The sequence below is a fragment of the Propionibacterium australiense genome, assembly GCF_003666605.1.
Lineage (GTDB): Bacteria > Actinomycetota > Actinomycetes > Propionibacteriales > Propionibacteriaceae > Propionibacterium > Propionibacterium australiense.
In genome coordinates this window covers 113,765-160,473 of sequence record NZ_RCIV01000004.1, presented here as the reverse complement: position 1 = coordinate 160,473, position 46,709 = coordinate 113,765, and the positions used below count along the sequence as shown (strand labels likewise).

45 protein-coding genes (1 of these 45 cut by a window edge) are annotated in these 46,709 nt (G+C 68.1%); 22 read left to right on the top strand and 23 right to left on the bottom strand.

Going from position 1 to position 46,709, the window contains the following annotated elements; all coding sequences use genetic code 11:
- Positions 1 to 324: 324 nt before the first annotated feature.
- A complete protein-coding gene (locus D9T14_RS05465; RefSeq protein ID WP_119161271.1) occupies positions 325 to 1,353 on the bottom strand; it encodes a hydroxyacid dehydrogenase in 1,029 nt (342 codons plus the stop codon).
- Between the two features lie 49 nt (positions 1,354 to 1,402).
- Positions 1,403 to 2,119, bottom strand: a complete 717-nt coding sequence (locus D9T14_RS05460; RefSeq protein ID WP_220667449.1) for an RraA family protein — start codon at positions 2,117 to 2,119, stop codon at positions 1,403 to 1,405.
- 22 nt (positions 2,120 to 2,141) lie between these two features.
- Here D9T14_RS05460 and D9T14_RS05455 point away from each other — a divergent pair, with 22 nt between their 5' ends.
- The 4 genes from D9T14_RS05455 (at position 2,142) to D9T14_RS05435 (ending at position 5,424) form a co-directional block, all read left to right on the top strand.
- Positions 2,142 to 2,411 carry a hypothetical protein gene (locus D9T14_RS05455; protein ID WP_119161268.1) on the top strand — a complete coding sequence of 90 codons (270 nt, stop codon included), beginning with the start codon at positions 2,142 to 2,144 and terminating at the stop codon, positions 2,409 to 2,411.
- A gap of 90 nt (positions 2,412 to 2,501) precedes the next feature.
- Positions 2,502 to 3,527, top strand: coding sequence for a LysR family transcriptional regulator (locus D9T14_RS05450; protein WP_119161267.1), 1,026 nt, complete (start codon positions 2,502 to 2,504; stop codon positions 3,525 to 3,527).
- Positions 3,528 to 4,213: 686 nt separating this feature from the next.
- Positions 4,214 to 4,813 (top strand): TetR/AcrR family transcriptional regulator, encoded by a 600-nt coding sequence (locus tag D9T14_RS05440; protein ID WP_119161265.1) that lies wholly within the window; start codon positions 4,214 to 4,216, stop codon positions 4,811 to 4,813.
- The gene (locus D9T14_RS05435) at positions 4,810 to 5,424 is read left to right on the top strand and encodes an NAD(P)H-dependent oxidoreductase (protein ID WP_119161264.1); all 615 of its coding nucleotides are present in this window, start codon (positions 4,810 to 4,812) and stop codon (positions 5,422 to 5,424) included. The genes D9T14_RS05440 and D9T14_RS05435 overlap by 4 nt, the downstream gene beginning before the upstream one ends.
- A 23-nt stretch (positions 5,425 to 5,447) precedes the next feature.
- Here the strand turns inward: D9T14_RS05435 and D9T14_RS05430 are convergent, their stop codons facing one another.
- From D9T14_RS05430 to D9T14_RS05415, 4 genes are all read right to left on the bottom strand, one after another.
- Positions 5,448 to 6,071 carry an SDR family oxidoreductase gene (locus D9T14_RS05430; protein ID WP_119161263.1) on the bottom strand — a complete coding sequence of 208 codons (624 nt, stop codon included), beginning with the start codon at positions 6,069 to 6,071 and terminating at the stop codon, positions 5,448 to 5,450.
- The gene (locus D9T14_RS05425; RefSeq protein WP_126464235.1) at positions 6,068 to 6,364 is read right to left on the bottom strand and encodes a DUF6767 domain-containing protein; all 297 of its coding nucleotides are present in this window, start codon (positions 6,362 to 6,364) and stop codon (positions 6,068 to 6,070) included. The genes D9T14_RS05430 and D9T14_RS05425 overlap by 4 nt, the downstream gene beginning before the upstream one ends.
- A gap of 151 nt (positions 6,365 to 6,515) precedes the next feature.
- A complete protein-coding gene (locus D9T14_RS05420) occupies positions 6,516 to 7,229 on the bottom strand; it encodes a methyltransferase family protein (protein ID WP_197720562.1) in 714 nt (237 codons plus the stop codon).
- Positions 7,230 to 7,377: 148 nt separating this feature from the next.
- Positions 7,378 to 8,322 carry a DMT family transporter gene (locus tag D9T14_RS05415; protein ID WP_170175722.1) on the bottom strand — a complete coding sequence of 315 codons (945 nt, stop codon included), beginning with the start codon at positions 8,320 to 8,322 and terminating at the stop codon, positions 7,378 to 7,380.
- A gap of 696 nt (positions 8,323 to 9,018) precedes the next feature.
- Between D9T14_RS05415 and D9T14_RS13290 the strand changes: the two genes are divergently transcribed.
- The 3 genes from D9T14_RS13290 to D9T14_RS05400 are packed head-to-tail and all read left to right on the top strand — an operon-like array spanning position 9,019 to position 10,928.
- Complete coding sequence (locus D9T14_RS13290; RefSeq protein WP_126464236.1) at positions 9,019 to 9,762, top strand: diacylglycerol/polyprenol kinase family protein; 744 nt, start codon at positions 9,019 to 9,021, stop codon at positions 9,760 to 9,762.
- Between the two features lie 26 nt (positions 9,763 to 9,788).
- Entirely contained in the window at positions 9,789 to 10,400 is a 612-nt protein-coding gene (locus D9T14_RS05405) for a cation efflux transmembrane domain-containing protein (RefSeq protein ID WP_119161259.1), read from the top strand.
- Positions 10,401 to 10,460: 60 nt separating this feature from the next.
- A complete protein-coding gene (locus D9T14_RS05400) occupies positions 10,461 to 10,928 on the top strand; it encodes a DUF3995 domain-containing protein (RefSeq protein WP_119161258.1) in 468 nt (155 codons plus the stop codon).
- 171 nt (positions 10,929 to 11,099) lie between these two features.
- Here D9T14_RS05400 and D9T14_RS05395 read toward each other — a convergent pair whose 3' ends face one another.
- On the bottom strand, positions 11,100 to 12,314 hold the full coding sequence (locus D9T14_RS05395) for a class I SAM-dependent RNA methyltransferase (protein ID WP_119161257.1): 1,215 nt from the start codon (positions 12,312 to 12,314) through the stop codon (positions 11,100 to 11,102).
- A 356-nt stretch (positions 12,315 to 12,670) separates the two neighbouring features.
- Between D9T14_RS05395 and D9T14_RS05390 the strand changes: the two genes are divergently transcribed.
- Entirely contained in the window at positions 12,671 to 13,324 is a 654-nt protein-coding gene (locus D9T14_RS05390) for a potassium channel family protein (RefSeq protein WP_119161285.1), read from the top strand.
- Positions 13,325 to 13,336: 12 nt separating this feature from the next.
- On the top strand, positions 13,337 to 14,026 hold the full coding sequence (locus D9T14_RS05385; protein WP_119161256.1) for a potassium channel family protein: 690 nt from the start codon (positions 13,337 to 13,339) through the stop codon (positions 14,024 to 14,026).
- Between the two features lie 14 nt (positions 14,027 to 14,040).
- Here D9T14_RS05385 and D9T14_RS05380 read toward each other — a convergent pair whose 3' ends face one another.
- Together D9T14_RS05380 and D9T14_RS05375 are read right to left on the bottom strand one after the other, a co-directional pair.
- Positions 14,041 to 14,394, bottom strand: coding sequence for an OB-fold nucleic acid binding domain-containing protein (locus D9T14_RS05380; RefSeq protein ID WP_119161255.1), 354 nt, complete (start codon positions 14,392 to 14,394; stop codon positions 14,041 to 14,043).
- A 2-nt stretch (positions 14,395 to 14,396) separates the two neighbouring features.
- Positions 14,397 to 15,182 carry a DUF3710 domain-containing protein gene (locus tag D9T14_RS05375; RefSeq protein WP_119161254.1) on the bottom strand — a complete coding sequence of 262 codons (786 nt, stop codon included), beginning with the start codon at positions 15,180 to 15,182 and terminating at the stop codon, positions 14,397 to 14,399.
- A 221-nt stretch (positions 15,183 to 15,403) separates the two neighbouring features.
- Between D9T14_RS05375 and D9T14_RS05370 the strand changes: the two genes are divergently transcribed.
- Positions 15,404 to 15,709, top strand: coding sequence for a DUF4235 domain-containing protein (locus tag D9T14_RS05370; protein ID WP_119161253.1), 306 nt, complete (start codon positions 15,404 to 15,406; stop codon positions 15,707 to 15,709).
- Positions 15,710 to 15,865: 156 nt separating this feature from the next.
- Here D9T14_RS05370 and D9T14_RS05365 read toward each other — a convergent pair whose 3' ends face one another.
- Positions 15,866 to 16,162 (bottom strand): DUF4193 domain-containing protein, encoded by a 297-nt coding sequence (locus D9T14_RS05365; RefSeq protein WP_119161252.1) that lies wholly within the window; start codon positions 16,160 to 16,162, stop codon positions 15,866 to 15,868.
- A gap of 328 nt (positions 16,163 to 16,490) precedes the next feature.
- Here D9T14_RS05365 and sepH point away from each other — a divergent pair, with 328 nt between their 5' ends.
- Complete coding sequence (sepH, locus tag D9T14_RS05360) at positions 16,491 to 17,627, top strand: septation protein SepH (protein ID WP_119161251.1); 1,137 nt, start codon at positions 16,491 to 16,493, stop codon at positions 17,625 to 17,627.
- Between the two features lie 36 nt (positions 17,628 to 17,663).
- Here sepH and D9T14_RS05355 read toward each other — a convergent pair whose 3' ends face one another.
- Complete coding sequence (locus tag D9T14_RS05355) at positions 17,664 to 18,794, bottom strand: alkaline phosphatase family protein (RefSeq protein ID WP_119161250.1); 1,131 nt, start codon at positions 18,792 to 18,794, stop codon at positions 17,664 to 17,666.
- Entirely contained in the window at positions 18,791 to 19,384 is a 594-nt protein-coding gene (locus D9T14_RS05350; protein ID WP_374955782.1) for a DUF5998 family protein, read from the bottom strand. Before D9T14_RS05350 ends, D9T14_RS05355 begins: the two co-directional genes overlap by 4 nt.
- 82 nt (positions 19,385 to 19,466) lie before the next feature.
- Between D9T14_RS05350 and D9T14_RS05345 the strand changes: the two genes are divergently transcribed.
- The 4 genes from D9T14_RS05345 to D9T14_RS05330 all read left to right on the top strand — a co-directional run bounded on the left by D9T14_RS05345 (position 19,467) and on the right by D9T14_RS05330 (position 25,659).
- Complete coding sequence (locus D9T14_RS05345; RefSeq protein WP_119161248.1) at positions 19,467 to 20,573, top strand: App1 family protein phosphatidate phosphatase; 1,107 nt, start codon at positions 19,467 to 19,469, stop codon at positions 20,571 to 20,573.
- A gap of 54 nt (positions 20,574 to 20,627) precedes the next feature.
- On the top strand, positions 20,628 to 21,638 hold the full coding sequence (locus D9T14_RS05340) for an MDR family oxidoreductase (protein ID WP_119161284.1): 1,011 nt from the start codon (positions 20,628 to 20,630) through the stop codon (positions 21,636 to 21,638).
- Between the two features lie 161 nt (positions 21,639 to 21,799).
- Positions 21,800 to 24,262 (top strand): DNA gyrase/topoisomerase IV subunit A, encoded by a 2,463-nt coding sequence (locus D9T14_RS05335; protein ID WP_119161247.1) that lies wholly within the window; start codon positions 21,800 to 21,802, stop codon positions 24,260 to 24,262.
- 482 nt (positions 24,263 to 24,744) lie between these two features.
- Positions 24,745 to 25,659, top strand: a complete 915-nt coding sequence (locus D9T14_RS05330) for a 2-dehydropantoate 2-reductase (protein ID WP_119161246.1) — start codon at positions 24,745 to 24,747, stop codon at positions 25,657 to 25,659.
- Here the strand turns inward: D9T14_RS05330 and D9T14_RS05325 are convergent.
- Both D9T14_RS05325 and D9T14_RS05320 read right to left on the bottom strand, forming a co-directional pair.
- Positions 25,616 to 26,935 (bottom strand): MFS transporter, encoded by a 1,320-nt coding sequence (locus tag D9T14_RS05325; protein ID WP_232012542.1) that lies wholly within the window; start codon positions 26,933 to 26,935, stop codon positions 25,616 to 25,618. The two genes, D9T14_RS05330 and D9T14_RS05325, sit on opposite strands and share 44 nt — an antisense overlap.
- A gap of 147 nt (positions 26,936 to 27,082) precedes the next feature.
- Positions 27,083 to 29,164, bottom strand: a complete 2,082-nt coding sequence (locus D9T14_RS05320) for a DNA gyrase/topoisomerase IV subunit B (RefSeq protein WP_119161283.1) — start codon at positions 29,162 to 29,164, stop codon at positions 27,083 to 27,085.
- 112 nt (positions 29,165 to 29,276) lie between these two features.
- Between D9T14_RS05320 and D9T14_RS05315 the strand changes: the two genes are divergently transcribed.
- A complete protein-coding gene (locus D9T14_RS05315; RefSeq protein ID WP_374955783.1) occupies positions 29,277 to 29,483 on the top strand; it encodes a DUF7455 domain-containing protein in 207 nt (68 codons plus the stop codon).
- 306 nt (positions 29,484 to 29,789) lie between these two features.
- Here D9T14_RS05315 and D9T14_RS05310 read toward each other — a convergent pair whose 3' ends face one another.
- Positions 29,790 to 31,232, bottom strand: a complete 1,443-nt coding sequence (locus tag D9T14_RS05310; RefSeq protein ID WP_408634719.1) for an RNA polymerase sigma factor — start codon at positions 31,230 to 31,232, stop codon at positions 29,790 to 29,792.
- A gap of 378 nt (positions 31,233 to 31,610) precedes the next feature.
- Between D9T14_RS05310 and D9T14_RS05305 the strand changes: the two genes are divergently transcribed.
- The gene (locus tag D9T14_RS05305; protein ID WP_119161243.1) at positions 31,611 to 32,534 is read left to right on the top strand and encodes a sigma-70 family RNA polymerase sigma factor; all 924 of its coding nucleotides are present in this window, start codon (positions 31,611 to 31,613) and stop codon (positions 32,532 to 32,534) included.
- A gap of 107 nt (positions 32,535 to 32,641) precedes the next feature.
- On the opposite strand, the gene D9T14_RS05300 is transcribed toward D9T14_RS05305, so the two are convergent.
- Positions 32,642 to 33,520, bottom strand: a complete 879-nt coding sequence (locus D9T14_RS05300) for an acyl-CoA thioesterase (protein WP_119161242.1) — start codon at positions 33,518 to 33,520, stop codon at positions 32,642 to 32,644.
- Positions 33,521 to 33,570: 50 nt separating this feature from the next.
- Positions 33,571 to 33,993, bottom strand: a complete 423-nt coding sequence (locus tag D9T14_RS05295) for a hypothetical protein (protein ID WP_119161241.1) — start codon at positions 33,991 to 33,993, stop codon at positions 33,571 to 33,573.
- A gap of 170 nt (positions 33,994 to 34,163) precedes the next feature.
- Here D9T14_RS05295 and D9T14_RS05290 point away from each other — a divergent pair, with 170 nt between their 5' ends.
- A complete protein-coding gene (locus tag D9T14_RS05290; RefSeq protein WP_119161240.1) occupies positions 34,164 to 35,873 on the top strand; it encodes an alpha/beta hydrolase family protein in 1,710 nt (569 codons plus the stop codon).
- Here D9T14_RS05290 and D9T14_RS05285 read toward each other — a convergent pair.
- The 6 genes from D9T14_RS05285 to D9T14_RS05260 are packed head-to-tail and all read right to left on the bottom strand — an operon-like array spanning position 35,830 to position 41,846.
- On the bottom strand, positions 35,830 to 36,633 hold the full coding sequence (locus D9T14_RS05285; protein WP_126464238.1) for an acyltransferase: 804 nt from the start codon (positions 36,631 to 36,633) through the stop codon (positions 35,830 to 35,832). The genes D9T14_RS05290 and D9T14_RS05285 overlap by 44 nt on opposite strands.
- Positions 36,634 to 36,659: 26 nt before the next feature.
- Entirely contained in the window at positions 36,660 to 37,928 is a 1,269-nt protein-coding gene (locus D9T14_RS05280) for a DMT family transporter (protein WP_119161238.1), read from the bottom strand.
- Positions 37,929 to 37,932: 4 nt separating this feature from the next.
- Positions 37,933 to 39,285 carry a hypothetical protein gene (locus D9T14_RS13610; protein WP_170175723.1) on the bottom strand — a complete coding sequence of 451 codons (1,353 nt, stop codon included), beginning with the start codon at positions 39,283 to 39,285 and terminating at the stop codon, positions 37,933 to 37,935.
- Complete coding sequence (locus D9T14_RS05270) at positions 39,282 to 39,977, bottom strand: YveK family protein (RefSeq protein WP_119161237.1); 696 nt, start codon at positions 39,975 to 39,977, stop codon at positions 39,282 to 39,284. Before D9T14_RS05270 ends, D9T14_RS13610 begins: the two co-directional genes overlap by 4 nt.
- Positions 39,978 to 40,014: 37 nt before the next feature.
- Positions 40,015 to 40,608: an ElyC/SanA/YdcF family protein gene (locus D9T14_RS05265; protein ID WP_119161236.1), complete on the bottom strand. Its 594-nt coding sequence runs from the start codon at positions 40,606 to 40,608 to the stop codon at positions 40,015 to 40,017.
- Positions 40,605 to 41,846 (bottom strand): lipopolysaccharide biosynthesis protein, encoded by a 1,242-nt coding sequence (locus D9T14_RS05260; RefSeq protein WP_119161235.1) that lies wholly within the window; start codon positions 41,844 to 41,846, stop codon positions 40,605 to 40,607. The genes D9T14_RS05265 and D9T14_RS05260 overlap by 4 nt, the downstream gene beginning before the upstream one ends.
- Before the next feature lie 245 nt (positions 41,847 to 42,091).
- On the opposite strand from D9T14_RS05260, the gene D9T14_RS05255 reads away from it, so the two are divergent.
- The 4 genes from D9T14_RS05255 to D9T14_RS05240 form a co-directional block, all read left to right on the top strand.
- Entirely contained in the window at positions 42,092 to 42,649 is a 558-nt protein-coding gene (locus D9T14_RS05255; protein WP_119161234.1) for an LbetaH domain-containing protein, read from the top strand.
- Positions 42,646 to 45,033, top strand: a complete 2,388-nt coding sequence (locus tag D9T14_RS05250) for a glycosyltransferase (RefSeq protein ID WP_119161233.1) — start codon at positions 42,646 to 42,648, stop codon at positions 45,031 to 45,033. Before D9T14_RS05255 ends, D9T14_RS05250 begins: the two co-directional genes overlap by 4 nt.
- A 76-nt stretch (positions 45,034 to 45,109) precedes the next feature.
- A complete protein-coding gene (gene gmd / locus D9T14_RS05245) occupies positions 45,110 to 46,183 on the top strand; it encodes a GDP-mannose 4,6-dehydratase (protein WP_119161232.1) in 1,074 nt (357 codons plus the stop codon).
- Positions 46,180 to 46,709, top strand: the 5' portion of a protein-coding gene (locus tag D9T14_RS05240) for a GDP-L-fucose synthase family protein (protein ID WP_119161231.1). The gene runs 484 nt beyond the window's last position; only the first 530 of its 1,014 coding nucleotides appear in the window; its start codon is at positions 46,180 to 46,182; the stop codon falls past the right edge of the window. The genes gmd and D9T14_RS05240 overlap by 4 nt, the downstream gene beginning before the upstream one ends.

Below are 46,709 nucleotides of genomic sequence, written 5' to 3'. Positions count from 1 at the left end.
AGCCCTCAACGGACGACTCGAACACCTCCGCGGCACCGCCCTCGGCTTCCGCAACCTCACCAACTACATCACACGCAGCCTCCTCGAAACCGGCGGATTCAGACCCCAACTCCTACACCCTCGATTGGGATGAGCCATCAGTCCGCCGATCAGGGACGCCGGAAGGTACAGCTTCTGAAGGATTTTTATTTTTTCCCGGGCAAAGAATCCGATCAGCATGAATGCTGCCATGATCAGGAAATCATCCCGCAAAGACGTCACTGTCATTCTCGAATTCCTCCCCCCTCACCACATCCTCCCGGCAGACGCCGGCGGCGACCTCGGTCAGAAGTCGAACATGCCTGCCTTCTTGGTGTCCGGGACGACGACGTCGTCATACGTGGGCGCGGTCTCGTAATCGATGTCGTTGATCGGCCACGTCGGCTCCTTGCCCTCATAGACCTCCTGCACCCCCATGGCGGAGAAGAAGGAGGCCCGGTGCGCCGCCTCGATGGTGTTGCCACCGATGTGCGGATAAATGATGACGTTGTCCAACGTCAGCAACGGATTGTCGGGATCCACCGGTTCCTTCCGGATCGCATCCAGACCGGCTCCCATGATGGTGCCGTCCTTGCAGGCCGCATAGAGATCCTGCTCATTCACCACAGCACCCCGGGCCGTGTTGATCAGGAACGCCGTGGGCTTCATCAGGGCGAGCTTCTCCTTGTTCACCATGTCCCGGGTGATGGAGGTTGCCGGCGTGTGCAGGGACACATAATCGGATTCGGTGAAGATCCGATCGAGATCACGCACCACTTCGACGCCCGCGGGGAAGTCCTTGGCCGGCTTGTAGGGGTCGTAGCAGAGGACATTCATCTCCAGGGCAAGTGCCCGCCTGGCAAGACGGCTGCCGATGTTCCCGCAGCCGATGATACCGATCGTCTTCCCGTTGATGGTGCTCTTGCGAATCTTGAGCTTGGCTTTGTAGTAGTCCTCGACCCAGGTCTTCCTCAGCCTGAGGACATTCCTCGAGCACTCCAGGATCAGCAGCAACGCCGTCTCTGCGACAGAGGTGCTGTTCGCAACCGGCGCATACAACGCCTGCACGCCGTTGTCATGACAGGCCTGCACGTCCAGCACATCGAATCCGGCGCCATGCCGAACGACCACCTTGAGATTGGGATTGGACTCGATCACCTCTCTGGTGATCGGCGTAATCCGGACGATCATGGCATCGGGCTGATGCTCCTTCATGTCCGCGAGGACGTCCGCGGTCTCGAAACCGCGTCCCCTGATGAGGGTATGGCCCGCATCCTCCAAGTATTTCGTGCCTTCCGCCATGATCTCCTGCGGCAACAAGATCTTCCAACTCATGTTTTCTCCTCACATAATTTTTCGGCCGCCACAGACCCCGCTGTTCGACTCAGGGCCGATAGACGTCATCGACGATCTCGAAGTCCTTGCTCTCCAGGGTCTTGTGCACCCAGCTGCGGTCCATGCGGTGTTCCATGATGGCCGGAACCTTTGCCTTGTCCTTGGCCTTGAACTCCTTGGCGTCTTCGAGTATTTGCGCGGCGTCCTTCCGCGGGATGCAGATCACACCATCGGGATCCCCGAGAATGATGTCGCCCGGGTTCACGCTGATGCCACCGCAGGAGACCGGAACATTCAGTTCACCAGGGCCCTCCTTGTAGGGGCCGCCAGGTGTCGTACCCGTGCAATACACCGGGAAATCCCACTCGCCGATGGAACCGATGTCGCGGATCGGGCCGTCCAGGACGATTCCGGCGATCTTCTTCTCGTACCGCAGCCACGTCATCATGACCTCGCCCATCAGTGCACGAGTGGTGTCCTCCTCGTTGGAGACGATCAGCACATCGCCTTCCTGGCAGAAGTTCAGTGCCGCATGAAGAATGAGATTGTCACCCGCCCGGCACTTCACCGTGAAAGCAGGCCCGACCATGCACTCGTCCTTCGGCTTGCTCACCAGGTGGATCCTGGGATTCATCGCGCTGTTCCTGCTCATGCAGTCAGCCGTGTTCGATGCCGGGATGGTCTTGAACTGCATCATGACATCATGATCCGGAAACTCTCTCTTGAGATAAATCCGCTTGCCTACTGACATAGGTTTACCTTTCATCTACAATGATGAAATTCACAGGATGCTGCAAAGACGCTGCGAGAACCTGTATAATGCCACCATTGGCGAGAACCTGTATAATGCCACCATTGGCGAGAACCTGTATAATGCCACCATTGGCGAGAACCTGTATAATGCCACCATTGGCGAGAACCTGTATAATGCCACCATTGGCGAGAACCTGTATAATGCCACCATTGGCGAGAACCTGTATAATGCCACCATTGGCGAGAACCTGTATAATGCCACCATTGGCGAGAACCTGTATAATGCCACCATTGGCATGGCATAAAATTAAACCACACACCCCTCCGGCGTCAAACAGCAATTATTTGTCAGCTCCACAAAAAATTTTTGTTGCACCATCAACTCAAGGACCGGCATGGACATTCAAAGTCTTTTCTATTTTCAGGAAGTCGCCAAAGATCTCAACATCACAAAGACCGCCAAGCGCCTCTATCTCTCGCAGCAGACGCTCAGTAACCACATCAAACGCATGGAGGAGTACTTCGGAACTGAACTTCTCGAACGAAAACCAAGGTTAGCCCTCACCTACCAAGGGGGGCTGGTCCTGAATTTTGCCAACATCGTCGCCGATCATCAGGGGAACCTCATGGACATGATCGCAGAGATCAAGAAGGGCGAACGCGGCACCGTTCATTTCGGCTGCAGCATCATGCGCATGAACGCCATTCTTCCCTATCTGATGCAACCTTTCTCAAGTAAATACCCGAGCGTGGAGCTCCAGATCACGAATGGCTTGAGCGACAACCTGATCAAGCAGACGCTGAGCGGACAGCTCGACACCGCGATCCTGCTCGCATCGAGCGAGGACGCGACACTGAACGATGACTCGTTGAATTTCTTTCCACTCATCGATGAAACCATCTACCTGTGTGTTTCGGACCAGCTCCTGGCGCGCTGCTACTCAGCCCCTGAAGAGCTCATCCGAACATCAGAAATCGAGGGCGCCCATCTCTCGGCCTACTCAAAGCTCCCCTTCACCATCCTCGCCAATCGAATGGGCCGCACCATCAATACATGTTTCGAGGAAGCCGGCTTCAAGCCAAAGATCTACACCACGACCAGCAGTCTGCAGTTCGCCACCTCACTTGCGATCACCGGTATGGCGGCCTCGTTCGTCACGAAGACCAGCCTCCTGGCATCCGCACCGTTCCCCAGCGCCGGGCTGCATTTTTTCCCACTGCTGCGAGGCAGCACCGCACTGACGCAAACCGCCTACCTCGTGCACCGCAGGGACCGTCATCTCCCCCGCTACCTCAAGGACTTCATGAGTCTGATCATCAGGGTGTTCGCCTTTCTGCAAGACGTCCCCAACGACGTCATTCTTTCCCTCGGCACCTACCATCAGATCATGGAACTACTTGCCAAGGAGATCGCTGAATAATAAAACTGGACAGTCATGCGAAGGGGTGGCCCGGGCGCCACGATGGGTCAAGAATTTCAGCACACTGAGGTCTGTTCGCAAGGGTCTTGCCGAGAAACATCATCCCCCTGTTTCACCCGCATCCATCAGTTCCCTGAACAAGCCTCATCAAAGGTGTCACCCGTCTCGGCGGTGAACATCTCCCGCCATTGTGACGGGGATCCGGCACGACGAACGAGCCCCACCTCCGAGGCCCCGACAGCGCCGACCCGATCCTGAGCCGATCAGCCCCGGAAAGAAACTGAGCAACGAGGCACGACAGCCTGCAGCCCACGCGACTGACCCGAGCCGCAACCCAGCACTCTCACCAGCAGATTCACTGGAACCCATGAAGATCAACGGTGACCTGGCTTCCACAGACTCCGGGTGCCAATGCCTTGGACCGAGCAGCTCCACCGCCTCATCCATGACCGCAGGGCGAGAGGAGCACCCGTTTTCTTCTCCGGCGCGACCGGTGCTGCTGATCCCCTGCGTCCGCGCAGCCGCTCGCATGACGGACACACGCCACGTCGGCTCGGGCACTGCTCAGACCGCGCTCCCGGCCATGACATTGGATAACAGTGTTATCATGCGATGCGTGGTGCCGCCGCTCCTTGCGGTCGAGGGGCACCGAACGCGCAGCGAGCGCCGCGCCAGTGAGGAGGAGCATGACCACCAGACCGGGTTCTGAGCACATCAGGGCGGCGATCATCGAGGCGGCCCTGTCGCGTATCATCGCCGGGGGCGCCGAGCGAGTCTCGTTGCGGCCGCTCATGTCGGAGCTCTCCCTCACCACCGGCGCCTTCTACCGCTGCTTCCCCGGCGGCCGTGAGGACCTGCTCGACGCTGTCGCGCGCACCGCGTCGCAACTGGTCCTCGATCGGCTGCCCGACCTGACCACGCTCGACGCGCTCACCCCGCGGGACGCCCTGCTGGGGCTCGGCCGCGGGCTCATCGAGCTGATGGGAGAGCAGGGCCGGCTCGTCGAGTTCGTCCTGTCCCATCCCCTGGCCGACGAGGAGGGGCCCTATCCCCTGGCCCGGTTCGCTCAGACCATCGCGGAACGCGCGGCGGTGGCCCACGGTCTCGACGCCGGGTTGCTGTTCGCCCAGGTCTGGGCCTTCATCTGCGGCCTGGGACAGCTGACGCGCCTGGGCCTGGTGACCGAACCGGAGCCCCTTATGAACGCCACCCTGGGAGCCCTGCTGAACGGCGACGAGCCGCCCCCGCCGCCCGAACCCGCCTCGCCACCGGAGGAGTACTCGTGAGAATCGCCATCGTCTACTGCCACCCGTGGGAGGGCAGCCTCAATCACGCCATCCTCGAGCAGGTGATGGCCAATCTCGACGAGCACGGCGTCGAGTACGACCTGATGGACCTGCACGCCGACGGCTTCCTGCCCTTCTACGACGCCGAGGAACTGCGCCTGTTCAGTTCCGGCGGCACACACGACCCGCTGGTCACCCGCTATCTCGGTTTCCTGCGCGCCGCTGATGGTCTCATCGTCATCACCCCGCTGTGGTGGAACAGCATCCCGGGCATGCTCAAGGGCTTCATCGACAAGGTGATGAAGGAGGGCGAGGGACTCTCGCACACCGTCTCGGCTCGGGGCGTCCACGGTGAGCTGGGCAATCTGCGCCGCGCCTACGTGCTGACGACGAGTACCTCGCCGACGTCCTACATCCGTTTCCTCAACGGCAACGCGATCAAGCGCATCTTCATGGGCCAGACGCTCAGGCAGCTGGGCGTACGCCGCTCCACCTGGATCCACCACGGCCTGGTCAGGGGACGGGCCGGTGACGACGCCTGGGCGCGCCGGATGCGCGCCCGCCACGCCCGCCACCTGGAGCGGGTCCGCACGATGGACTTCCGGTTCTGACGCCCCAGAACCACCCGCCTGGTTCAGTACGCGGCGATGGCCTCGCCGATCGGGTCCTGTCCGCCGATCAGCGGCACCGTGCGGCGGCAGGTGGTGGGGCTCTCCAGCACCGCGACGAGCGCGTCAGCGACGTCGGGGATCGGGACCGGCCCCACCTCGGGCGGATCGAGCCGGATGCGGCCGGTGCCGGGCTCCTCGGTGAGGACACCGGGCTGGACGATCGTCCAGTCCAGGTCGGTCTGCTCGCTGACGTAGTTGTCGGCGAAGAACTTGGCGATGCTGTAGTTCATGAGCCGCTCGGGCCACCTGTCCGGCTGCAGCGAGAACAGGAAGCTGAGCAGGATGAAGCGCCTGATGCCCCGGCTCTGCGCGGCCTGGGCGAGCTTGACGGCACCGTAGGCGTCGGTCGCGAGCAGGTCGGCGCCGCGGGAGCCGGCGAGGAAGTAGACGGCGTCGTGCCCGTCGATGGCCTCGGCCAGGGTCGCCACGTCGTCGTGCAGGTCGAAGGCGACCGGGTGCACGTGGTCACGGGCGGTGACCCTGCCCGGGTCGCGGGCCCCTGCGGTCACCTCGTGGCCGCGGGCCACGAGCCCGGCGACGGTCCTGTCGGCGACCCGGCCGTTGGCTCCGGCGACGAAGATCCTCATGCGTCCTGCCCTTCCGTGACGTCGAGGGCCGCCGCCTTCCCGGCGGCCCGGCGTGACTGGTTCCACTGCCTGCCGGCCTCGCGGTAACGGGCCAGCTGGTCCTTGTACATCTCCCGCAGGTCCGGGTCGTGCAACACCATGTAGACAAGGCCGCAGTCCTGCGGACCGGTGGCATAGGCCTGGCACTGGCTGCAGTAGTCCTCCGGTCTCAGCGGGCACATCGGGATGACGGTGCCGGGCGCCTTCTTCCGGGAACCGGCCGCGGCTTCGGCTGCCTGTGCGTCTGCGCCCATCGCGATCACCTCATCATGCGGGGCGTGAAAGTGCCTTCGACACGACCATACGTCGCGATCAGCCGGCACACGAGGCCCGATGTCTCGTGGTCCCGAAGCCGCTGCTCGGACGGCCCGGCTGGGGCAACGCCGGGTCATGGACCGCCGGCGCTCACCACACCAGCGGGATCACCTTGCGCCTCACCCGGTTCTTGTATTCCACGTACCCGTCGAGCCCGGCCTCGAGCACCTTCTCCTCGTTCCTGATCCTCTTCGCGATGATCGGGATGTAGAGCAGGAGGACGAGAAATGAGATCGGTGACCCCAGGATCCACGGCAGGGCGAGGAACAAGAGCACGGTGGCCGAGTACATCGGGTGCCTGACGATCCCGTACAGGCCGGTGTCGATCACCTTCTGGTCGTCCTGCACCTCCACGGTCCGCGACAGATAGGCGTTCTCCCGGAGCACCTCCGCGTAGAGCGAGATGGCGAGCAGGTAGATCGCCGTCGCCGCCCAGACGCCCCACGCCGGGACGGCGAGCCAGCCGAATCTGTGGTTGAGGCCTGCGAGGACGAATGCGCTCACGAACATCAGGCCGCTCAGCGCAATGACCTGCTGCTGTTCCGGCTCGGTCTCCCTGCTGCTCAGTCTCTTCCTCAGCAGTTCCGGATCGCGCAGCATCAGGACGATCCCCACGACGAGCATGGGGACGAAGAGCAGGCCCGTGAGCAGCCAGGCGTTCCAGTAATGCGTGGTGCCCGCCGGGACGAGGAGAAGGACGAGGATGAGAACCAGTCCGGCGATGCACCTGCCGACGGCCCGGCCGAGCAGTCTCGCATCCATGTCACGACCGCGACGGCCCTCGATACGCTGAGGCTTGTTCATGAGAATCTCCACCACAAATATTGTTCCTTGTCATACCAGCATCTGTCGGCACCGTGAATGAGCCGGGAGCCGCCCTGGACGGCATCAGCGAGGATCCCTGGGCACGGCATCGATACGTCCACAGGACACTTGTCGCCCCGGGAGCACATCATGCGTGCGCCGATTCTGTCCGGACACTGGTGGCCGCCTCGGCCTGCTGCGCGCCCGGCAGCCGAATCTGAGCGAGAATGATCGCGACGAACATCACGACGCATCCAGTCATCTCGCGGGGGCTCATGCGCTCACCGAGCAGGACAGCCCCCGCGAGGACGGCGAACACCGCCTCCAGGCTCAGCAGCAGCGAGGCGACCGTGGGATCGGTGAATCGCTGGGCGATGATCTGCAGGGTGTAGCCGATCCCTCCCGACACGATGCCGCAGTACAGTATCGGGACCGCGGCCGAGACGATCCCCGCCCAGCTCGGCTCCTCTACGGCGAGGGCCGTCATGGCCGAGATTCCTGCCGCGGTCACGAACTGGATCGCCGAGATCCGGATGGGGTCCCCCAGTCCGGCGAAGTGATCGCAGCACAGGATGTGACCGCTGAACAGCAGGGCGCAGACGCAGACGAGGGCGTCGCCGCGAGCCAGGCCGAATCCCTCGGTGACGCATATCAGGTACATGCCGGCGACACCGATCAGGACGGCGAGCCACACCGGCCAGGGAGCCCTCTTGCGGAACAGCGCGACGTTGATGACGGGGACGAGCAGGATGTACATGGCGGTGATGAAGCCCGCCTTGCCCGCCGTGGTGTGGACGATGCCCATCTGCTGGAAGATGCTCGCGGCAGCAAGGAATGCACCGCAGCAGACACCGCCGACGACCGTCCCCCTCCGGCGCGCCCGGGTCTCGCGCGGGGCCGAGACATTCCTCGTCCTGGGTCCCATCGCGAACGCGACCAGCCCGACCGCCACGGCGGCCAGCGTCATGCGGGCGGCGGTGAAGGTGATCGGTTCGATGTCCGACATCCCCGCGCGCTGGCCGACGAAGGCCGTGCCCCAGGCCATTGCCGTCACCAGCAGCAGTGCATTACCGAGAATCTTCCTGTTCACCATCGCGCAACTCCACTGGATCCATCGGACCATGCTGGCAGCCCTGCACGAGTGCCGTCAACCGGCGCGGACGGATCCAGCCGATCCCACCTGATCAGGGTCCAGCAGTTCAGCAACTTTCTCTGATCCGCCCGCCGGGCAGACCATCACGCCAAAGACAGAACCATCGAGAAAACCAAAGGATCACTCAAGGCATCGTTTCTCCGCGATTCAACCAAGAACGCCAATCCATGGAAAGCATGGTTTACACCATGGTAGCGTGTGACATGTTCCACAGCGCCCTTGACCCCGAGGGCCTCCTTGCCGCACTCACGTCCAGCAGAGTCATGAATTGACCTCTGAGTGTGCCATCGACGAAGTTTCACGAGCCAAGGACAGCAATTCATGACTGATCCGATGAGATTGTCGACAGCCGCAGCAGAAAATTCACTTCCACGCCCCAAGGAATGCGATATCTTACGACACCGCAAAGGTAGCCGAACTAGTTTTATGGGTTATTCTTTCAATCTATTCACTAGCGATAACAATAACGATCTGCTTGCAATCTTGGCTTACTTCAGCTACAATTTTGCATGTAATTCACCCCGATCTCAACTACCGAATTTGAACCAGAACAAGCGATCCAGTGGAACAGGTTCAACCCCATAGTCCACACCGAACTCCCAACTACCCGACAATTCATTTCGACGCATATAAACCGTGAACATGCCAGTGAGAGATTCAACCGCAACAATACTTCAGGGACTATTCTATATTGCAGGCGCGTACACCCTGTGCGTCCTCCTTTTCCTCACCATCCGCAAGACTCTTCCACTGCCCTCCGAACTGTCCAGAAAACTTCTTCACTTTTCCGCGATAATCGTTCTGACTACCTGGCTTTTCGCTTTCAGTGACTGGAGAACAGCAGAGCTCACGATGGCCATTTTCACTGTCGCGACACAACCGATCCTCACACTGCTGGAAAAGCTACCCGCCACCTCCTCCCTTTCAAAGGTGTCTTCTGAAAGACGTACTGGAGAATTACACAAGAGCCTGGGCGCGGCATGCCTCATGTTCATGTTGGTAACAGCTGCTTGCTGGGGCTGGCTTGGCAGCAGGAATCTCGCGCTTGCCAGCATCTTCGCCTGGGGACCGGGAGACGCGGCAGCCGCGCTTGCTGGAAAACGATTCGGGAGGATCAAGATCGGTAGGACACGGAACAAGTCACTGGAAGGCACGCTCGCCATGCTCGCACTATCCGGAATAAGCGTCTTCGTCATCCTTTCCTGGGGTGGCGCTTTCTCTCCATGGCAGCTCCTCCTGGTATCCGGGTTGACTGCGATGGTCACCACTGTGGTCGAATTGGTGACCAACAACGGCTTGGACACCCTTTTCTGCCCGGCAGCGGCCATGACAGTCCTGTGTTCCGCCCAACTTCTGTTCCAGCGTCTTGCCATTAATTGATCCTGCTCGCAGATTCAGATGAACTCATGACTGAAGACAAGAAGAGTGGGTATCGAACCCTCCTGACCTCGATGCTGCTGAGCTCTCCCGGGCCTCTGGTTCTGGGACTGGGCCTCACAGTCGGGCACAGCTCAACGCAGCTCTCCGACTTCACCAGGAGAACAGCAGAATTCTTGGCGCTCATCGTCGCCTTTGCCGTGTACACGGTGACGAACAAGCAGCCGATGGACAGGAACCGGAAGCTCTCTTTGGAACGAAAAGGGAATTGCTTCGTCGGCATGATCATGTGCGCGAGCGGCCTGAGTATGACGCTCCTGACGATCCTGTCCGGCAGGGCGGACAAGGGGAATGTGATACCTGCGCTCGTGATTGCTTTCCTCGGGGCAGTCACCAATATTATCTTCTGGCGCCGATACACATTCCTGCACAAGAAGCAAGAAAATTCTATTCTTGGTGTACAGGCCAGGTTGTATGAGGCGAAATCAGGCGTTGACCTGTGTGTGACACTCACACTTGTCGTGATCTTGATGTTCCCCGGTTCACGAGCTTCTTCATATCTCGATGTCGTGGGCTCTCTGCTGGTGTCGCTGTACATGCTCCGAGGCGGGATCAAGACGATTCTTGAACAACGATCCTGAAGCAATGAGGTTTACCCACAACCCCGATGGATACCGATTTGACGAGGGCTAGCACTTCTCGTGAAGGTTCCTGTCAACAAGCTTCAAGCTGCCCGCCCATCACCCGATTCGAGGAAGCGTGCGGCGGTGTCGAATTACCCGGCTGTGTGTGTCGCCGTGTGGTGGTCGGTCTTCGGGGCGATCAGCCTGTACTGGGCGTTGGGTGGGAACTGGCTTGTGGACACCGCGGTCCAGGAGCAGGGGCTGGAACTGGCCCGGGAGCGTCCGCCGTGGGTTGTCGTGCTGGTGTTGTCCACTGCTGTTGCCAAGTTTGCGCTCGCTCTGTTCGGGGTACTTGTCGCCAGGCCGAACAGTCTTCCGATCCGGCGGTGGATGTACGGGGCATTCGGGTTGCTGATCGGAGTATCCCTTGCCGCCTACGGGCTGGCTTCCAGTCGTTTCGGGTTGCTTCAGGTCTGGGGCATGCCGAAATTGACAGGATGTGGCGGTTCTGGGTCTGTTTGGGGTAAAAACGGCCACATCCTGTGAGAAAAAGCATGCCTGTGAGACTATGAACAAGCCACCGGATACTGAGGCTCATTCACGGGAAGTTCGGCGGGAGATGAAATCCCTAGCCATAGCCTAATTCATTGAGGCCGTGAATAAGCCTCCTCAATCCAGCCCCGGAACGTATTCCAGACACTCATTCCCCGCCGCCATTCACGAGACCGCTCCTCGCCCTCCGGTTCTCGCCGGCCGAACCGATCCCGGCCGGTCCAGCGACTTCTCCCTGCTCAGCAGGGCCACCGTCTCCACGTGGTGGGTCATGGGGAAGATGTCGAAGGCCCGCACACTCGCCAGCTCGTAGCCCAGGGCGCGCAGCCGGGCCACGTCACGACCGAGGGCCGCCGGGTCGCAGGCGACGTAGCCGATGCAGCGGGCACTGAGCCCGGCGATCGCCTCGATGACCCGTCTCCCGGCGCCCGAACGCGGAGGATCGAGGACGACGACGTCGCTCCGTTCCCCCAGCCGCGTCAGGCCCTGCTCGAGGCGGGAGGCGATGAACCGGGCCTGCGGCACGTTGCTGCGAGCCAGCCGGACCGCCGGACCGTCCATCTCCATGCCCGTGACCCGGGCCCCGGCGCGAGCGAGCGCACCGGCGAACAGGCCCACCCCGCAGTACAGGTCCAGCGCGCGCTCACCCTCGCGCACCCCGAGCGCGTCCAGGACCGCGCCGGTCAGGGCATCGGCGGCGCCGGGGTGCACCTGCCAGAACCCGTCGGCGCGGACCCGGAAGTCCATGCCACGCACCTGCTGGGTGACGACCGGCTCGCCGGACAGCACCCGGCCGTCACTCATGACCGACACGCCGGAGTCGGCGACAGTGACGGTGATCTCGCGCCCGGCCCGCGCGGCGTACCGCGCCAGGTCCGCCGGCGCGGGCCCCCTCGGATCGGCGAGCAGGAAACCGGTGCCCGGCGGCGCCTCGACGAGTTCGCTGGAGTGGAAGCCGCGCAGTCCGACCCGGCCGCCGGCGTGCAGATAGCGCATCCGGGTGCGCCAGCCCCAGCCGTCACGGTCGCCGGGCACGGCCTCGACCTCGACCTCGGCGTCGACCCCGCCGAGGCGGGCGAGCTGTTCGGCGATCACCTGCGCCTTGAGGCGGCGCTGGGCCTCCAGCGAGGCGAACGCGAAGTCGCTGCCGGCATAGGCCGCCGGCGGCAGCTCCTGCTCGACGCGGCCCGGGGACGCCTCGAGCACCTGGTGGACGCGCCCCTTCCAGAAGCGGTCGTGACGGGTGTCGGTGAGCTCGACCAGCACCTGCTCGCCGGGCAGCCCGCCGCGGACGAAGACGACGCGGCCCTCGTGGCGGGCCACGACGTGGCCGCCGTGGGCGATGGGGCCGAGCTCGAGCGGCCCGAGGAGCGCGTTCACGAGGCACCGCCTCGTGGGCTGCCGGCCCTGCGACCGGGCACCTGCCGACCCCGGAGGGCCCCGAGGACGCAGAACCGGACCGTCCGTGCGTCGTGGCGGCACCCGGCCCGGTCCTCGATCCTCACAGTCAGTCAGCCTAGCTCCCGCGGGAAGACCCCCTGCCGATCCGGTCGGCGCGGACAGCCGGGACGTGCCGCACGGGAACCATGGCACGTTCCTCGATCAGCGGCGGACCCCGCTCGGACACGTGCCCGCGTGCCGCAGCAGCGGGCTTCAGGGCTTGGCTAGTCTTGTCAGCGTTGCCGCCACTGTCCGGTCCGGTGGCCGAAGCGGAGGTCGAGGTGCACATCATCATCATGGGTTGCGGGCGTGTCGGCTCGACGCTGGCCCGCGGGCTGGAGCGACGCGGCCACACGGTCTGCGTGATCGACCAGAACGCCGAGGCCTTCCGCCGCCTGGGTTCGGAGTTCAACGGCCACACCGTCAAGGGCTCCGGTTTCGACCGCGACGTGCTCGTCAAGGCCGGCATCCGGGAGGCCGACGGTTTCGCGGCGGTGGCGAGCGGCGACAACTCCAACATCCTGGCGGCCCGCGTCGCGCGCGAGGAGTTCGGCGTGCAGAACGTCGTCGCCCGCATCTACGACCAGGGCCGGGCCGAGGTCTACGAGAAGCTCGGCATCCCCACCGTCGCCACCATCCGCTGGGCGGCCGGCCAGGTGATGAACCGGCTCCTGGGGGACGCCGCCACGCCCGTGTGGCGGGACCCGTCGGGCACCACCGCCCTCTACCAGATGCCCTTCGCGAACGAGTGGGTCGGCACCCCCATCGAGGCCATCGAGCAGCGCCTGCACCTGAGGATCCCCTTCCTCACCCGACTGGGCACCGGCATGGTGCCCCCCGCCAACCTGCTGGTCCAGGAGGGCGACGTGCTCTACGCCGCGGTGCCCACCGATCGCGCCGCCTCGGCCTACGAGGCCATGTCGAACCCGCCCGAGAAGGACAAGGACTGAGAGGGGACCACGGTGCGCATCTCCATCGCCGGGGCCGGTAACGTCGGCCGGTCCATCGCCCGCGAGCTCCTCGCCAACGGCCACGAGGTGCTCCTCATCGAGAAGGATCCCCACGCCATCCGCTCCGACGCGGTCCCCGAGGCCGAGTGGCTGCTCGCCGACGCCTGCGAGATGGACTCACTGGCCGAGGCCGGGCTCGAGACCTGCGATGTGATCATCGCCGCGACCGGGGACGACAAGGCCAACCTCGTCTACGCGCTGCTGGCCAAGACCGAGTTCGGTGTGCCCCGTACCGTCACCCGCATCAATCACCCGGAGAACGAGTGGCTGTTCACCGAGCAGTGGGGCGTCGACGTGGCGGTGTCCACGCCGCGGATCATGTCGGCCCTCGTCGAGGAGGCCGTCTCGGTCGGCGCGGTCGTGCGTCTGCTGAGCTTCAACGCCGGCTCGGCCAATCTCGTCGAGCTGACCCTGCCGGCCTCCGCGCCGGCGATCGGCCGGCGCGTCCGCGACCTGGAGCTCCCCGGTGACGGCGTGCTCGTGGCGATCATCCGCGCCGGCCAGGCCCGGCCCCCGCGCCCGGACGAGACCCTGGAGGAGGGCGACGAGCTGCTCTTCACGATCAGTGCGGAGCACGAGAGGCAACTGCCCGCCATCCTGGTCGGCAGCGGCTCCGAGGCCCCGTACCATCCCACGCGCTGAACCGCGTCACCGGTTCAGGCGAGCAGCTCATACCGGGGGTTGTAGATGACGCGCCGACCACGGTGCTCGCCGATCAGGCCGGTCACCCGCAGGGTGCGGCCGACGGTGACACCGGCGATCCGGCGCCGCCCCATCCAGACGACCGTCACCGTCCCCGTGCCGTCGCTCAGCTCGGCCTCGAGCCAACGCTGCCCGCTGCCGGGATTGGCGGCCAGGGCCCGCACGCGGCCCTGGACCGTCAGGTGTTCCCGGGTGGCGACGTCGGCGATGGGGACCGGACGGCCGTCATCGCCGGTATCCGGCTCACTGGCACGGTCACGGCCCAGCCAGCGGGCCAGCAGGCCCCGACACCGGCCCCTGCCGGACATGCTCACCTCGCCCCGGCGGGCTTCTGCTGGGTCTGGGCGGCGAGCTCGGGCGACATCGTCATCGGGATGAGCTCGCCGGGCACCTTCGGCTTGTCGCCACGCCGGACGACCGTGTTCGCGAAGAGCTCGTAGAGCAGCTCGGTGGAGCCCTCGACGCCCTCGGCCAGGCCCGCCTCCCCCATGAGGACGCCGCGCAGCAGCCAGCGGGGGCCCTGGGCGAACCAGGTGCGCGAGACATGGTAGCCGTGCTGGCCCTGCTGGGTGGTGATCGGGACGACGCGGCGCACCTCGGTGCCGAACGGGCCGGCCGTCAGGGTGGCCTTGCCGCCGGCCTTCTGGGCGTTGGCGATCATCTCGTCGCGCACCTCGGCGCGCATGTCGCGGTTGGCCGGTGCGGCGAACAGCGACAGCTCCATGACGGACTGGCCTGAGACGGCCAGGATCGCCTGCAACTGCTGGGTCTGCTGGTTGACCTGCAGCTGGAGCTGCATGCCGTCGAAGGGGGTCAGGATGAGCGCGTCGAAGTCCATGCGCTCGACGTCGTCGGCGTCCAGGTCGACCTCGGACAGGTCGAAGGGGCCCTCCTCGCGCCAGTCCCGCGAGGCGTCGAGCCGTTGCCACTCGTCGAGTTCCGCCTCGGGCTCGTCGTCCCCCGGAGCGTCCGCGTCAGCGTCGTCGACATCCTCCGCGGCAGAGTCCTCCTCGTCCTCGTCGGACCCGGTCTCATCGAGGATCTCCTCCTCGAGCACGTCCTCGTCAGCTGCCTTGCGCTTCCTACGACCGAACATTCAGGCTTCCCACCATCGTCTTGCGTCTGCGTGAGGTTCACATTGCGGCAGGCCCGGTGCCGTGCCGTGCCCAAGCCTATCGCCGCACCCCCAACCCGTCGTGTCTCGTCGCAGGACTCACTGACACTCCGGTGCACGGCAGCGGCCGGCGAGCAACCGGACCCTAGGATGGAGATGCTGCGGGTCAGGTGTCCGCGGCCCGTACCAGATGGGGAGGCAGGATGGCATCTCGCGCCACGAATACCCAGTTCAAAGTGGTCGCAGGAGTTCTCGGCACGGCCGCCGCCGTTGCCACGCAGAAACTCCTGATCGCCTCGTGGAAGAAGGTCACGGGCGAGGAGCCGCCGGACCCGAACGATCCGGAGGTCCCCCTGGCCAAGGCGGCAGGCTGGATCCTCGCGAGCGGCATCGGCATGGCGGTCGCCCAGCTCGCCATGGAGCGTTTCGCCGCCGCAAAGATCGCCAGGATCACCGGGGAACTCCCCGATCTGGGCAAGCGCAAGATCAACGTCACCCTGAAGAAGTGACCCTGCCCGGTCCCCCGCACGCACGAGGTCGGCGAGCAGGCGGAGCAGTCCGGTGAGCGCCTTCGGGCAGTCCTCGGACGCGAGCGGGGTCCGCACCGTCGTGGTGCGGACCCCGCTCCTGTTGTGCTCGCGTGTCCGGTCCTGCTCGAAGGCGCCTCAGACACAGTCGACGCAGTAGGCCTGCCCGTCGCGCTCCTCGGCCAGCTGGCTGCGTGACTTCACCAGGAAGCAGCTCGCACAGGTGAACTCGTCGGACTGCCTGGGCAGGACGCGCACGGTCAGTTCCTCGTGGGACAGGTCTGCGCCGGGCAGCTCGAACGATTCAGCGGCCTCGGCCTCGTCCTCGTCGACCTTGCCCGAGTTCTTGTCGTTGCGACGGCTCTTGAGTTCCTCGATCGAGTCCTCGCGGGACTCCTCATCAGTCTTGCGGGGTGCATCGTAATCAGTCGCCATGATGACCTTCCGAAATGTGGGTGGGCTTCGCTACCGGCGCCAGCGAGCAGTGCCTCCTGACCGGTAAATCGTGGGCATCATACCCAAAGAACCCGTAGAACAAACACCATGTCGCGAACAAGAATGACGGCCAGGACGTCGACACCATCGGCGGGGCCCGCCGGAAAGGTGACCAGGTGACCGGTTCAGGGGGATCAGGCCATCAGCCATGCCGCAGAGACCCGTGGACAGCCCAGCGCGGTAGATTTGCCCCAGTCACGCACCCAGTCGCGTGAGCCATGATGATCGATCGGGCCCGGGCATCGGGCAGCACACGGGGAGATGCCAGATGGACAGTGCCTTGACGCCGCGAGAGATCCAGTCCCGCATCCGCGCAGGCGAGTCCCCTGCCGATGTCGCGCGCGCGGCCGGGGTTCCGGTCGACGGTATCGAGGGCTACGCAGTCCCGGTCCTGGCCGAACGCGAGCACATGGCCGCCACCGCGCAGGCCGCCCAGTGCCGTCGTGGCGACGGCCGCGGATTGACGCGACTGGAACAGGCGGTCCGCATCCGCCTGGATTCCCAGGGCATCGACGTCGCGTCCGTGGACTGGGACGCCTGGCGCGAGGAGGACCGTGTCGATCGACACTGGACGGTCCAGGCCAGCTACCGGGTCGGCTCCACCGTCCATCAGGCGCTGTTCGACTTCGATCCCCGCGGACGCTTCGCGACTGCCGTCAACGACGACGCCCGCTGGCTCCTCGGTGAGGAACCACCGCGGCCGCGCACCCCGATCCGGAAGACCGATCCCGACACCGAACCCACTGTCGACCTCAATGACGAGATGGCCATCGTCCGAGCCGTCCAGCCCGCCAAGCGACCCATCGTCGGCGGTGGCGCTGCGCTCGCCGAGGTCTACGAAGCCGCCGGGGTCGGCGGGCTCGACGAGGAGCGTGACGACGAGGAGGACGAACTCGAGCACACCGGCCTGACGAAGGTCGGCGGCGTCTACGACCTCGTCCCCAACCCGACCTCGGACATGGACGTCCTGTACGACATGCTCTCCGGCTTCGACGAGGACTCCGTGCACGTCTACGCCGGCCTCAACCAACCGGTGGCGGTGAGCGGCGAGGACACCCCGGAACCGGACCCGCTGGAGGCTCCCGGGCCCCGGCAGGGCGAGGCGGGCCCGGACGAGGCCGCCCCGCAAGCAGTGCCGCAGGACGAGACCGGCACCGAACACGACGTCACCGCCGGGACGCCCGGACCCGGCGGGCAGGCGCCCGCCGTCGGCGGCGAGGAGGCCGGCGCACCCGTCACCGAACCCGAGCAGGACCCGCTGCTGGAGGCGGAGGCACCGCCCTCCCAGACGCCACGGAAGAAGGCCTCACGCCGGCGCAGGAGCCGCGCCTCGGTGCCCAGCTGGGACGAGATCATGTTCGGGGGCCCGAAGAAGCCAGGCGACTCCGACACGGAGCTGCGCTGACCCCGGGGTTGCCCCTGGCCGGGACGTGCGGGAGCCTCAGCCCTGGGCCGTGTCGACGAGCAGGGGCACCTCGATCTCGGCGGGCTCCAGTGAGCCGTGGTGGCCGACCAGCCGGAACTCGTGCTCACGGGTGCGCGTCATGACGGCCCAGTTCCGGCGGGCGGCGACAAGGACGTCCCCCAGCCGCTCCGTGGTGCTCGCCGCGACGTGCGGGCCGAACCAGCCCGCGGCGACCGCCTCCTCGCGGGTGCAGACCCAGGCGCGCTCCCCCATGATCTCGGCCCAGCGGGCCGCGACCGCCTGCGGCCTGCGCGTGTAGAGATGCCGTAGCCGCGGTTCGCCCCCGACGAGGTCGACCTGGTCGCTCAGGCCCGGCGTGCCCTCGAGGTCGATCTGCCGCCCGGTGGGCACGTCGACCATGCCGTGGTCGCCGGTGACGAGCAGGCAGACGTCTTCGGGCAGGGTCCCGCGCAGGGCGGCGATGTCGGCGTCGATGCGGGTCAGCCGGTCCAGCCAGGGGCGGGACGCGACGCCCCAGCCGTGGCCGGTGTGATCCAGGCTGCCCTCGTACACGTAGGCGAAGGCCCGCCCCTTCGCGACCGCTGCCCTGACGGCCTCGGCCCTGGCCGCGATGGAGGCCCCCTTGCCGAAGCCACGGAAGAAGCCGCCGCGCAGGGCTGCGCGTGTCAGGCCGCTGCCACGGAACCTGGCCTGTGAGACGGTGGTGACGGTGACCCCGTCCTGCTCCATGCGTTCGAGCCAGGTGGGGTGCGGCTGGAGCTGCCCGGGGGGCGGGTCCAGGGGCCCCCAGTCGAGGGGGCACATGAGTTCTCCCCCGCTGCTGGGCCTGAAGGTGTAGCCGACGATGCCGTGCTCGCCGGGCGCGCGCCCGGTGCCGAGCGTCGTCAGCGAGCAGGCCGTCGTGGTCGGCACGGGCGCGCTGATCGGGAACGAACGGGCCAGCAGGTGCGGGATGTGCACCAGCGAGGACGAGCCGGCGCGCAGCTGGTTCCAGCCCATCCCGTCGACGAGCAGGAGCACGTAGGCCCGGGCCTGCGGGATTCCCAGGGCGTCACTGGCCTCGCCGGCGCCCAGGCGGGACGCGATGGCGGGCAGCACCTCGGCGAGGGTGCCGCGCCCGTAGCCGGGGCCGGCGGGCAGGCTCATCCGGCGCCCTGCCCGTGAGCCAGGCGCTGGAGTGTCGAGGCGAACCGGACCAGGCGCTGCACGTTCTCCGCGCCGTCCGCGGCCGGGCTCATCCTGATCGTGATGTCCTCTCCGACCGCCTCGCCGTCGAAGCCGTGATCGGCCGTGCAGGACGGGTCGCCGCAGTGCGCGGGGACGACCTGCAGCCGCCGGACGGCGTTCCAGGTGAGGGTCAGCCAGGTCTCGGTGACGGCCGAGTCGGACCTGCCGTAGTGCTCGGGATGGGTGACGGCGCGGCTCACCGTGATGACACCGAGCAGCCGCAGCGGCACCGACTCGCTCGTGGTGACCGCGGTGTCCTTGCCACGGGCATCGGTCTCCTCGTCGGTGTGGCTGACGATGAGGCGCCCGGGGGTGAGGACGAGGACGGTGAGATGGCGGATGATGCCCTCGGCGCCGACCGTCGCCTCGTGCTGGACGAGGAAGTCGACGATCGTCTCGTCCCCGACGGCCATGGACACCGAGTCCTCGACGAGCTCGGGGAAGAACCCGCACTCGTCGACGCGGTCGCGCAAGGCCTTGGGCAACGTGGGCTGACTGATGTTCGTCACGGTCACCATCGTGCCATCTTCACCGGCCCGACGCGGCAGCGGAAGTCCGCCGGCGCCGCCCGGCCCGTTATGGTTGGTGGGCATGAGGCACGGACCTGTGATCGGTGTGCGCGTCGCCGACTTCGTGACGCGCCGTGCCGGCGCCGTGCTGCGCCGCCGGGGCTGGCGGGAGAGGCCGGTGCCGTTCATCGGCTACGGCACCGGAGGACGCGTGCGGGTGCTGGGGCGTCTGGTCCTGAGCCCGGCCGACGACAGGCGGCTGCCCGCTCATGCGGCGGCCTGGCTGCGCCGCCGCGGCTGGCGCAACTTCCTGGCCCTGCCCGCCCCGCACCGCCCGGTTCGGCTCACCGTGGGCGCACGGACGCTGACCCTGCGCACCGACCGGCGGGGCTACATCGACCTGACGGTGGACACCGAGCTCGCCCCCGGCTGGCACCGGCTCCGGCTGAGCGCCGCGAACGGTTCGACCGCCGAGGTCCCGGTTCAGGTCATCGCACCCGACGAGACCTTCGGCATCATCTCCGACATCGACGACACGATCATCAGCACGTGGATGCCCCGGCTGTTCCTGGCCGCCTGGAACAGTTTCTTCCAGCTCGAGGGCAACCGTCAGGCGGTTCCCGGCATGGCACGCATGTACCAGCGCCTGCTCGCCGAGCACCCGGGGGCGCCGATCTTCTACGTATCGACCGGCACCTGGGCCTCGATCCACTTCCTCAACCGGTTCATGACCCGCCACGGCTATCCGCGGGGCGCGCTCCTGCTCACCGACTGGGGGCCCACCACGACGGCGTGGGTGCGCTCGGGCACGGACCACAAGCGCGACGCGATGGAGCGACTGGCCAGGGACTTCCCCCACATCAGCTGGGTACTGGTCGGCGACGACGGCCAGCACGACCCCGAGCTCTACGAGGAGTTCGCGCAGAACCACCCGGACCGGGTGCGGGCGGTGGCGCTGCGCACGCTGAGCCCCACCGAGCAGATCCTCGCCCGCAGCACCGTGCCGCTGGTGGCCGAGTCGCACCGCACCTGGCACCCGCGCCGGGTTCCCTCGCTGCGCGGGACCGACGGCGATGATCTGTGGCCGGCCCTGGCCGACGTCCTGGGCATCAAGGCCGAACGGCCGCCCAGGCGCCGCTGGACGCCTCGTCACTGGCGGATTCGGCCGGGTTCTCTTGCAATGCCCTGAACGCACCCGGCATGCTGAGATACGTCAGCCACTCGACCAATGGAGGTCTTCGCCATGGCGCGTGCCATCGTCATCCGTTCCAACCCCGCCTACGAGCGCGGCAACGGCCAGCCCGTCAACACCGCGGCCATCGAGGAGGTCGACGAGGCCTTCCTCGGCGACGACCCCGTTCTCGTCGAGGTCAGTCATTCGAGCATCAACTACAAGGACGCCATGGCCCTCACCGGCCTGCCGGGCATCGTCCGCAAGACCCCGCTCATCGGCGGCATCGACCTGGTCGGCACCGTCAAGCAGTCCGCCGATCCGGCCTGGAATCCGGGCGACCAGGTCATCCTCAACGGCATCGGCATGTCCGAGAGCCGCAACGGCGCCTTCTGCGAGCTGGCCAGGGTGCCCGGCGACCGGCTCGTCGCGCTGCCCGAGTCGATGACACCGGCCCGTGCCGCAGCGATCGGCACCGCCGGCTACACGGCCGCTCTGTGCGTCCTGCGGCTGGGACGCGCCGGCCTGGAGACCACGCCCGACCGGCCCGTGCTCGTCACCGGCGCGACAGGTGGTGTCGGCTCGGTCGCGGTCCTCCTGCTGGCCGCCGCCGGCCACCATGTCGCCGCCCTCACCGGACGCCCCGGCGAACTGGGCGGCTACCTGCACGAGCTGGGCGCCGAGCAGATCATCGACCGCGCCGAGCTGCTCGACGCCAAGGGCGCCCTGCAGAAGCAGCGCTGGTCCGGGGTCGTCGACACGGTCGGCGGCGAGGTGCTCGTCAATGCGCTCGCGCAGACCGTCTACTCCGGCACCGTCGCGGCCTGCGGCCTGGCCGGCTCGGCCAAGCTGCCCGGCACCGTCATGCCGTTCATCCTGCGCAACGTGACGCTGGCCGGTGTCGACTCGGTCGAGACACCCGTCGAGGCCCGCAGGGAGGCCTGGGCGCTGCTCGCCGAGCTGCCCGGCGAACGGATCGACGCCATCGCCGGCACGGTTCCGCTGTCCGGCGCCTTCCAGGCGGCCAGGGATCTCATGGAGCACCGCCTGCACGGCCGCGTGATCGTCGACGTGCGCGCCTGAGAACCAGAACGGGCCGAAGGGCCGGCGGCGGGTTCCGGAACCTGCCGCCGGCCCTTCGGGTGTCCTGCGCCGATCGGTGCCCGCCCGGCGTGGAATAGTTCTTCTCACGGCTCCGATGCCGGACAATCGGGGCTGGTCCACAGTCAGGAGCAGATCAGCAGATGGCACGCAGCACCACGCCCGTCGAGGACGACTTCACCGAACGCATCATCGATGTCGACGTCTCGAACGAGATGGAGTCCTCCTTCCTCGAGTACGCCTACTCGGTCATCTACGCGCGGGCCCTGCCCGACGCCCGCGACGGCCTGAAACCCGTGCAGCGCCGCATCCTGTACGGCATGAGCCAGCAGCGGCTCCTGCCCGACCACGCGTTCGTCAAGTGCGCCCGCGTCGTCGGGGACGTCATGGGCAAGCTGCACCCGCACGGCGACTCGGCCATCTACGACGCCCTCGTCCGGATGGGGCAGGACTGGTCGATGCGCCTCAAGCTCGTCGACGGCCACGGCAACTTCGGCTCGCCGGACGCCGGGCCCGCCGCCATGCGCTACACCGAGTGCCGGATGGCCCCGGCGGCGCTGCCGATGATCGACGGCCTGGACGAGGACACCGTCGACTTCCGCCCCAACTACGACGGCAAGGAGACCGAACCGGCCGTCCTGCCGGCCGCCTTCCCGAACCTGCTCGTCAACGGGGCGACGGGCATCGCCGTCGGCATGGCCACGAACATGCCCTCGCACAACCTCGTCGAGGTCGTCCAGGCGCTCAAGCACCTGCTGCGGCATCCCGACGCGGACCTGGACGAGCTGATGCGCTTCATCCCCGGCCCGGACTTCCCCACCGGCGGGAAGATCGTCGGGCTGGACGGCATCCGCGACGCCTACGCCACCGGTCGCGGCAGCTTCAGGACCCGCGCCACGGCCCGGATCGAACAGGTCAGCCCGCGCCGCCGCGGCATCGTCATCACCGAGCTGCCGTTCGCCGTCGGCCCCGAGAAGATCATCGAGCAGATCAAGCACCTGGTGCAGAGCAAGAAGATCACCGGCATCTCCGACGTCAAGGACCTGACCGACCTGACCAACGGCCTGCGCCTGGTGATCGAGGTGAAGAACGGCATCAACCCCGACGCCCTGCTCGCCCAGCTGTACAAGCACACGAAGCTGGAGGACTCCTTCGGCATCAACAACGTGGCGCTCGTCGACGGACAGCCGCGCACCCTCGGCCTCAAGGAGCTGCTGCAGGTCTACCTGGACCACCGTCTCGAGGTCAGCCTGCGCCGCGCCGGCTTCCAGCTCAGCAAGGCCCAGGAGCGGCTGCATCTGGTCGATGGCCTGCTGCTGGCGTTGATCGACATCGACGACGTCATCGCGATCATCCGGTCCTCCGACGACGCGAACCAGGCCCGTGAGCGCCTCATGACGGCGTTCGAGCTCGACGAGATCCAGGCCAACTACATCCTCGACATGCAGCTGCGCCGCCTCACCAGGCTCAGCCGCATCGAGCTGGAGGCCGAGCGCGACGAGCTGAGGCGACGCATCGACGAGCTCACCGAGATCATCGAGAACCCGGAGCGCCTGAACGACGTCGTCGCCGGCCAGCTCACCGAGATCGCCACCCAGTACGGCACGCCGCGCCGCACGGTGCTGCTGGAGGGCTCCGGCGCCGTCCTGCCGGCGGCCACCGAGCCGCTGGAGATCCCCGACGGCCCGTGCTGGGTGATGCTCAGTTCGGCCGGCCTGGTCGCCCGCATGAACCGGCCCGCCGACGCCGAGAACCCCGGCGTGCTGCCCGCCGAGGGGCCGCGCGGGCGCCACGACGTCGTCGTCTCGGCGATCGCCACGACCACCCGCGCCGAATTCGGGGTCCTCACCAACCGGGGCCGGCTCATCAGGGCACGCGTCCTCGACCTTCCCGAGACCGTGCAGACGGCCAACGCCCCGAGCCTGCGCGGCGGCAGCAGGCTCACCGAACTCGTCGCCCTCGAACGCGACGAGCGGCCCCTCGCCCTCACCACGCTCGATCCCGAGGGGCCGGGCCTGGCGGTCGGCACCCGCCGCGGCATCGTCAAGCGGGTGAACCCGGAGGTCCTCACCCGCGACGCGTGGGAGATCATCCGGCTCGACGACGGTGACGAGCTCGTCGGCGCGCTGCAGCTGGTCGACGAGGACGACGACCTGGTCTTCGTCACCTCGGACGCGCAGCTGCTGCACTTCCCCGCCTCGCTCGTCCGCCCGCAGGGTCGTGGTGGCGGCGGTGTGGCCGGCATCCGGCTCAGCACGGACGCGCAGGCCATCTGGTTCGGCGCGTCCCCGAAGGCCGGTGCCGTGGTCGTCACGGTGTCGGGCTCCTCGCAGGCCCTGCCCGGCACGCAGACCGGCAGCGTCAAGCTCACCGACTTCGCCGAGTACCCCTCGAAGGGCCGCGCCACCGCCGGGGTGCGCTGTCACCGCTTCCTGAAGGGCGAGGACGCCCTGACGCTGGCCTGGGTGGGTCCGGCGCCGGCCGTCGCTGCCGCCGCCAGCGGCTCGGCCGTCGACCTGCCGCCGGCCACCGGCAAGCGGGACGGCTCCGGCACTCCCCTGACCCAGCCGGTCACGGCGGTCAGCTCCCGGGTGATGCCCCACTGAGCGATCGCGCCCAGCTCACCCTGCGGCCTCGGCCACCCTGCGATTCCAGCTCACCCTGCGGTTGTTGCGCGTCTTTGCACAACAACCGCAGGACCACCGCACCAGCCGGCACCAAACCCCCACACCCTGCGGTATCGGCTCACCCTGCGGTTTCGCGCCACCCTGCGATCATTGCGCGTCTTTGCACAACAACCGCAGGACCACCGCACCAGCCGGCACCAAACCCCCACACCCTGCGGTATCGGCTCACCCTGCGGTTTCGCGCCACCCTGCGATCATTGCGCGACTTTGCACAACAACCGCAGGACCACCGCACCAGCCGGCACCAAACCCCCACACCCTGCGGTATCGGCTCACCCTGCGGTTTCGCGCCACCCTGCGATCATTGCGCGACTTTGCACAACAACCGCAGGACCACCGCACCACCACCGCCCGGCACGGGGACCGCAGGGTCAAGCGGTACCCGTCCGTAGACTTGGCCCATGAGGTTCGCTGTCGTCGGCGCCGGTGGCGTGGGTGCTTTCCTCGGCGGACGGCTGGCCCGCGCCGGTCATGACGTGTCCTTCGTCGCCAGGGGCCGCACCCTCGAGGCGCTGCGGGCACGCGGGCTGCGGCTGACCGGAGACGAGGACTTCACCGTCCCGGCCGCCGCGACCGACGACCCGGCCTCGATCGGCCCGGTCGACTACGTGCTCAGCTGCGTCAAGGCAACCCAGATCACCGAGGCCCTGGCAGCCGCCGGCCCCCTGCTCGGCCCCGGCACGGCCGTCGTCACCACCCAGAACGGCGTGGACGGCCCGCGCCTGACCGCCGATGTCGTCGGCGCCGGGCACACGCTGCCCGGCGTCATGAAGATCTTCGCCATGATCGAGCGGCCCGGCGTCATCGCCCGCCGCGGCGGCCCGGGGACGCTCGAGGTCGGCGAGTGGGACAACGCAGGCACCGCCCGGGTCCGTGCCCTGCGCGCGGTGCTGGAGGGAGCGGGCGTCGGCTCACCCGAGCCGGACGACATCTGGGCCGTCCTGTGGCGCAAGGCCATGATGGTCATCCCGCTCGGTGAGCTGGGCGCCATCACCGGACTGACGCTCGGCGAACTGCTCGCCCGGCCCCGGCTGGCCGACCTGTGGCGGCGCGCCACCGCCGAGATAGCCGCCGTGGCCCGGGCACACGGCATCGACGTCGGCGAGGACGCGGTCGAGGAGACCATGGCCTTCAACGCCCGCCAGCCGGCCGGCAGCACGGCCTCGTTGTGCCGCGATCTGATGGCCGGCCGCCCCAGCGAACTCGACCCGCAGACCGGCGCGATCGTCCGACTCGCCCACGAGGCCGGCGTGCCGGTCCCCCTGCACGACCTCATGTACGAGGTGCTGCGCCTGGGACGGGCCCAGGCCGGCTGATCAGTCCCGCGCCGGCCGCGACCCGCGGCACCAGGGCCAGCAGCACCAGCAGACCGGCGGCGAGTACGACGGCGATGCCGATGATGCCGAAGTACTGCGTGTTCTCGGCCCCGGTGAGGCGGGCGCCGAGACCGACGCACAGGCCGAACATGAGCGGGGCCAACGGCGAGGCGACCCGCCCGGTCGTCGCGTAGAGACCGAAGATCTCACCGCTGCTGCCCGGCGGGATGATGCGCGCCAGATAGCTGCGCGAGGCGGCCTGGGCCGGCCCGACGAAGACGCACAGCGCCAGGCCGAGCACCCAGAAGACGCCGCTGCCCCTCGCGTGCAGGACGAACACCGCGGTGGCCAGCGTGACGAGCATGACGAGCGAACCGACGATGACCGCCCTGGGCCCGACCCGGTCGTCGAGGCGGCCGGAGCAGATCGTGGCGACGCCGGCGATGATGTTCGCGGCCGCGCCGAAGACCACGACCTGCCCGGCGCTGAAGCCGAAGGTGTTGCGGGCCAGCACGCCGCCGTAGGTGAAGATGCCGGTCAGCCCGTCGCGGAACAGGGCCGAGGCCAGCAGGAACCAGACGATGTGGCGGTCCTGGCGCCACAGGCGCGCGACGGTGGCGAGCAGGGCCCGGTAGCTGCCGATCACGCCGAGCCGCTCGCCGCGCGGCGCCGGGTCGTCCCTCAGCGCGAGGAAGGTCGGGATGGTGAAGACGAGTGTCCACACCGCGCACAGGAGCATGGCGGTGCGCACCGCCATGCCGTGCTCGGTGGTGACGCCGAACAGTCCGACGTCGGGCGCGATGAAGCCGAGGTAGATGATGAGCAGCGCGACGATGCCGCCGAGATAGCCCATGCCCCAGCCGAGGCCGGAGACCCGGCCGACGTTCTGCGGCGTCGAGACGCGGTCGATGACGCCGTTGTAGACCGAGCCGGCCACCTCGGAGGCGACCGTGCCCAGGCCGAGCATGATGAAGCCCGCCCACAGGTAGGCGGGCTCGTCGGCGATGAGGAACAGGGCGGCGTTGATGAGGGCCACCGCCCAGGTGAGGACGCGCAGGGTGCTCATCGTCCGGCCGGTGCGGTCTGTGTTCTGGCCCAGCACGGGCGCGATGAGGGCGATCGCGACGGAGGCGACCGTCATGCAGACCGACTGCACGTAGGCGGTGTGATTGGCCGAGCCGAAGGAGGGGCCGACCAGGTAGACGGAGAAGACGAAGGTCGTGACGACCGTGTTCCACGGCTGGGTGCCCCAGTCCCACAGGGCCCAGGCCAGCACGCGGGCGCGCGAGGCGGTCCTGGGCGGTGCGACGACGGCTGGGGATGCGGCGGGCCCGTCCGGGGCCGGCGTGCTGGCTGAGCTCACCGCCCCAGGCTACGGGCCGGGCCACCGGCCGGGTCCGTGTCCCGGTGGCCGGACACCGGCTCACACGTCGATGCGGTCCTCGTCGAGCTGGTAGGCGCCGGCGACGATGAACTCCTTGCGCGGGGCCACCTCATTGCCCATGAGCAGCTCGAAGGTCCTGGAGGCGGCCTCGGCGTCGTCGATCGTGATGCGCCGCAGCATCCGGTGGCGGGGGTTCATCGTCGTGTCGGCCAGCTGGTCGGCGTCCATCTCGCCCAGGCCCTTGTAGCGCTGGGGCTCCTTGAAACGGATCTTCTTCTTCGTCAGCTCGGCCATCTTCCGCTGGTACTCGGGATCGGAGTAGGTGTAGATGTACTTGTCCATGCCCTTCTTCGGGTTGGTCAGCTCGAAGCGGTGCAGCGGCGGGACGGCGCTGTAGACCCGGCCGGCCTCGATCATCGGGCGCATGTAGCGGAAGAACAGCGTGGCCAGCAGGCAGCGGATGTGGGCGCCGTCCGAGTCGGCGTCGGCCATGAAGATGACCTTGCCGTAGCGCGCCTGGTCGAGGTCGAAACTCGCGCCCGAGCCGGCGCCGACCACCTGGATGATCGAGGAGCACTCGAGGTTCTTCAGCATGTCGCCCAGTGAGGCCTTCTGCACGTTGAGGATCTTGCCGCGGATGGGCAGCAGGGCCTGGAACTCGCTGTCGCGGGCGCGCAGCGCGGTGCCCAGGGCCGAGTCGCCCTCGACGATGAACAGCTCGCTGCGCTCGCCGTCGGCGCTGCGGCAGTCCTTCAGCTTGGGCGGCATGGAGCTGGACTCGAGCGCGTTCTTGCGGCGCTGGTTCTCGCGGTGGGCGCGAGCGGCGCGGCGGGCGCGCGAGGCGTTGACGACCTTCTCCATGAGCGTGCGGGCCTGGGCGCGCACGGCGGGCCTGGTGGAGTTGAGGTACTCCCCCATCTGGTCCTCGACGATCCTGGCGACGAGCCGGGTGACCGGCGGGGTGCCGAGGACCTCCTTGGTCTGGCCCTCGAACTGGGGTTCGGGCAGGCGCACCGTGATGACGGCCGTGAGGCCCTCGAGGATGTCCTCCTTGGTGACGTCGTCGCCCGACTTGAGCAGGCGCGTGCCGTCCAGCCCGGCGGCGAAGGCCCTGGCCAGGCCGCGTTCGAAGCCCTGGACGTGGGTGCCGCCCTTGGGGGTGGCGATGATGTTCACGAAGGAGCGCTCGACGGTGTCGTAGCCGTTGTCCCAGATGACGGCGATGTCGACGTCGAGGCGGCGTTCCACGTCGGTGGGCGTCATGGCGCCCTCGGCGTCGAGGACCGGGACGGTCTCGACGAACGAGTCGGATCCCTGCAGGCGCAGCACCTCGGTGATGGGCTCGCCGGTACTCAGGAAGTCGGCGAATTCGCTGATGCCGCTGTCGTGCCGGAAGGACTCGACGACCGGCTCGGGGCCGCGTTCGTCGTCGACGACGATCTCGAGGCCGGGCACGAGGAAACTGGTCTGGCGGGCCCGCTCGACGAGTTTCTCGACCGACAGTTGGGCGTCCTTGAGGAAGATCTGGCGGTCGGGCCAGTAGGTGACGCGCGTGCCGGTGACGCCCTTGCCCGCCCTGCCGAGCCTGCGCAGGCCGCTGCCCGGGGTGAAGGCGGCGTCGGGACCGTCGCCGTCGAAGACGCCGGGGATGCCGCGCTGGAAGCTCATCGCCCACGTGGCGCCGTCCCGGTCCACCTCGACGTCGAGGCGCGAGCTCAGGGCGTTGACGACCGAGGCGCCCACGCCGTGCAGACCACCGGCCGCGCCGTAGGAGCCGGCGCCGAACTTGCCGCCGGCGTGCAGTTTGGTGAAGACGACCTCGACACCGGTCAGGCCGGTGCGCGGCTCGATGTCGACGGGGATGCCCCGGGCCCTGTCGGCCACGTGGATCGACCCGTCGGCTCGCAGCTCGACCCTGATCCGGTCGCCGAAACCGGCGAGCGCCTCGTCGACCGCATTGTCGATGATCTCCCACAGGCAGTGCATGAGGCCGCGCGTGTCCGTGGAGCCGATGTACATGGCGGGGCGTTTGCGGACGGCCTCGAGCCCCTCGAGGACGAGGAGGTTCTTCGCGCCGTAGGAGCGCGGCGTCCCGGGCTTGTCGGACTTCTTGCGGGTCATCGTGGTCGGCACGAGCGAAACTTTATCGGCGGGCACCAACAATCCCGGTGAACGGCAGGCCAGCAGCACCGGTTCGCCGCAAGCCGCCCGCCGGTTGTGCGCGGCGCGTACTGTGGTGACCGTGAGCACGCCTGTTGTTGAGAACACCCAATTGACCGCAGCCGACCGCTGCGACCGATGCGGTGCCCAGGCCCATCTGAGGGTGGGCCTTGCGAGCGGCGGCACGCTTCTGTTCTGCGCGCACCACGCCCGCGCGCACGCCGAGAAGATCAAAGAGGTCGCCGTCCGTCTCGAGGGCGACACCTCGCTCCTGGGCTGACCGCCTCGCCGATCCCCCGCGACCGGGACGAGAACCCGTCCCAGGACCATCCGCCCTGCCTGATGCTCCCCGCCTCCTTGAGAGGTGTGGTTTCAGGTGCCCGGGGCCGGGGCAGCCGCTGTGGGCGTGATGTCCTGTCATGCTCCGGGGGCGGCGTCACCGCTGGCGGCGGACCGATGGTGACCGCTGACAAGGGGTGATGACACCCTCCGGAGCTGATCCCGTGTCATGAGTGACCGAGCCGACGGGGCCTCGCGTCCCGGACCACGAGCCCCCCGCGGCGGATCCGGGCATCGTGGCCGGCGGTCAGTCCAGGTAGTCGCGCAGCACCTGGGAGCGGCTGGGGTGACGCAGCTTGCTCATGGTCTTGGACTCGATCTGGCGGATGCGCTCGCGCGTCACCCCGTAGACCTTGCCGATCTCGTCGAGAGTCTTGGGCTGGCCGTCGGTCAGGCCGAAACGCATCGAGACGACGCCGGCCTCGCGCTCGGACAGGGTGTCGAGCACGTCGTGCAGCTGCTCCTGCAGGAGCGTGAAGTTCACGGCATCGGCCGGGACGATGGCCTCGGAGTCCTCGATGAGATCACCGAACTCGGAGTCGCCGTCCTCGCCCAGCGGGGTGTGCAGGCTGATCGGCTCGCGGCCGTACTTCTGCACCTCGATGACCTTCTCCGGTGTCATGTCGAGTTCGACGGCCAGTTCCTCGGGCGTGGGTTCGCGGCCGAGGTCCTGCAGCATCTGGCGCTGGACCCGGGCGAGCTTGTTGATGACCTCCACCATGTGGACGGGGATACGGATCGTGCGGGCCTGGTCGGCCATGGCCCGGGTGATGGCCTGCTTGATCCACCAGGTGGCGTAGGTGCTGAACTTGTAGCCCTTGGTGTAGTCGAACTTCTCGACCGCGCGGATCAGGCCGAGGTTGCCCTCCTGGATGAGGTCGAGGAAGAGCATGCCGCGGCCGGTGTACCGCTTGGCCAGTGAGACGACCAGGCGGAGGTTGGCCTCGAGCAGGTGGTTCTTGGCGCGACGGCCGTCCTCGGCGATCCACTCGAAGTCATCGATGTCGCCGGCCTTGATCTTGTCGCGGTGCTGGGTGAGCTGCTCGTCGGCGAACAGGCCTGCCTCGATGCGCTTGGCCAGGTCGACCTCCTGGGCGGCGTTCAGCAGGGCGACCTTGCCGATCTGCTTGAGGTAGTCCTTGACCGGGTCGGCGGTGGCGCCGGCCACGGTCACCTGCTGCTCGGGTTCGTCGGCGTCGTCCTGGTCGGAGAGGCTGAAGCCCGTGTCCTCGTTGAGCTCCGCCTCGTCCTTCTCGGCCTGCTTGTGATCGAAGGCCGACTCGTCGACGTCGTCGAGGCTGCGCTTCTTGCCGCCGGCGCGCACCACGATGTCGTCGCCGTCGCGCTCGAAGGTCAGCTCGATGCCATCGGCCTCAGCGGTGCCCTCGGTCTTGCCGGCCATGGCCTTCGTCAGGGCGGCCTTGCTCGTCGTGCTCCTGGTCTTCCTGCCGGACCTGGCCGTGCTCTTCCTGTTCGCCGCCCCGGCCTCCGCAGGCGTACCGGGGGACTTCTTCGCGGTGGCCGCCGCAGCCGCGGCCTCCGGCGAGGCGAGCTTCTTCTTCGCCGTTCGCCTGCCCGAGGTGGTCTTGGCTGCGGCGCTCTTGGCGCGGGTGCGAGTCGTCGTCTTCTCGGCCGACACGGCGTCGGCGTCCTCGCAGGTCTGGGCCGGGTTCTTGGTGCGAGCCGTCACGGGGGACCTTTCCAGCTAGTGAAGCGTTCGACGAACCCGGTGCGAACCCGGGTTCACGGCATACTCATGGCTGCGTGCGTCAAGAGGACGCCACCCCCCAAGTGTGACACCCGGCAACAAATGGCAGCGGCCGGGCACCAGCCCACGAGATGCTTTATCGTTCCATCACTGTGATCCACGGCGCCGTCCTGGCGCGGACTCGTGCTGGGTTGACAAGGCCGGAGCACCTGGGACCGGCGTCGGGCCGCAGTACCTGGGGCATCAGACCGTGGTCGCAGCTTTACCCGCGGTTGTGCCTCTTTTCAATTTTTCGCTGGCAACTGGAATGGTTTTCACCCACCGCGTTGTTGGACACTATGGGACGACGGAAGGGAACCGATGGAGAAAACTCGCGCACGCAGCAACGACGGCATCGACGGCAAGGACTCGGTGGGTCTCTACCTCGAGTCGATCGCCAAGACGCCGCTGCTCGATGCCGCCGAAGAGGTCGAGCTCGCTCGACTCATCGAAGCCGGTCAGTACGCCCAGGCGATCCTGCGCGGGGACGCCGAGACCTCAAGCGATGCCACCCGCGAGGAGCTGGAGCTCATCGCGGAGGAGGGTGAGCGCGCCATGCAGCACTTCGTGCGCGCCAACCTGCGCCTGGTGGTCTCCGTGGCCCGCAAGTACGGACGCTCTCAGATGCCGCTCCTCGACCTCGTGCAGGAGGGCAACACCGGCCTGATCCGCGCGGTCGAGAAGTTCGACTACGCGAAGGGCTTCAAGTTCAGCACCTACGCCACCTGGTGGGTCCGTCAGGCCATCAGCCGTGGCATCGCCCAGCAGGGCCGGATCGTCCGACTGCCCGTGCACGTGGCGGAGCAGGTCAACCAGATCCTGGCGGTGCGCCGCAACCTGGAACGCAATCTGGGGCGCGAGCCCGAGGTGGCCGAGATCGCAGAAGAGCTCGGTGTCGAGGAGTCGAAGGTCGTCGACCTCATCCGCTACTCGCGCGAGCACGTCAGCCTCGACGCCCCTGTCGAGGACGACGGCGACACCTCGCTCGGTGACCTCATCGCTCGCGAGACGGCGCCCGGCCCCGACGAGCTCGTGCTCGACGCCGAGGACCGCACCCGTCTCGAGGGCATGCTCTCGGACCTGGACGAGCGTTCCGCCGACGTCATGCGCCGCCGGTACGGGCTGCTCGACGGCCGCCAGGCGAAGCTGGCCGACATCGGCGCCGTCTGGGGCATCACCGCCGAGCGCGTGCGCCAGATCGAACGCGCCGCTCTCAACCAGCTGCGGCAGACCGCCTCGGTCTGACCCGCGGCGGGCGCCGGCTCGGACCACGCACGCTGAGGGGCCGCGATCCGATCGGATCGCGGCCCCTCAGCACGTTCCCGCAAGGACCGTTGCGCGTCCGGTCCGGGTCAGGTGAGGATCTCGCGTTCCGCCCCGAGCACCCGGATGAGACCCTCCTGGGAGCAGGAGGCGACGAGCTTGCCGTTCTGGAAGAGCCGCCCGGTGGCGATACCCAGGCTGTTGGAGGCCGAGGGCGAGAGCATGTCGTAGAGCAGCCACTCGTCGGCACGGACGGCCCGGTGGAAGTGCATGATGTGGTCGAGCGTGGCCACCTGAAGGTGCGGCGACATGTAGGTGACCGAATGCGGGATCACCGTCACCGACAGCAGGGTCAGGTCGGACAGATAGGCCAGCACGGCCTGGTGGATGGCGTTCTTGTCGGCGGGCAGGGCCTCGGTCGTCTTGACCCAGACACGCATGTGGGCCGGGTGATTGGCCGGTTCGATGATGCCGCCCTTGCTGGAGTCGCCGGCGAACCGCACGTCGAGGGCGTCCCACTCGTGCCACAACGGCGAGGCGCCGTAGCGCTCCTCGCTGATGTCGAGGAAACCGGGGCACTCCTCAGGGGGCGGTACCTGCGCAGCGATGGGATCGGAGTGGTCGAGCCCGTCCTCCATCTCGTGGAAGGAGTAGGAACCGGTGAAGATCGTCCGGCCGTCCTGCAGCGCGGTGACGCGGCGCACCGAGAAGGTCCGCCCGTCACGCAGCGGCTCGACGACGTACTCGATGTCACCGGCCGCCTGGCCGGGACGGATGAAGTAGGAGTTCAGGGAGTGCGCGACCCTGCTCTCGGGAACGGTGCTGTAGGCGGCCATGAGGGACTGGGCGAGCACCTGCCCGCCGTAGGTGCGCTGCATCAGCGTCCGCGGGTGGCGTCCGATGAAGACGCTGTCGGGTTCCTGGGTCAGGCGCAGCAGGTCGACGAGTTCAGCTGTTGTTGCCGGCATGGTCCAACTCTGCCACGGTACGGGGACCGGGGTCGGCCCAGGGCTGTGATTCACCCTGCCCGGTCTTCGCCCTGCCCGGTCTCCTCGACGGCGTCCTGGATACGCCTGCCGAGGCGTTCGGCCCGCTCGGAGATCCGCTCGCCCAGATCACTCGAGGCATCGACCACCTGGTCACTGATGTGCGTGGCCTTGCGCCCCACCCTCACCGACCAGGCGTCGATCCTGTCGATGGCCTCGCCGGAGCGCCTGCGCGCCCGGTTGAAGGCGGCTGCCCCGTTGTCGACTGCGGCGTCGAGCCCCTTGTCGAGCCTGGCGGCGGCGGAGGAAGCGAACGCCCCGCCCTTCTCCCGCACGACCCTGGCGCACTCGCCGGCCAGCTCGCCCGACCTGGCCGCCGCTCTCCTGCCGTGCGAGAACAGCGAGCTCATGCGCCGCGGGCCGGTGGCCTCCTGCGCGGAATCACTTGCACCCATGGGACCTCCTGGGATAGGGGACGCCCCCATCGTGCCGCACTCCCAGACCAGCGGGCAACGGCTCGGCGCACCGGATGGCGTAGGATCGTGACTTGTCATGCGCGAATGCTGGCACGCGTGTCAACTCCGCCCCATCATCCCTGTGTCCACGCCGATGAATGGAATCGCCCGTGTCCGAGAACGTCGCCCAGGGCGAGGAGGCTGCTCGCCCCCAGACCCAGCGCAAGACCTCGCTGCCCGATCCTCCGCGGCCCGGGGTGCAGGGGTGCCCCACCTGGATCGGCGACGCCGACGACCGCCTGGCGGCCTGGGTGCACACCCCGGGTACGGGAACCGCGACCGGGGTCGTCGTCATCGCAGGCCCGGTCGGCCGCGAGTCCGTCACCACGTTCCGCACCCTGCGGGCGCTGGCGATCGCGTGCGCCCGCGCCGGGCTGGTCGCCGTGCGCTTCGCCTGGCGCGGTGACGGCGACTCCCCCGAGCTCGATGAGGCGGCAGACCCGGCCGAGGCCTGGTGCGCCGACCTGACCCGCGTGCAGCGCTACGCCGCCCGGCTCCTGCCCGGGCGCCCGGTGACGACGCTGGGTCTGCGGCTGGGCTGCACGATCGCGGCCCGCACCGGCGCCGTGGAACGGCTCATCAGCTGGGAACCCATCGATGGGCGTCACCAGCTGCGCGAGCAGCAGCTGCTGCGCAGCCTCTCGGTTCAGGTCGCACCTGAACCCGGCGTCGTCGAGACGCCGGGCCGGCGCTGGACCAGCGAGCAGGCCGCGCAGCTGAGACGGCTCCGTCTCCCGGCCGGGCAGGGCCCCAGGACGCATGTGATCAGGGAGGAGGACCGCGAGCTCGCCGAGCGCCTGTACGCCGTCCCGCCGCATCTGGCCAGGGTGCCGTGGACGCGCATTGACCAGATCGTCGCGATGGTCCCGCGCGGGGCAGCCGGCGCCGTCGAGTTCTCCCCGACCTGGTCGGTGCGCACCATCCGCGACGGTGTGGCGATCAGCGAGGAGTTCGTGAGCGTCGACGGCCTGCCCGGTGTCCTGACCCGCCCGGTCGGCGAGCCCCGGCTGGCCGTCGTCTTCACCAGCATCGGCGGCGAGCCACGCGATGGGGGCACCGGGCTGTGGGCGCAGAGCGCACGCGAACTCGCCGCCGTCGGAGCCGCCAGTCTGCGCTGCGAGCGCACCGACCAGGGCGATGCGTACACCGGCGTCACCGACGGCGAGCCGAATCCGTTCAACGACCAGGGCGTCATGGACTGCGTCAGTGCCCTTCGTGCACTGGCCCGGAGCACGCCGGGTGTGCCGGTCATGGCCGTCGGCGCGTGCATCGGCATGTGGCTGTTCGGTCGCGCCGCCAGGTCCGCGCGGATCGACCGCATGGTCATCCTCAACCCGACGGGCTGGAATCCGCGGGCGCACCACTACCGCAACGTCCTCGAGGGCCCCTGGCTGAAGCAGTACCTGCGGCATCTGCACGTCGACCGGCCACTCACCGCCGAGGACGCCGCCGGAGGGCAGACCGGCTACCAGCGGGCCAAGAGAACCGCGAAGTCCATCCGGCAGCGCCTGCTGCGGATGATGCCCCGACGGGTCTGGACGTGCCTGGCCAGGATCGGTGTGCTCGACGACGCGGCGGTCCTGCTCGGGCAGATCCCGCGGACGACGGCCGTCCAGCTGCACATCGGCACGGACGATGCCCCGCACTGGCGCACAGAACGTGGAGGCGAGGCAGTCACCCGGCTCAGCGGGCAGGGGCGGGCGGTGACCTACAGCTACGAGCACGCCCTCGATCACTCGCTGCTCGCCCAGGCCTCGCGGGCCAGGGCGCGCCGGATCATCCTGGACGCCGCCGCAGGGCTCCTGGCAGCAGACGCCTGAGCAGGCGACGCACCCCCTGCACGGGCGGCCCCTGCGCAGGCTGCTCCTCCTTCGCCTTGATCGTCTGGCCGGTACTGGGCACGTAGAGGTCGTTCGTGTGCGGGTGGCGCCGGTGGAACCAGGCGCCGTCGACCCGCTTCTTGAAGGCCGCCGGATTGCCGGCGTACAGCCCCTCGGGTCGTTGTTCCTCGCCCCGGGCCCGCAGCAGAGTGGATCCTGCCGCCAGCACCGACCGCGGGGGCAGCTCGGCGCCGCCGAGCAGCAGGCAACGGGTGCCGATGAAACTGCGCTCGCCGATGGTCACCGGGTGAGCGGCCTGGGCGTCACGCGCGAGGTCGACGCTGTGCGTCAGGACATTCGTTCCGTGACCGGCGATTGTGGCGAAGGAGCACACCCGCACCGCAGCCGAGCAGTCGAGCTGGTGACGACTGAGCACCTTGGCGCCGGACTCGAGGAAGAGGCCGTTCGGCTCGGGATAGTGGGCCCGATAGGTGGGATGGGCGGAGATGAGATTGAACTTCGCCAGCAGTGCGCCATCGGATATCTCGACGGCACTGAGATGGCGGATCGTGTTCCCGGCGAGCACCATCGCGTCGTCACCGACGGTGAACTCGTCGACGTCCCACACGAGATTCGGCGCGGCGTACGCGGTCAGGGCGACGCGGTGACCCAGGCGGGTCAGCAGACGGTTCTTCGTGCCGCAGGCCGGCAGCAGCCAGACCAGGGCCCGCGCCATTGTCAGGGGGCGTGAAGCAGGCATCCGGGGACGCTCCTCTCAGGTGTTCCTCAGCGTATCGGAATCGGGGCCTCGACAGTGCTGTCCTGGGGCGGCGGCAACCCTGAACCGCCACCCGGCCCGGCGCCTGACCCGGCCAGTCTGGCCTGGGCCGCGTCCACCCATGGTCGCGCGATGCGTTCGAGAACCGCCAGTGCCACCAGGAAGTCCTGGATGCGCATCGTCATGCGGGTGTTGTACTCGCAGAACTGCACCGCCGCGATGACACCCAGTGCGATACCAGCGGCCAGCGCGACCGGCATCGTGGCATTGGTATTGCGCCCCAGCGACAGCAGGCAGCACCTGGTGAGCAGACCGAAGAAAACGACCGAACCGATGACACCGGCGATGCCCCACAGGGAGGCCCACTCGCCCACCGCCGAGAACGGGATGTAGGTGTGCACGCGCATCTCGTCGGCGATCTCCGGCCACCCGGCCATCCCAGAGGGCAGGGGGTTCAGTTCGACGAGCAGGTGCTCCAGGGTGATCCACGGCACCTTCGAGCAGTAGATGACCAGCGGAACGATGAAGGCGATGTTCTCGGCGAAGGTACTGCCGATCGAGGACAGATAGTCCGGGTCGGTGACGAGCCCGGTCGTGGCCTCCCAGTACGGGACGAGGCCGTGCGTCGCCTGCCCGCGGTTGTTGAGCGGAATGGGCAGGGTGCACAGCGCGAAGGCGAGTCCGCCCAGCCAGCCCCACCACGGCACCGGCCGTCCCCCGAGCACCCGCCCCAGCAGGTAGAGCACGATGACGCCACAGAGGACCCGCGTGGCCGCACCGAACATGAAGACGACCGAGGCGGCGAGGAAGACCAGACCCAGGACCGGATGCCGGCGGCCGATCAGGCCGGCGAGCATCGGCAGCACCGGCAGGACCGCCCCGGCGACGACGACCACCATGTGCGGGGCCCAGGTCATGAGGTACTCGGTGGCGAAGAAGAGATAGCGGCCCTTGGACAGCGCGTTCGCCGCGATGATGGCCAGACCCAGCCAGACCCACAGGGGCGTGAGGAGCCCCACGGGCTCGCGGGTGCGTTCGGTGATCTCGGCCAGGGTCAGACCCCTGCCCAGGGGCAGTACGAGCGCGATGAGCGCACCGACCACGATCGCGGCGACCAGCCGTACGGCGGCGTCGTGATCGTAGACCTGCCAGACATTCACGAAGGGACCCCGCTGACCCGCGGAGGGCTGCCTGACGACCCATTCGGCCACCGGGAGGCAGACGAGGAAGAGGACCCCGACGATGAGGACCGGCAGACGGTCGATGGTCAGCCGCATCGGCTCACCCGATCCGGGTGACGATATCGCCGGCGTTGCAGAAGACGATGCCCTCGACGCCCTGGACGGGTCCGATCTTGGTCCGGATGGCCTCACTCGGGGACTGGCGGAAGGCCAGCACGCAGGACGGTGTGCCGCCCGAGATGGTGATGGGACCGATGTAGCAGTCGACGATGTTCGGCGTGGCGGACACGACGGCCCCCTCGTAGCCTCCGCTGTTGCCGGCGAAGTTGCAGCCCGTGATGGTGTGCCCCGAGATGTAGCCGCTGGAGATGGCGTCCGAGGGCATCGCCCGGGCGAAGTCGTCGCCGTCCTGATCCAGGTAGGCGATGCGCAGATCGGTGCTGTCGGCGAACTCGTTGCCGAACTTGTTGGCGTCCACGAGCAGACCCGATCCTGCGTTCACGGCCTTGTCGCCGGGCACGATCCACACCGCGACCCGGTTGCTCCCCGAGGTCGACTGGACGAAGTCGTTGTTCTGGATGTGCGCATTGTTGCCGCCGCGACCCAGCTTGATGTGCACGCGGTTGTTGACGAAGGCGTTGTCGGAGATCGTCGTCCCGTCGGTCAGGCCCGGCAGGGCGACGGCGATCGAGTTCTCGGAGCTCGCCGCCGAGAAGTAGTTCTGCGTGATCTTCCAGTAGGGCATGTCGGAGGAGGCGTGGCAGATGGCGTTCTCCTCGTATCCGACGAAACGGCAGTTGCGCACGACATGCATGGTCGTCACGTTGGCGCCCCGGTAGCGGTTCCGGATGACCGCCCGCCCGCCGGTGAAGCTGATGCCCTCCACGAACAGGGAGCCCCACTGCTGGTTCGAGTCGATGAGGTAGTCCGAGTCGATCGTGATGAAGGTCCGGCCGGCGCCCAGACCGCGCAGCACCGGGGAGGACACGTCGATGCCGGAGCCGCGGTAGACGAAGGCGCCCTCGCCGAGGGTCAGTCCCTCGCGCACCGCTCGTTCGATGGTCTCGGTGTCGTCGACCCCGGTGGCGGTGAGTCCCTCGCCGGTCACCGGGGCGTACTCGGGCTCGTCGGGCGCCCCCCGGGCGGTACCCGGGTCCGGCGACTCGGTGTCGGCCGCGTTCTCGCCGCCCCCGCCCTGCGTCTCGGCGCCGTCCGGGGCCGCGGGGCCCGCGTCGAGGACCGGCGACCCGGAGCCCTGGTCGCCGGGGCCCGTCGCCGACAGGCCCGGTGCGTTGTCGGATGCGGCGGGGTCGGCCGACGAGAGGCACGAGCCCGATGACGCGGCCCCGTCATCGGATCGGGCCCGGGAGTTCTGGGCCCCGCAACCGGCCGTACCCAGGGCGAGGGCACCGGCCGCGCCGGCACCGAGGAAGAATCGTCGAGAAGTCTTCATAAGAATTCCACAACCTCCTGATGATGTGTCTGGTGAGCCGAGCCGGGATGGCCGCGGCGGGCCTGGGGGACGTCCGGTCCGCGACCACGGGCCGACTCGATGACGAGGGCGATGACGGTGCCGAGGACGAGGCCGGCCAGCAGGCCGATGGCCCCTCCGGTCAGCGGATCGGTGCTGTTCTCGGTGACCTTGTCGGCGCCGTCCTGGATGCGGACGGTCTTGAGCGCCGGGTCACCGGAGCTCTGCTTCACACCGGTGTTGACGATCTCCTCCCCGAGCACCTCGACGGTGGTGTTGGCCAGCTCGACGACCCGGTCCGGGTCCTCTCCGGTGGCGGTGACCTCGATGATCGTGGCGTTGAGCGGGACGGTGGCGCTGATCCGTTCCGCCAGCTCAGCCGCGGGCTGGTGCAGGCCGAGCCGGGTGCTGACCTCGTTGAGGACGGCACCGGAGGTGGCCAGGGACGAGTAGGTGCTCATCGAGTTGGAGATCATGGTGGGGGTCGAGGACAGGTAGGTCTGATCCGCGCCCTCGGCCGGATCGGCCACGCCGACGAGCAGCGAGGCGGTCGAGGAGTAGCTGGGGGTGCTCAACACTGCCCAGCCGGTACCGCCGAGCAGCCCGATGACCGCGACGACGAGGACGATCACCCAGTGCGCACGCACGGCGTGGAGGATTCTTGGGGTCTTCACTGTTCGGTTCCTTCGGTCGTGGGGCGGAGAGCGCGCATCACCGGCACTCCCCCATGGCGATGGCCTTGATGAAGGCGAGGCCCTGGTAGGCGAACTGGTAAGCCCAGCCCAGGGGGGTCATGGCCCCGTCATAGGACCAGACGGCGACCGGTCCCCCTGCGCACTGGCCCATGATGTACCGGGTCCGGCTCACATGGGGGCGGGTCGTCAGTACGATGACCCGGTCCCAGCCTCTCTCAGTGCGCCAGCGCGCCAGCTGAGCGGCCTCGCCCCTCGTCGTGGAGGGCTCGGGGACGAAACAGGTCACCGGATAGGGGTGCTCGTCGGTGCAGAAGGAGGTGCTCGGCTCGGGCTGGAACACCGAGCCGAAGCTCGGGGTGGACACGACCAGTTCGTCGGCGGCGCCCCCGTCCATGAGCTGCAGGGCGTAGTCGACCCGGCCGCTGTCGTGGGGCCCCAGGACGAACAGCACGTCCGCGCGGCCGTCCGCCACGTCCTGCCGAGGGTAGGCGACGTAGCGGACGTCGAGGACGACCAGGACGAGCGCGAGGGCCGCGGCCATGGCCCAGCCGATGCGGCGGAACCGCCCGGGCCCGCGCGGGGCTCCCCGTCCGATGCGTTCCCGGTTCATGACCGAGGCACCTCCTCCACTGCGGGTTCGGCACCGGCCCAGGCCAGGTCAGGACGCACGCCCAAGTACTCATCGACGATGCGCACGAGCATTGAGAGCACGACGCCGATCAGGGCGCCCTCGGCCCCCCAGAGGTGGACGCCGACACCGACGGCGACGGCGGCGAGCAGACCGCTGACCAGGTTGGCGCGAGTGATGCGGCGCAGGCGGCCGAAGGCGGTCAGCACGGCGCGTCCGAGGACCGTCTCGTAGGTGCCGAGCGCCACGAACAGGGCCATGAGCACGATGATGAGGGCACCTGGGCGGATGACGCCGTCCCCGAGGTAGTCGGTGAGGAAGGGGCCGAGGACGATGACGGCCACGACGATGAGCGCGCACAACGGGATCATGACGAGCAGGGCCCTGCGGCCGCGGCTGCGCCGGTCCCCGCGCGGCACCCAGCCCTGCATGACCGTGGACAGCGGCGTGAGAGCCACCATGATCTGACGCTGCACCCGATCGACGAAGGCGAACATCGGGCGGGCGGCCGGGTTGACGAACGAGACGAGCACCATCGGCAGCGACAGGACGACGGCATTGGTGATCGAGGCGGCCACTCCGTCGAATTTCTCGCGCAGCACGACGTGGACCGGGCGCGCCGCACGTACGGCGGCGCCCTCGCGGCGCAGCCTGGCCAAGATATAGGCGGTGCTGCAGACGATGGCCGCTGCGATGCCCAGGCACTGGCAGCCGGTACCGACCACGGCGCTGGCACCGGCGGTGTTCATGACGAACCAGCCGGTCAGCGTGCCGAGGACTCGCGGGACGGTCTCGACCACGAGAAACCAGTAGGGCGCCATGATGCCGACGAAGTACCACTGGCCGCTCATGCCGACGAGGGCCTGCGCCAGTGCACCGATCGCGCCGAAGGCCCGCATGCCCGGGCCGGCGACGAAGGCGCCGATGAGGCAGCAGGCCAGGCAGACCGGCAGGCACAGGAAGAGCCGGGCGCGCATCGCCTCGACGTACTCGGCGCGGCGCCCGTCCGCGTCAGTACGGGCGATGATCGCCGGACCCGCCATGCCCCAGCCGTAACCGATGACGACCGCGCCGACCGAGCCGATGACCTGGCCCGCGCTGAGGGCACCGTAGGCCGCATCACCAGAAGCCCGGATAAGAGCAGGGATGACCATGAGGGAGGCCAGTGCCAGCAGGATCATCGACAGTCCATAGCCGAAGGCCTTGGATGCACTTCGCATGCGAGAACTCCTCGTTCAGCTGCGCTCACCAACACGATCAGGGGACGGTAGGGGATGAAATCAGGGGTGAGATCGGACGATACCCATCGACCATTGAGGGGTGGTCTCCGGGAATGTTCCGTGGGCCATGTTAGCGCCTATATTTCTTAGAAAATCATATGTTCCACATGTACAGGACTACGCAACCTGAGAAAACTGTGTGCGATCAATGAATTAAGAGCCAGCTGAGGAGTCAACCGCTCACCATGACAGAAAACACCGTCCCGCAGTACCGCCACAGACTCGCCGAGTTCACCGGCCGGGGTTACGACAAGGGCCGTGGACGACTCATGTGCGCCGCATGGGTCCTCGTCGCCGACCCCATCCAGCGCTCGGTGCTCGTACCGCCCTGGCTGCGGGCGCGCCTGCTGCGCGCCTTCGGCGCGAGGATCGGGCGCGGCACGCTGATCCGTCACGGCGTCCGCATCCACTGGCCGTGGAAGCTCACCGTCGGGCGGGACTGCTGGATCGGCGTCGGCGCCTATCTGCTCGACCTGGACCGCATCACCATCGGCGACGATGTGTGCATCAGCCAGCAGGCCATGCTCTGCACCGCCTCCCACGACGCCGACGACCCGCGCTTCGAGATCCAGCTGGCCCCCATCACGGTGGGCCCTGGCAGCTGGGTCGCCGCCCGGGCCACCGTGCTGCGCGGGGTCACCATCGGCGCGGACGCGGTGGTGGGTGCGACTGCCCTGGTGACCAGGGACGTCCCTGACCGCGCGAGGATTCTTCCTCCCAGGTCCGAGGAGAGGGTGCGGTGAGGATCCTCCAGATCGTCGCCGTGGTCAGTCCGGACAACGTCTACGGCGGCCCCACGACCGTCGCCGTCAACCAGTGCCGGGTCCTGGCCGATGCCGGGCACGAGGTGACGCTGGCCGCCGTCGGCCTCGGCTTCGAGAGCGCCTTCCCCAGCAGCTGGGAGGGCGTGCCCGTCCGGCTTTTTCCCGGCCGCCGGGTGCTGCCCGGGGCCGGTTTCGCCGGCCTGGCCAGCCCAGCCCTGCACCGCTGGCTCACCCGGCACGTCCACTCGTTCGACGTCGTCCACGTCCACCTGGCGCGCGATCTCGTGACGCTGCCGGCGGCCCGGATCGCCCAGCGCGCCGGGGTGCCGGTGCACGCCATGACGCACGGCATGATCGACGCCTCGGACAATCCGCTGGCGGCCCCCCTCGATGCGGCCATGACCGCGAGGGTGCTGCGCGACTGCGTCCGCGTCTTCCATCTCACCCCGCGCGAACACGACGACCTGCGGTCGCTGTTCGGCGACGGCCTCCGCCTCGCCGAACTGCACAACGGCGTCCTCGTGCCCGGCTCCCCGCCTGAGCGCGACCCCGACCGTGACCCGACCGTCCTCTACCTGGCGCGCGTCCAGGAGCGCAAGCGCCCCGGCACCTTCGTCGAGGCGGCCCGGCGTCTGGCGGCGGAGTTCAGCACCGCGCGCTTCGTCATGATCGGCCCCGACGAGGGCATCGGCGAGCAGGTCCGCGCCCAGATCGCGGCGGCCGGGCTCGGTGACCGCCTGGTCTGGCACGGCCCGGCGACGCACGCCGAGGGCATCCGGGCCATGGCCGAGGCCGACGTCTACGTGCTGCCCTCGGTGGACGAGCCCTACCCGATGAGCGTCCTGGAGGCGATGAGCCAGGGCCTGCCGGTCGTGGTGACCGACAGCTGCGGACTGGCTCCCGCCGTCGCCGAGCACGGCGCCGGCATCGTCACCGACGCCTCGGTCGAGCAGGTCACCGACGCCGTGCGCACGCTGCTGGCCGATCCGGCCGAGCGGAGGGCCACCGGCGAACGCGCCTACGCCACGGCCAGCGAGGTCTTCGGCATGCCGGCCATCGCCCAGCGGCTCGTCGAGGCCTACTCGCTGACCGCCCCGGCCGCCGGACGCTCCGGGAGCTCGGCTGGCACCGGCCGGCGTCCCGATCCGCGCAGGGTGCTGTTCGTCGGCATCAACTACGCGCCCGAGAGCACCGGCATCGCCCCCTACACCGCGGGCATGGCCGAGCGGCTGGCCTCGGCCGGTCACCGGGTGCGTGTCATCACCGGGGTGCCCCATTACCCCTCCTGGTCGAACTTCACCGGGATGCGGGGCCTGCGCCGCCGCGAACGTGTCAACGGCATCGGTGTGCAACGAATCCGTCACTACATCGGTTCGGGCGGCCATGGCCTGGGACGCGTCTGGCAGGAGATCAGCTTCGGCGCGGGTGCGGTCACCAGCTCGTGGCGCGGGGCCCAGGCCGTCGTCGCCGTGAGCCCGGCCCTGCTGGCCACGGCCTGCGTCGTGGCCCGCGCCCGGCTCAGCGGCAGGCCGGTCGGCGTGTGGGTGCAGGACCTCTACTCCTCCGGCGCCGCCGAGATCGAGAAGGCCGGGCTCGTCTCGCGCCTGCTCACCCGGGTCGAGTCCTGGGTGCTCGGCCACGCCGACGGCGTGCTCGTCATCCACACCCGGTTCCGCGATCACGTCGTGAGCGTGCTGGGCGTCGACCCCGCGAAGGTGACCGTCTGCCGCAACTGGTCCCACGTGGACGCCGGGCGGCACGACGAGGAACTGGCCGCCGGCCTGCGCAGGCAGTACTTCGGCGATGCCCCGCTCGTGGCCATGCACACCGGCAACATGGGCGCCAAGCAGGGCCTGGAGAACCTCGTCGACGTGGCGCGGCACGCCGAGCGGACCGGCTCGGACACGCTCATCGCGCTCGTCGGCGACGGTTCGCGCCGCGAGGCGCTCATGGCCTACGGCGCCGGCGTGCGGAACCTCGTCTTCGTGCCCTCGCTGCCGGACGAGGAGTACCGGGCGATCCTGTCGGCCGGCGACGTCCTCGTCGTCAACGAGAAGCCGGGCCTTCGGGAGATGGCGGTGCCCAGCAAACTCACCACCTACTTCCGCAGCGGCAAACCAGTCGTCGCGGCCACCGAGTCCGACTCGTCCACGGCCGCCGAGATGACGGCCGCTGGTGCCGGCACGGTCGTCCCCCCGGCCGATCCCGCTGCCCTGCTCGATGCGATCGAGCGGACGGCCGCAGATCCTGCTGGCTGTCAGGAGGCCGGCCGCAGTGCCCGGCGTTTCGTCCAGGAGAACCTCACCGCGGACGCGGCCGTCGCGACCGTGCGCGGGTGGTTGTCCCGGATGACCAGTCACTGATGCACGAACCGCCCGGGCCCTCGGCGGCCCGTAGCGGCCCAGAAGAATGATCACCCTCTACCGAAAGACACCCCATATGCCCAAGCGCGCATTCATCACCGGCATCACGGGCCAGGACGGCTCCTACCTGGCCGAGCTCCTGCTCTCGAAGGGCTACGAGGTCCACGGGCTCATCCGCCGGTCCTCGAGCTTCAACACCCATCGCATCGATCACCTGTACCGCGACCCGCACGACGAGGCGGCCCGGTTGTTCCTGCACTACGGCGACCTGTCCGACGGGGCGCGCCTGGTGACCCTGCTGCACGACATCAACCCGGAGGAGGTCTACAACCTCGCCGCCCAGTCGCACGTGCGGGTCTCCTTCGACGAGCCCGAGCACACCGCCGACACCACCGGCGTCGGTACGGTCCGGCTGCTCGAGGCCGTGCGTCAGTCCGGCATCGGGGCCCGCTTCTACCAGGCCTCCACATCCGAGTTGTTCGGGGCGACGCCGCCGCCGCAGAACGAGACGACACCGATGTACCCGCGCTCGCCCTACGGGGCGGCGAAGATGTACAGCTACTGGGTCACCAAGAACTACCGCGAGGCCTACGACATGTTCGCGGTCAACGGCATCCTCTTCAACCACGAGTCCCCGCGCCGGGGCGGCACCTTCGTGACGCGCAAGATCACGCGGGCCGCGGCCGCGATCAAGGCCGGCCAGCAGGACGAGCTCTACATGGGCAACATCGACTCGATCCGCGACTGGGGCTACGCCGCCGAGTACGTCGAGGGCATGTGGCGGATGATGCAGGCCGACGAACCCGAGGACTTCTGCCTGGCCACCGGCCGGGGCACGACGGTACGCGAGTTCCTCGGGTACGCCTTCGGTCACGTGGGCCTGGACTGGCGTGACTACGTGCGGTTCGACGAGCGCTATCTGCGCCCCACCGAGGTCGATGCCCTCATCGGCGACGCGACGAAGGCACACGAGAAACTCGGCTGGTACGCCCAGGTCGACGCCAGGCGCCTGGCAGAGATCATGGTGGACGCGGACATCCAGATCCTCACCCACCACACCGACCCGTGGATCGACGTCCCCCAGACCCCCTGGGCCGATCAGATCCCGCGCGTCGAGTACACGACCGAGACAGTGGAGGCGCGAGCATGACCCAGGCGGACCACACCCCCGCTCCGATCGACCGTGACGCGGTCACCTACGTCGCCGGCCACCGCGGCCTGGTCGGCTCGGCGATCTGGCGCCGGCTGGAGCAGGAGGGCTTCAGCCGGCTGATCGGGGCCGGCCACGCCGAACTGGACCTGACCGACCGCGACGCGGTCCTCGCCTTCTTCGAGACCACCAGGCCCCGGTACGTCTTCCTCGCTGCGGCCAAGGTGGGCGGCATCATGGCCAACAACACGTACCCGGTCGACTTCCTGTCGGTCAACCTGCGCATCCAGACCAATGTCATGGACGCCGCGCTGGCCCACGACACCGAGCGCCTGCTGTTCCTCGGCTCCTCGTGCATCTACCCGAAGCTGGCTCCCCAGCCGATCACCGAGGACAGCCTGCTCACCGGGCACCTGGAACCGACCAACGACGCCTACGCGATCGCCAAGATCGCCGGGATCATCGGCGTCCAGGCGGTGCGCCGCCAGTACGGCCTGCCGTGGATCTCCGCCATGCCGACGAACCT

What these genes read in the sequence shown, in the direction of transcription:
- D9T14_RS05295 (WP_119161241.1), bottom strand. Translation starts at nt 33,993, where the DNA reads ATGGGTGCAAGTGATTCCGCGCAGGAGGCCACCGGCCCGCGGCGCATG.
- D9T14_RS05425 (WP_126464235.1), bottom strand. Translation starts at nt 6,364, where the DNA reads ATGGGCGCAGACGCACAGGCAGCCGAAGCCGCGGCCGGTTCCCGGAAG.
- D9T14_RS05430 (WP_119161263.1), bottom strand. Translation starts at nt 6,071, where the DNA reads ATGAGGATCTTCGTCGCCGGAGCCAACGGCCGGGTCGCCGACAGGACC.
- D9T14_RS05355 (WP_119161250.1), bottom strand. Translation starts at nt 18,794, where the DNA reads ATGAGCCTGCCCGCCGGCCCCGGCTACGGGCGCGGCACCCTCGCCGAG.
- D9T14_RS05260 (WP_119161235.1), bottom strand. Translation starts at nt 41,846, where the DNA reads ATGCGAAGTGCATCCAAGGCCTTCGGCTATGGACTGTCGATGATCCTG.
- D9T14_RS05330 (WP_119161246.1), top strand. Translation starts at nt 24,745, where the DNA reads ATGAGGTTCGCTGTCGTCGGCGCCGGTGGCGTGGGTGCTTTCCTCGGC.
- D9T14_RS05365 (WP_119161252.1), bottom strand. Translation starts at nt 16,162, where the DNA reads ATGGCGACTGATTACGATGCACCCCGCAAGACTGATGAGGAGTCCCGC.
- D9T14_RS05285 (WP_126464238.1), bottom strand. Translation starts at nt 36,633, where the DNA reads ATGCCTGCTTCACGCCCCCTGACAATGGCGCGGGCCCTGGTCTGGCTG.
- sepH (WP_119161251.1), top strand. Translation starts at nt 16,491, where the DNA reads ATGGACAGTGCCTTGACGCCGCGAGAGATCCAGTCCCGCATCCGCGCA.
- D9T14_RS05460 (WP_220667449.1), bottom strand. Translation starts at nt 2,119, where the DNA reads ATGAAAGGTAAACCTATGTCAGTAGGCAAGCGGATTTATCTCAAGAGA.
- D9T14_RS05255 (WP_119161234.1), top strand. Translation starts at nt 42,092, where the DNA reads ATGACAGAAAACACCGTCCCGCAGTACCGCCACAGACTCGCCGAGTTC.
- D9T14_RS05305 (WP_119161243.1), top strand. Translation starts at nt 31,611, where the DNA reads ATGGAGAAAACTCGCGCACGCAGCAACGACGGCATCGACGGCAAGGAC.
- D9T14_RS13610 (WP_170175723.1), bottom strand. Translation starts at nt 39,285, where the DNA reads ATGAAGACTTCTCGACGATTCTTCCTCGGTGCCGGCGCGGCCGGTGCC.
- D9T14_RS05450 (WP_119161267.1), top strand. Translation starts at nt 2,502, where the DNA reads ATGGACATTCAAAGTCTTTTCTATTTTCAGGAAGTCGCCAAAGATCTC.
- D9T14_RS05465 (WP_119161271.1), bottom strand. Translation starts at nt 1,353, where the DNA reads ATGAGTTGGAAGATCTTGTTGCCGCAGGAGATCATGGCGGAAGGCACG.
- D9T14_RS05380 (WP_119161255.1), bottom strand. Translation starts at nt 14,394, where the DNA reads ATGTCCGGCAGGGGCCGGTGTCGGGGCCTGCTGGCCCGCTGGCTGGGC.
- gmd (WP_119161232.1), top strand. Translation starts at nt 45,110, where the DNA reads ATGCCCAAGCGCGCATTCATCACCGGCATCACGGGCCAGGACGGCTCC.
- D9T14_RS05320 (WP_119161283.1), bottom strand. Translation starts at nt 29,164, where the DNA reads ATGACCCGCAAGAAGTCCGACAAGCCCGGGACGCCGCGCTCCTACGGC.
- D9T14_RS05415 (WP_170175722.1), bottom strand. Translation starts at nt 8,322, where the DNA reads ATGGTGAACAGGAAGATTCTCGGTAATGCACTGCTGCTGGTGACGGCA.
- D9T14_RS05280 (WP_119161238.1), bottom strand. Translation starts at nt 37,928, where the DNA reads ATGCGGCTGACCATCGACCGTCTGCCGGTCCTCATCGTCGGGGTCCTC.
- D9T14_RS05370 (WP_119161253.1), top strand. Translation starts at nt 15,404, where the DNA reads ATGGCATCTCGCGCCACGAATACCCAGTTCAAAGTGGTCGCAGGAGTT.
- D9T14_RS05440 (WP_119161265.1), top strand. Translation starts at nt 4,214, where the DNA reads ATGACCACCAGACCGGGTTCTGAGCACATCAGGGCGGCGATCATCGAG.
- D9T14_RS05265 (WP_119161236.1), bottom strand. Translation starts at nt 40,608, where the DNA reads ATGAACCGGGAACGCATCGGACGGGGAGCCCCGCGCGGGCCCGGGCGG.
- D9T14_RS05345 (WP_119161248.1), top strand. Translation starts at nt 19,467, where the DNA reads ATGAGGCACGGACCTGTGATCGGTGTGCGCGTCGCCGACTTCGTGACG.
- D9T14_RS05335 (WP_119161247.1), top strand. Translation starts at nt 21,800, where the DNA reads ATGGCACGCAGCACCACGCCCGTCGAGGACGACTTCACCGAACGCATC.
- D9T14_RS05340 (WP_119161284.1), top strand. Translation starts at nt 20,628, where the DNA reads ATGGCGCGTGCCATCGTCATCCGTTCCAACCCCGCCTACGAGCGCGGC.
- D9T14_RS05375 (WP_119161254.1), bottom strand. Translation starts at nt 15,182, where the DNA reads ATGTTCGGTCGTAGGAAGCGCAAGGCAGCTGACGAGGACGTGCTCGAG.
- D9T14_RS05390 (WP_119161285.1), top strand. Translation starts at nt 12,671, where the DNA reads ATGGGTTGCGGGCGTGTCGGCTCGACGCTGGCCCGCGGGCTGGAGCGA.
- D9T14_RS05420 (WP_197720562.1), bottom strand. Translation starts at nt 7,229, where the DNA reads ATGAACAAGCCTCAGCGTATCGAGGGCCGTCGCGGTCGTGACATGGAT.
- D9T14_RS05455 (WP_119161268.1), top strand. Translation starts at nt 2,142, where the DNA reads ATGCTGCAAAGACGCTGCGAGAACCTGTATAATGCCACCATTGGCGAG.
- D9T14_RS05300 (WP_119161242.1), bottom strand. Translation starts at nt 33,520, where the DNA reads ATGCCGGCAACAACAGCTGAACTCGTCGACCTGCTGCGCCTGACCCAG.
- D9T14_RS05405 (WP_119161259.1), top strand. Translation starts at nt 9,789, where the DNA reads ATGACTGAAGACAAGAAGAGTGGGTATCGAACCCTCCTGACCTCGATG.